General features: G+C 72.8%; 43 protein-coding genes and 3 pseudogenes. 26 read left to right on the top strand and 20 right to left on the bottom strand.

Annotation, left to right across the window (positions count from 1 at the left end):
* The 5 genes and pseudogenes from AB0M27_RS30695 to AB0M27_RS30715 all read right to left on the bottom strand — a co-directional run.
* A pseudogene (locus tag AB0M27_RS30695) lies at positions 1-549 on the bottom strand (Toxic cation resistance protein); the annotation flags it as partial.
* A gap of 73 nt (positions 550-622) precedes the next feature.
* Positions 623-2,566 carry an FUSC family protein gene (locus tag AB0M27_RS30700; protein WP_365726375.1) on the bottom strand — a complete coding sequence of 648 codons (1,944 nt, stop codon included), beginning with the start codon at positions 2,564-2,566 and terminating at the stop codon, positions 623-625.
* A gap of 74 nt (positions 2,567-2,640) precedes the next feature.
* Positions 2,641-3,393 (bottom strand): annotated as a pseudogene (locus AB0M27_RS30705) (endonuclease/exonuclease/phosphatase family protein); the annotation flags it as partial.
* A 188-nt stretch (positions 3,394-3,581) separates the two neighbouring features.
* Positions 3,582-4,523, bottom strand: coding sequence for a hypothetical protein (locus AB0M27_RS30710; RefSeq protein WP_365726377.1), 942 nt, complete (start codon positions 4,521-4,523; stop codon positions 3,582-3,584).
* 259 nt (positions 4,524-4,782) lie between these two features.
* On the bottom strand, positions 4,783-5,265 hold the full coding sequence (locus tag AB0M27_RS30715) for a hypothetical protein (RefSeq protein ID WP_365726379.1): 483 nt from the start codon (positions 5,263-5,265) through the stop codon (positions 4,783-4,785).
* A gap of 155 nt (positions 5,266-5,420) precedes the next feature.
* On the opposite strand from AB0M27_RS30715, the gene AB0M27_RS30720 reads away from it, so the two are divergent.
* Entirely contained in the window at positions 5,421-6,596 is a 1,176-nt protein-coding gene (locus AB0M27_RS30720; protein ID WP_365726381.1) for a PP2C family protein-serine/threonine phosphatase, read from the top strand.
* Between the two features lie 119 nt (positions 6,597-6,715).
* Positions 6,716-7,903 carry a hypothetical protein gene (locus tag AB0M27_RS30725; protein WP_365726383.1) on the top strand — a complete coding sequence of 396 codons (1,188 nt, stop codon included), beginning with the start codon at positions 6,716-6,718 and terminating at the stop codon, positions 7,901-7,903.
* Between the two features lie 19 nt (positions 7,904-7,922).
* On the opposite strand, the gene AB0M27_RS30730 is transcribed toward AB0M27_RS30725, so the two are convergent.
* Positions 7,923-9,167, bottom strand: a complete 1,245-nt coding sequence (locus AB0M27_RS30730; protein WP_365726385.1) for an amidohydrolase — start codon at positions 9,165-9,167, stop codon at positions 7,923-7,925.
* Between the two features lie 372 nt (positions 9,168-9,539).
* Between AB0M27_RS30730 and AB0M27_RS30735 the strand changes: the two genes are divergently transcribed.
* Positions 9,540-10,883, top strand: coding sequence for a helix-turn-helix transcriptional regulator (locus AB0M27_RS30735; RefSeq protein ID WP_365726387.1), 1,344 nt, complete (start codon positions 9,540-9,542; stop codon positions 10,881-10,883).
* 734 nt (positions 10,884-11,617) lie between these two features.
* On the opposite strand, the gene AB0M27_RS30740 is transcribed toward AB0M27_RS30735, so the two are convergent.
* Positions 11,618-12,400 (bottom strand): hypothetical protein, encoded by a 783-nt coding sequence (locus AB0M27_RS30740; protein ID WP_365726389.1) that lies wholly within the window; start codon positions 12,398-12,400, stop codon positions 11,618-11,620.
* 344 nt (positions 12,401-12,744) lie between these two features.
* Here AB0M27_RS30740 and thrS point away from each other — a divergent pair, with 344 nt between their 5' ends.
* The 4 genes from thrS to AB0M27_RS30760 all read left to right on the top strand — a co-directional run bounded on the left by thrS (position 12,745) and on the right by AB0M27_RS30760 (position 18,901).
* Entirely contained in the window at positions 12,745-13,971 is a 1,227-nt protein-coding gene (thrS, locus tag AB0M27_RS30745; RefSeq protein ID WP_365726391.1) for a threonine--tRNA ligase, read from the top strand.
* 57 nt (positions 13,972-14,028) lie between these two features.
* Positions 14,029-14,997 (top strand): nucleoside hydrolase, encoded by a 969-nt coding sequence (locus tag AB0M27_RS30750; protein WP_365726393.1) that lies wholly within the window; start codon positions 14,029-14,031, stop codon positions 14,995-14,997.
* Positions 14,998-15,081: 84 nt separating this feature from the next.
* Positions 15,082-17,166 (top strand): protein kinase, encoded by a 2,085-nt coding sequence (locus AB0M27_RS30755; protein WP_365726396.1) that lies wholly within the window; start codon positions 15,082-15,084, stop codon positions 17,164-17,166.
* Between the two features lie 79 nt (positions 17,167-17,245).
* Positions 17,246-18,901 (top strand): glycoside hydrolase family 13 protein, encoded by a 1,656-nt coding sequence (locus AB0M27_RS30760; protein ID WP_365726398.1) that lies wholly within the window; start codon positions 17,246-17,248, stop codon positions 18,899-18,901.
* On the opposite strand, the gene AB0M27_RS30765 is transcribed toward AB0M27_RS30760, so the two are convergent.
* Positions 18,898-19,653: a DUF4142 domain-containing protein gene (locus tag AB0M27_RS30765; RefSeq protein ID WP_365726454.1), complete on the bottom strand. Its 756-nt coding sequence runs from the start codon at positions 19,651-19,653 to the stop codon at positions 18,898-18,900. The two genes, AB0M27_RS30760 and AB0M27_RS30765, sit on opposite strands and share 4 nt — an antisense overlap.
* Before the next feature lie 197 nt (positions 19,654-19,850).
* On the opposite strand from AB0M27_RS30765, the gene AB0M27_RS30770 reads away from it, so the two are divergent.
* The gene (locus AB0M27_RS30770; RefSeq protein WP_365726400.1) at positions 19,851-20,561 is read left to right on the top strand and encodes a DUF6445 family protein; all 711 of its coding nucleotides are present in this window, start codon (positions 19,851-19,853) and stop codon (positions 20,559-20,561) included.
* A 31-nt stretch (positions 20,562-20,592) separates the two neighbouring features.
* Here AB0M27_RS30770 and AB0M27_RS30775 read toward each other — a convergent pair whose 3' ends face one another.
* Both AB0M27_RS30775 and ctaD read right to left on the bottom strand, forming a co-directional pair.
* Positions 20,593-20,937 carry a cytochrome C oxidase subunit I gene (locus tag AB0M27_RS30775; protein ID WP_365726402.1) on the bottom strand — a complete coding sequence of 115 codons (345 nt, stop codon included), beginning with the start codon at positions 20,935-20,937 and terminating at the stop codon, positions 20,593-20,595.
* Positions 20,934-22,652 (bottom strand): cytochrome c oxidase subunit I, encoded by a 1,719-nt coding sequence (ctaD, locus tag AB0M27_RS30780; RefSeq protein WP_365726404.1) that lies wholly within the window; start codon positions 22,650-22,652, stop codon positions 20,934-20,936. The genes AB0M27_RS30775 and ctaD overlap by 4 nt, the downstream gene beginning before the upstream one ends.
* A gap of 194 nt (positions 22,653-22,846) precedes the next feature.
* Between ctaD and AB0M27_RS30785 the strand changes: the two genes are divergently transcribed.
* The 3 genes from AB0M27_RS30785 to AB0M27_RS30795 all read left to right on the top strand — a co-directional run bounded on the left by AB0M27_RS30785 (position 22,847) and on the right by AB0M27_RS30795 (position 25,408).
* Positions 22,847-23,545, top strand: coding sequence for a DUF4328 domain-containing protein (locus tag AB0M27_RS30785; RefSeq protein ID WP_365726406.1), 699 nt, complete (start codon positions 22,847-22,849; stop codon positions 23,543-23,545).
* Positions 23,546-23,691: 146 nt separating this feature from the next.
* Positions 23,692-24,357, top strand: a complete 666-nt coding sequence (locus AB0M27_RS30790; RefSeq protein ID WP_365726408.1) for an SDR family NAD(P)-dependent oxidoreductase — start codon at positions 23,692-23,694, stop codon at positions 24,355-24,357.
* Between the two features lie 103 nt (positions 24,358-24,460).
* A complete protein-coding gene (locus tag AB0M27_RS30795; RefSeq protein WP_365726410.1) occupies positions 24,461-25,408 on the top strand; it encodes an MIP family channel protein in 948 nt (315 codons plus the stop codon).
* Between the two features lie 36 nt (positions 25,409-25,444).
* On the opposite strand, the gene AB0M27_RS30800 is transcribed toward AB0M27_RS30795, so the two are convergent.
* The 3 genes from AB0M27_RS30800 to AB0M27_RS30810 all read right to left on the bottom strand — a co-directional run bounded on the left by AB0M27_RS30800 (position 25,445) and on the right by AB0M27_RS30810 (position 27,484).
* Entirely contained in the window at positions 25,445-25,807 is a 363-nt protein-coding gene (locus AB0M27_RS30800) for a transcriptional regulator (RefSeq protein ID WP_365726412.1), read from the bottom strand.
* Entirely contained in the window at positions 25,804-26,268 is a 465-nt protein-coding gene (locus AB0M27_RS30805) for a hypothetical protein (protein WP_365726414.1), read from the bottom strand. Before AB0M27_RS30805 ends, AB0M27_RS30800 begins: the two co-directional genes overlap by 4 nt.
* A 136-nt stretch (positions 26,269-26,404) precedes the next feature.
* Positions 26,405-27,484 (bottom strand): helix-turn-helix domain-containing protein, encoded by a 1,080-nt coding sequence (locus AB0M27_RS30810; RefSeq protein WP_365726415.1) that lies wholly within the window; start codon positions 27,482-27,484, stop codon positions 26,405-26,407.
* A gap of 286 nt (positions 27,485-27,770) precedes the next feature.
* On the opposite strand from AB0M27_RS30810, the gene AB0M27_RS30815 reads away from it, so the two are divergent.
* Together AB0M27_RS30815 and AB0M27_RS30820 are read left to right on the top strand one after the other, a co-directional pair.
* Positions 27,771-29,960 (top strand): flotillin family protein, encoded by a 2,190-nt coding sequence (locus tag AB0M27_RS30815; RefSeq protein ID WP_365726417.1) that lies wholly within the window; start codon positions 27,771-27,773, stop codon positions 29,958-29,960.
* Positions 29,961-30,272: 312 nt separating this feature from the next.
* Positions 30,273-35,135, top strand: a complete 4,863-nt coding sequence (locus AB0M27_RS30820) for a DNA repair ATPase (RefSeq protein ID WP_365726419.1) — start codon at positions 30,273-30,275, stop codon at positions 35,133-35,135.
* Between the two features lie 27 nt (positions 35,136-35,162).
* Here the strand turns inward: AB0M27_RS30820 and AB0M27_RS30825 are convergent, their stop codons facing one another.
* Complete coding sequence (locus AB0M27_RS30825) at positions 35,163-35,645, bottom strand: hypothetical protein (RefSeq protein WP_365726421.1); 483 nt, start codon at positions 35,643-35,645, stop codon at positions 35,163-35,165.
* 89 nt (positions 35,646-35,734) lie between these two features.
* The gene (locus AB0M27_RS30830) at positions 35,735-36,568 is read right to left on the bottom strand and encodes a hypothetical protein (RefSeq protein WP_365726423.1); all 834 of its coding nucleotides are present in this window, start codon (positions 36,566-36,568) and stop codon (positions 35,735-35,737) included.
* A gap of 189 nt (positions 36,569-36,757) precedes the next feature.
* On the opposite strand from AB0M27_RS30830, the gene AB0M27_RS30835 reads away from it, so the two are divergent.
* Positions 36,758-37,531 (top strand): VOC family protein, encoded by a 774-nt coding sequence (locus AB0M27_RS30835; protein ID WP_365726425.1) that lies wholly within the window; start codon positions 36,758-36,760, stop codon positions 37,529-37,531.
* A 118-nt stretch (positions 37,532-37,649) separates the two neighbouring features.
* Here AB0M27_RS30835 and AB0M27_RS30840 read toward each other — a convergent pair whose 3' ends face one another.
* Positions 37,650-38,189, bottom strand: a complete 540-nt coding sequence (locus AB0M27_RS30840; RefSeq protein WP_365726426.1) for a DUF2269 domain-containing protein — start codon at positions 38,187-38,189, stop codon at positions 37,650-37,652.
* A 239-nt stretch (positions 38,190-38,428) separates the two neighbouring features.
* On the opposite strand from AB0M27_RS30840, the pseudogene AB0M27_RS30845 reads away from it, so the two are divergent.
* The 4 genes and pseudogenes from AB0M27_RS30845 to AB0M27_RS30860 all read left to right on the top strand — a co-directional run bounded on the left by AB0M27_RS30845 (position 38,429) and on the right by AB0M27_RS30860 (position 43,950).
* Positions 38,429-39,184, top strand: a pseudogene (locus AB0M27_RS30845) (GntR family transcriptional regulator).
* 332 nt (positions 39,185-39,516) lie between these two features.
* On the top strand, positions 39,517-41,574 hold the full coding sequence (locus AB0M27_RS30850; RefSeq protein ID WP_365726428.1) for a cell wall-binding repeat-containing protein: 2,058 nt from the start codon (positions 39,517-39,519) through the stop codon (positions 41,572-41,574).
* A 118-nt stretch (positions 41,575-41,692) separates the two neighbouring features.
* On the top strand, positions 41,693-42,637 hold the full coding sequence (locus AB0M27_RS30855; RefSeq protein ID WP_365726429.1) for an RNA polymerase sigma-70 factor: 945 nt from the start codon (positions 41,693-41,695) through the stop codon (positions 42,635-42,637).
* 116 nt (positions 42,638-42,753) lie between these two features.
* Positions 42,754-43,950, top strand: coding sequence for an FAD-dependent oxidoreductase (locus tag AB0M27_RS30860; RefSeq protein WP_365726431.1), 1,197 nt, complete (start codon positions 42,754-42,756; stop codon positions 43,948-43,950).
* 176 nt (positions 43,951-44,126) lie between these two features.
* Here AB0M27_RS30860 and AB0M27_RS30865 read toward each other — a convergent pair whose 3' ends face one another.
* Positions 44,127-44,927, bottom strand: a complete 801-nt coding sequence (locus AB0M27_RS30865) for a hypothetical protein (RefSeq protein ID WP_365726434.1) — start codon at positions 44,925-44,927, stop codon at positions 44,127-44,129.
* A gap of 115 nt (positions 44,928-45,042) precedes the next feature.
* Positions 45,043-45,675, bottom strand: coding sequence for a sigma-70 family RNA polymerase sigma factor (locus AB0M27_RS30870; RefSeq protein ID WP_365726435.1), 633 nt, complete (start codon positions 45,673-45,675; stop codon positions 45,043-45,045).
* 463 nt (positions 45,676-46,138) lie between these two features.
* Between AB0M27_RS30870 and AB0M27_RS30875 the strand changes: the two genes are divergently transcribed.
* The 4 genes from AB0M27_RS30875 (at position 46,139) to AB0M27_RS30890 (ending at position 52,247) form a co-directional block, all read left to right on the top strand.
* Entirely contained in the window at positions 46,139-46,654 is a 516-nt protein-coding gene (locus AB0M27_RS30875; protein WP_365726437.1) for a DUF1877 family protein, read from the top strand.
* Between the two features lie 70 nt (positions 46,655-46,724).
* On the top strand, positions 46,725-47,519 hold the full coding sequence (locus tag AB0M27_RS30880) for a hypothetical protein (RefSeq protein WP_365726438.1): 795 nt from the start codon (positions 46,725-46,727) through the stop codon (positions 47,517-47,519).
* A gap of 13 nt (positions 47,520-47,532) precedes the next feature.
* Entirely contained in the window at positions 47,533-49,971 is a 2,439-nt protein-coding gene (locus tag AB0M27_RS30885) for a bifunctional polysaccharide deacetylase/glycosyltransferase family 2 protein (RefSeq protein WP_365726440.1), read from the top strand.
* 20 nt (positions 49,972-49,991) lie between these two features.
* On the top strand, positions 49,992-52,247 hold the full coding sequence (locus AB0M27_RS30890; protein ID WP_365726441.1) for a transglycosylase domain-containing protein: 2,256 nt from the start codon (positions 49,992-49,994) through the stop codon (positions 52,245-52,247).
* Between the two features lie 67 nt (positions 52,248-52,314).
* Here the strand turns inward: AB0M27_RS30890 and AB0M27_RS30895 are convergent, their stop codons facing one another.
* Positions 52,315-53,589, bottom strand: a complete 1,275-nt coding sequence (locus AB0M27_RS30895; protein ID WP_365726443.1) for a S53 family peptidase — start codon at positions 53,587-53,589, stop codon at positions 52,315-52,317.
* Positions 53,590-53,854: 265 nt separating this feature from the next.
* On the opposite strand from AB0M27_RS30895, the gene AB0M27_RS30900 reads away from it, so the two are divergent.
* Positions 53,855-54,670 carry a helix-turn-helix domain-containing protein gene (locus AB0M27_RS30900; RefSeq protein ID WP_365726444.1) on the top strand — a complete coding sequence of 272 codons (816 nt, stop codon included), beginning with the start codon at positions 53,855-53,857 and terminating at the stop codon, positions 54,668-54,670.
* 152 nt (positions 54,671-54,822) lie between these two features.
* On the opposite strand, the gene AB0M27_RS30905 is transcribed toward AB0M27_RS30900, so the two are convergent.
* Complete coding sequence (locus tag AB0M27_RS30905; RefSeq protein ID WP_365726445.1) at positions 54,823-55,293, bottom strand: ArsI/CadI family heavy metal resistance metalloenzyme; 471 nt, start codon at positions 55,291-55,293, stop codon at positions 54,823-54,825.
* Between the two features lie 87 nt (positions 55,294-55,380).
* Here AB0M27_RS30905 and AB0M27_RS30910 point away from each other — a divergent pair, with 87 nt between their 5' ends.
* From AB0M27_RS30910 to AB0M27_RS30920, 3 genes are read left to right on the top strand one after another with little or no spacing between them, the layout of a single operon-like run.
* A complete protein-coding gene (locus tag AB0M27_RS30910) occupies positions 55,381-55,761 on the top strand; it encodes a metalloregulator ArsR/SmtB family transcription factor (RefSeq protein WP_365726446.1) in 381 nt (126 codons plus the stop codon).
* On the top strand, positions 55,758-56,507 hold the full coding sequence (locus AB0M27_RS30915; RefSeq protein WP_365726448.1) for an aquaporin: 750 nt from the start codon (positions 55,758-55,760) through the stop codon (positions 56,505-56,507). Before AB0M27_RS30910 ends, AB0M27_RS30915 begins: the two co-directional genes overlap by 4 nt.
* 26 nt (positions 56,508-56,533) lie before the next feature.
* Positions 56,534-56,950 (top strand): arsenate reductase ArsC, encoded by a 417-nt coding sequence (locus tag AB0M27_RS30920; protein ID WP_365726450.1) that lies wholly within the window; start codon positions 56,534-56,536, stop codon positions 56,948-56,950.
* Positions 56,951-57,671 lie beyond the last annotated feature (721 nt).

Genomic DNA, 57,671 nt, shown 5'->3' on the forward strand with positions numbered 1-57,671 from the left:
TCCCTCGGTCTCGGTGGTCTGCGTGATCTCCGGCTCGGTCTGTGCCTCGGTCTCGGTGGTCTGCGTGATCTCCGGCTCGGTCTGTGCCTCGGTCTCGGTGGTCTGCGTGATCTCCGGCTCGGTCTGTGCCTCGGTCTCGGCGGTCTGCGCGGCCTCCGGCTCGGCCTGTGCCACAGCCTCGGCCGTCTCCGTGACCTCCGGCTCGGCCGTCTCCCGGACCTGCTCAGCGGACTCGGTCGTCTGGGCGGGTGTCGGATCGGACGGCTGCTCGGTCTCGGCCGTTGGGGCGGCGGGGGCCTCGGCCTCGGTCGTCACCGTGGACTCCGCCTTCGAGGGGCGGGGGACCTTGATGTTGTTGAAGGCCGCTGCCACCAGGTCGTGTTCCTCGGAGGAGGAGCGGCGGGGTTCGGGGACGGTGGGGTCGGCCGCGGGGGCCGTGGGCTGGGGGGTTTCCGGTTGCGCCGGCAGGCGGTCAGCACCCTCTGCCTCCGTGGCTCGTCCCTTGCGGGAGCGGCTGAATGCGTTCCGCAGGAGAGTGAGAATGCCCATGTGTGCAACCCTTCACGTGAGTTGATCCACGTCGATCCCTGGCCAGGACGGACACGTAAGGTTAGCGAAGCACTCAGTGGGGGGAAGCGATCGACCGGGCCGCCGCGACCTCCTGGCGGAGCGGCTCCAGGACGCTGTTCGCGGGACCGGTGAGGTCAGTGCGGACCGGGGTCAGGGTTTCGGCGTCCCGTACGCCCTCCGAAAGCTCCCGGAGTTGCAGGACCACCTGGGTGATCTCGGCCGCGGACGGGCGTGCCGCCCCGTGTCGCACGCGGACGCGCGCCGCCGTCGTCGCGTCGACGATACGTTCCACCGCCACGACCAGCGGCCACCACGCGGCCGCGCGGCGGCCGGTCGGCGGTGGTTCGGTCAGGGCCCGCTGGAACTCCGTACGGATCACCGAGAGGTCGCGGTAGAGGCGGCGGCGCATGCGGGCCCGCTCGGCGGGGTCCCCGTCGGCGGTGAACGCCGTCTCCACGTACCGCGCCGTGTCCGCCACCGCGTCGGCCAGCCGGTCGCCGACCCTGGTGCGCCAGCTCTCCGGCCAGAGCAGGTAGCCGGCCGTCAGGGCGATCGCGCAGCCCAGGAGCGAGTCCGCCAGGCGGGGCAGCAGCAACGCCGTGCCCTGGTGGTTCAGGATGTCCGACAGGAGGAGGATCACCGGGGTGATGGCTGCCGTCTGGTAGCCGTAGCCGCGGGGGGTCAGCGCCGGGATCAAGGGGGCCAGGAGCAGCATCGCGAGGACGTCCCACCAGCCCATCGGGACCTCCGCCAGGACCACCGCCGCGATCACCAGGCCCGCCACCGTGCCGAGGGCGCGCAGCAGGGCGCGGGAGAAGACCGAGCCGAAGTCGGGCTTCAGGACGAAGGTGATCGTCAGGGCCACCCAGTAGGAGCGGGGAACGGGGATCAACGACACCAGGGCCTGGGCGACGCCGATGCAGACCGCGAGGCGCAGGCCGTAGCGCCAGGAGTTGGCGGAGAGTACGACGTTGCGGGCCGCTCTGGCCGTGCGGATGCTTAGCGCCGCCGGGCGGCCCAGGCGGTCGTCGATGCCCCGGGGGTCCACGTCGGGGGCCGTCACCACCTCGGCCGTGTGGCGCAGGGCGTGGTCCACCGCGCGGGCCGTCTCCGTCGTCGGTACCGGGAGGTGCAGGGCTATCGGGCCCGTGTAGCCCGTCTCCACCGCCTGGGCGAGGTGGTGGACCGCCTCCGGGATCTCGGGCGGCAGGGGGCGGGCCGCCAGGTGGGCTGCGGGGGCCGCCTCGACCACCGGGATGACGGCGTTCAACTGGGCGAGGAGACGGGTGAGTTCGCGGCTGCGGCCGTGGTGGCGGGCGCGCCGGGCCAGGATCAGGTCGTAGGACTGGTTGAGGGACTGGGTGACCATCCGGCGGGCCTCGTCGTACTCCTCGATGTGGTCCGTGCCGGAGACGGTGAGGAGCGTGGCGAGGGTGCGGTAGGAGGCCGCCACCGCCGCGCGTTCGGGCACGCCCGAGCGCAACGGCCAGGCCAGGAGGGCGAGGAGGAGGACCAGGAGGCCGCCGCCCGTCATGAGGGCCGGGGCCAGCCACCAGGGGCGGGGCAGCGGGAGGCCCGCGCCCACCACGCAGTTCAGGAGCAGGAGCAGGCCGGAGACCGAGGCCACCGCGCCGATCGTCGAGATCATGCCGGAGAGCAGCGCGATCCCGGTCAGCACGGCCACCGCGTACCAGCCGTGGCCGTACACCAGCGCGCCCAGCGCCACACCGACCGCGCCGAAGAGCTGCGGGACGGCGATGTTGAGGATGCGCATGCGGTAGGCGTCGGCGGTGTCGCCGATGACGCCGGACAGGGCGCCCATGGAGGCGAGGGCGCCGTACGCCGGGTAGCCGGTGGCGAGGCCGATCGCCAGGGGGAGGGCCATGGCGAGGGCGGCGCGGGCGACGGCGGCCTTGTTGACGGGGGCCTGCTGGGGGCGGAGGTTCCGGACCAGCCAGTCGGGAGGGGTGAGGCCGATGGGGAACTCTCGCGACATGCGGCCATTATCACCGGTTCGCTCCCCGCCGACCGGAGTCGTCCCAGGTCGGCGCCCTGGTCCCCCCCCCGAACTCACCCGCGCCGGTGCAGGGTGACGTCCACGACGAGGGCCCGGTGGTCGCTGCCGGACACGCCTAGGAAGTGGGCGTCGGTCGCGGTGAAGTCCGGGGAGAGCAGGACGTGGTCGATCTGGGCGCCGAGGACGGAGGCGGTGCGTGCGGGCCAGCTGGCGGCGTGGTCGTGTCCGGCGAGACGGGCGGCGTCGGTCAGGCCGGTGTCGAGGATGCGGCGGAAGGCCGCGTGGTCCTGGGTGGCGTTGAAGTCGCCGGCCAGGACGGTGGGCGTACGGGGGTCGGCGGCCGCGAAGGTGCGGAGCCCGCCGAGTTCGCGCCGCCACAGGCCGACCTGGCCCGGCAGCGGAGGCATGGGGTGGGCGAGTTGGAGGCGTACGGCGTGGCCGTGTACGTCGGCGATCGCGCCGGGCATGCCCATGGTGCCGGGGACACCGGCCGTCGGTTTCAAGGGATAGCGGCTGAGGATGAGCGAGCCGTGGGAGCCGGCCGCGCGGACCGCCTGCCGGTAGGGATAGGCGGTCTCGAAGTCGGCCTCCAGCGTGGCCTGGCAGGTGAACTCGCACTCCTCGACGAAGACGACGTCCGGGCGCCGGTCCCGGATCCGCGGGACCAGGGCGGGAGCGCCGCGCCCGAACTCCACGTTGGAGGTCAGCACGCGCAGGGTGGCGAGTGGCGGGCCGCCGGGGTCGGTGGTGTCGTCGTACGGCTGGACGTACCAGGCGAGCACGCCGAGTACGACGGCCCCGCACACCAGGCACCGAGCCTGCGTCCGGGGCGACGGTTCACGGGCCGAGCCTACGGTGGGCGTTCCACCGCGCGCCGGGAAATCGAGAGGCGGAAGGACACCGTCCCAGCGATGGTGAGACGCGCTGTCGGCTCGTCCTCGCCGAACCCCGTACAGATATCCACAGACTGGGGACGGCGGATGCGCCGGGGGCGTCAGGCCTGGGCTCGGGTCGGGGTCTGGGACGGAGACGGGGGTGGGGGCGACACCGGTGGGGCGGAGGGGCGGGTGCGGCGGGTCAGGCGGAGGCGGCGGGTCAGCCATGCGGTCAGCGCCACCGTGAGGCCGAGGCCCAGCAGGAGCCAGGCCGCCGTGCGCAGGGTCCCGGTGAGGGCGTCGTAGACCGCGCCGACCGCCGGGTGGGGGACGTCGGCGGGCAGGTCGGCCAGGGTGAGGCTGCGGCCGACGGCCACGGCCAGGGCCAGCACACCGCCGCCCAGGGCCGTGCCCAGCGCGGTCGCGGCGACGGCGCGGCGGCGGTGGACGGCGAGGGCGATCCCGGTGGCGGCGAACGCGACGGCCGCCACCGGCAGCCAGAAACCGGCTACTTCGAGCACGTGGAAACCCTTCCGGAATGAGGCCAGTTCGCTTGCCGGGAGCACCGAGACCGCGGTGTGCTCCACGGGGATGCGCGCGGCGATCGGCACATGGTCCCGGGTCAGCTGACGCTTGACCTGGTCGGTGACGGGGGCGAAGTCGACGGTGACCGCCCGCCCGGCCGCCTCGTCGTCCTCCTCGTCGCGCAGGGCGCGCATCACCGCGTCGTGGGTGACCCGGTTGCCGGTGTCCCAGGCCAGCCGGAAGGCCTCGGTCTGGGTGAAGGAGCGCACCGCGTCACGTACGAACGGGCGGACGGAGCCGCCCGCCGGGCGGACGTCCAGATGCCGGTCCACCGCGCGCAGGATGCCGTCACCGACCGTGTCCGCGACGGCCTCCCGCACGTTCGGGTCGGCGGCCAGCGGTGCCATCGTGGTGACGTACCGGCCCGTGTCGGCGAGCCCGTACGCCGCCCAGGCCGCCAGCGCGCCGAACGGCACGAGGAGGCAGGACAGGGCGAGCAGTACGGCCGACAGGGCGCTCCTGATGCGTGGGGGCACGTTTCCAGCCAACGGCCCCGCGGGCGCGAACGCGAGCGGGGCGCGCGCATTCGGGCGAAGACCCGCACCCCTTGGCGGAACTGGGGACTCCGATCTCCGGTGGAGGGTTCACCCGAACGGGTGTTTCCTGGTGTTGGGGGGAGACCGGTGCAAGGCCGGGTGAGGGAAGTGGGGAATTACGGGGGAGGCGTGGGTCCCGGCCCGCCGGGACCCACGTTCACACCTTCGCGGCTCTCGCGGCTTGCGCGGCCCTCGCGGGTCAGCGGACCCGGTGCCCGAACGCGTCCTCGCGCGTGTAGTAGCGGTAGAAGAACGTCCCGAAGGTGCACCCCGCGACGATCAGCGACATCATCACGGTCCGCCAGACCGAGTGCGGCGTCTGGATGTACACGAAGCCGAACGCGATGCCGGCGAACGCCGACCACAGCAGCGCGTGCAGCTCCCGCGTCATCCTCGGGGCCAGCCTCAGCAGGGCGATGGACACCACCGCGAACACCAGCGCGCTGAGCCAGCCGAGCAGCAGGTTCCCGCCGGTGATGGGGCCGCCCTGGCGGGCGTCGGCCGCGACCCAGTAGCCGTAGATCAGGCCCAGTACGACCGGGACGGCGAAGTGCGCGATGCGGTGGGTGCGTGCGTCGAAGACGTCGGGCGGACGGGTGCGCCGCCCACCGGGAACCCGTTCTCCGATCTCCCTGCGGCCGGGGCGGGACATGCCGCCGGGCACGGGTGCCGCTTGAGCCATGAGAGCACTCCTCTCTCTCCTCGCCCCCGCCTTCCAGAGCACACCTGGGGGCATGGCCTGGCAAGTCGGCCAGGAGGGTGACGGGTGCCCGGATGCGGCGGGTTCTCTCCCGTGTTTCGCTGGGAGATGCCGAGACACATGGAGGGCTGCCCGCCGTGACGGACATCGAGTACGGCCGGCGGCGTCGGCCGCTGCGCGTCCGCGGCCGGAAGCTCGGCCGGAACCTCGGCTGGGTACCTCCCCTGCTGCTGCTCGTCGGCATCGTGCTGCTGGACTTCAACACCAGCGAGCGGTTCCGGATCATCACCTGGATCGTGCTGGTCCCCGGTACGGCCGCCGCGATCTGCGGGGTGTGGACGACGGGCGCCTTCGCCGTGCTGGCGGTGGCGACGTACGTCGCCGTCGACAGTGCCTGGCCGGGCGAGTACCGGGCCGGTCTCGGCGACTTCGTCCTGGTCGCCGTCGGCGGCCTGCTGGCCGTGATCGCCTGTGCCGTGCGCCTGCGCAAGGAGCGGCAGACCCTGCACATCCAGGACATCGCCGAGACCACCCGCCGTACCGTGCTGCGCCCGCTGCCCGCGCGCTGGGGCGGACTGGAGCACGCCGGGGTGTATCTGGCGGCCGACGTCGACGCCCGGGTCGGCGGCGACTTCTACGACATCCAGCCCGGCCCGCACGGCACCCGCCTGTTCGTCGGCGATGTGCAGGGCAAGGGGCTCGGCGCGGTGGAGACGGCCGCCGCGCTGCTCGGCACGTTCCGCGAGGCCGGCTACCACGAGGCGGACCTCGCGACCGTCGCCGAGCGCCTGGAGATGCGGATGCTGCGGCACCGCCGGCACACCACCGCGCTCGGCCGTGAGGACGGCGACCGGTTCGCCACCGCCGTGCTGATCGGCTTCCCCGAGGACGCGGAGGAGAGCATCGACGTCGTCAACTTCGGCCACGAGCCCCCGCTCGCCATCGGCCCGCGCGGAGTCCGCGAGTTGCCCAGCGGCGACGGGCTGCCGCTCGGCTTCGGCGACCTCGTGGAAGGTCTGCCGCCCGTGCACCGGGTGCCGCTCGCCGCCGACGAGACCCTGCTGCTGGTCACCGACGGGGTGACCGAGGCCCGCGACCGGCGGGGCACCTTCTATCCGTTGGCCCTGGAGCTCGCGCCCGCGGCCGGCGCCGGGCCGGACCGGGCCGGGCCCTCGCGGTTGGTCTGGCTGGTCCGCGACGGCGTCCTGCGGCACAGCGGCGGCCGGCTGAGCGACGACACCACGGTGTTCGCCGTGCGGCGGGCGCGGGAGGCGGCGGGCGAAGACGGCGAAGAGGGACGTTTGCGGTCCTGAGGCTTTCCCGGGGCGCGCGTTTGCAGCCGCAGCGGTTACGGTGCTGGCTGGAGAGCGTGGAGAGCCGACCAGGGTCGAGAGGGTCGGCGGGGCCGACAGGGGCTACAGGGGGAGGACCGATGGCCGGAACCGTGCTGCTGCTCGCCGCCTCACCGGTGGGCCGGGGGCGGCTGGTGGACGCGGCCGGTGTGCTGCCGGTGCTGGCCGCCGTGGCGCCCGCCGTGCTGTCCGGCACCGACACAGCGAACGTCGTGGAACTCGCCGACCCGCTGGAGCCGCAGGCCGTGCTGACCCGGCTGCGCGCAGCGGCGGCCGCGCCCGGGCCGCTGACCCTGTACATCGCCGGCCAGCTCCAGCTGGACCGCCGGCAGCGGCTGCCGCATCTGGCGCTGGCGCGCACCACCGCGGCGACGGTTCGTTACACCGGGCTGCCGTGGCACTGGATACGGGAGGAGCTGCGGTTGCGCTCCGCTGTGGATACGGCGCTGGTCGTGGACGTGCATGCGGATGAGGAGGCGTGGCGGTACGTCGCCGAGCGCGGGCTGGACTGCGGTGCGAATGCCGCCGTTTACGGTCGTGTGGCGCCGGTGGGCGGGCGGCGGGGGGTGGCCGAGCCGGCGTACATGAAGGCCGTGGCGACGTTGCTGCGCAGTGGGCACCGGCCGCCGCTTGTTCAGTTGCACGAGAAGGCGCTGGCTCGGATCGCCGAGTCGAGTGCTGGGCGTGACCTGGTGCTGGCCGTCCCTGGGGGCTCCGCCCCCAGACCCCCGTTCGCCCACCCGTCCACCCGACTCGGCCGGCTGCAAGGCCAGGCGCCCACGGCACCCGGCACCGACCAGGCCCCGCACGCCGTCACGCAGGTCCCGCTTCCGCCCGGCACCCAGCAGGATCCCCACGCCGCCATCAGCGCAGCCGTGCGGGGTGGGCGGCACGGTGATGCCGACGTACTGGCCGCTCGGCAGGAGCAGCTTGCCGTGGGTGCTTATGGTTCCGCCTCCGACGAAGCCCTGCACTGGGCCGAAGTCCGGGCGGATCTCGCGATGTTCGCGGGGGACGCGGAGCGCAGCTGCCGGGCGTGGCTCGCCGTCGCCGGAGTGCGGCTGGCCGCCGGGCAGGCCGTCGACGCGCCTGCCGTGGAGGCGGCCGTGGACCGGGCGCACCACCAGTGGGGCCGGATCACGGACGCGGCGCGGGCCCGTGAACTCGGGCCAGGACTCGCGGAGTTGCGGCTGCGGGTGCCGGGCCGCCGGCAGGGTGCGCTGGAGAACGTCCAGCGGCAGCTGCGGCAGCTTCAGGCCGCCCAGTAGACCCTGGCAGGGCCGACCGTCAGGCCACCGACAGCAGTGCCAAGGCCCCGGAGACGAGCGTGCGGACGCCGGGGGCGATCATGGACAGGTCGGGGGCGAAGTGCGGGCTGTGGTTGCTCGGTACGGCCGCGAACTTCTCCGGGAGGGTGTCGCCGGGGGCCTTGTCCCACACCTCGGCCGGGGTGGTGGTCACGAACCAGTACGAGTACGGGATGGCACCGTCGAGCGCCAGCGCGGGGAAGTCCTCGCTGCCCATCGCCGGGCCCGGGTCGAACACCGTGCCCGCGCCGAAGACCTCGCCGTGCACGGCGGCCACCGTGGCGTCGGTGGGCGCGTCGTTCACGGTCACGGGAAAGGTGTTGCCGATGGTGACGTCCGGCTCGCGCGGGCAGCCGGCGGCCAGGCACTCGCCCTGCGCGATGCGCCGGATCGCGGCCAGCATCCGCTGCCGTACCTCCTCGGACTGGCTGCGCAGGTTCAGCGAGATGCGGGCCTCGGACGGGATGATGTTGTGCCGGGTGCCGGCCTCGATCCTGCCCACGGTCAGCACGGCGGACTCGCCGGCGGCCAGCTCCCGGGAGACGACCGTCTGCAGGCGGGTGACCAGGTAGGCGGCGGTCACCACCGGATCCACGGTCGCCTCCGGACGCGAACCGTGCCCGCCCCGGCCGTGCACCACGATGTCCACGTCCGTCGCCGCCGACATGATCAGGCCGGGCGCGTGCGGGTACAGGCCCGCCAGGCCCGGAGTGGCATGCTGGCCGAGCAGCACGTCCGGCCGGCCGAACCGCTCGTACAGCCCGTCCGCGATCATCCGGGCCGCGCCCTGCCCGGTCTCCTCGGCCGGCTGGCCCACCACCAGCAGGGTGCCCCGCCAGGTCTCCCGCCCGGCGGCCAGGGCCTCGGCGGCCCCGGTCAGCCAGGTGACGTGCAGATCGTGCCCGCACGCGTGCATCACCCCGTCAGCCTCCGAGGCGTACGGCAGCCCGGTGGCCTCCTGGACCGGCAGCGCGTCCATGTCGGCCCGCAGCAGCACGGTCGGCCCGTCGCCATGGGCCAGCCGGCCCACGACCCCGGTGCCGCCGACGCCCTCGACGGTCTCGAACCCGGCGCCCTGCAGCCGACCGGCCAGCGTCCCGGCGGTGCGGTGCTCGCGCAGGGACAGCTCCGGGTGGCGGTGCAGGTCGCGGTAGAAGTCCTCCCACCGCGGCACCGGGAGGTCGGAGGTCAGGTCCAGGGCGGTACGGGCGGCGGCAGAGGTCATGTTCGCAGCGTAGGCTGCCGGCGGGGCGGGCGGGAGGGTCGGTCGTTCCGGCCGGGAAGCCCTTTACCGGGTTCAAGCCAGGCTGACCCTTCACCTCTCGGGTGCCGACTGCTGGGTCCGGTCGGCGTTCGGTCCGGGCTCCGCCGCACGGGCCGGGCCTGCGTTCGCCGCGAGGATCAGGGCCGCCGCGGCGATCAACGCTGCGGCTACGGCCCTGCGTGCGGTGGTGTTTCCGTAGGGTGCGGATGTACGTCCGGGCACGGCGACCTCGCAACACAACAGCGACGTATTAAGCAGACTTAATCCGCCGTTTAACCTAGGGGCTCAACGGGTCCAACGGCAAGAGGTGCCAGGGGAGTTGGGGGTCAGGCAATGCGGGAACGGGACGACCCTGCGGTCATCGGACGGCGTGTACAGCAACTGCGCACGCAGCGCGGCCTGACGCAGCGGCAGTTGGCGGAACCCGCCTACACGCCCGCCTACATCTCCACCGTGGAGGCGGGCCGGGTGCGGGCCTCCGACGAGGCGCTGCGGCACATCGCCGGCCGGCTCGGCGTGGCCTTCGAGGAGCTGGCCGTCGGCCGGCCCGCCCACCTCGCCACCGACCTCAGGCTGCGGCTCACCGAGGCCCAGCGGGTCCTCGCCGACGGCCGGGCCGAGGAGGCCGCCGGGCAGTACGCGGCGCTGCTCGCCGAGGCGGAGACCCACGGCCTGGCCTGCGAGCAGACCACCGCGCTGCTCGGCCTCGGTGAATGCGCGCTGGAGACCGGCGAGTTGGAGAAGGCCCGGGAGTTCTTCGAACGCGCCGAGGCGCACCTCGCGGACGAGTCCCTCCCGGTGCGGGTGCCTGCCGTCCGGGGCCGCGCGGTCGCGCACTACCTCGCCGGTGAACTCCGCTACGCCGTCTACCTCCTGGAATCCACCCTCGACGAGCTCAACCGCGGCGGACTGCACGACCCCGACGCCCTGCTCCTGCTCTACGCCAGCGTCATCGGCCCGTACATGGACATGGGCGCGCACGCCCGTGCCGCCCAGGCCGCCGAGTTCGCCCTCGCGCTCGCACCGCAGGCCGGCGACCCGGCGCTGATCGCCCGGATGCACCGCTCGGTGGCCCGCACCCTGATCGCCGAGGGCCGGGTCACCGAGGCCGACGCCTCGCTCGCCAAGGCGGCCGAGCTGTACCGCCGGCTGCGGCTGCGCACCGAGCTGGCCAACTGCCACTGGATGCGCGGTTACGTCTGCGCCCAGAACGGCGAACTGGAGCGCGCGGAAGCCGAGTTGCGCCAGGCGTACGCCATGCTCTCGGAGAGCCGGGCCGCGCTCTACCGCAGCCAGGCCGCCGTAGAGCTGGCCGACGTGCTGCACCGCCGAGGCAAGTCGGGGGAGTCCGCCGTACTCCTGGAGGGCGTCCTCGGCGACTTCTCCTCCGAGCGCGGCGCGGTCCACGCCGCCGCGGCCCACCGCCTGCTCGGCATCATCGCCGAGGACGCCCGGGAGACGGAGGCCGCCGAGGAGCACTACGTCCGCGCGCTCAGCCTGCTGGAACGCGCGGGCGCCGCCGGCGACCTGGCCGATCTGTGCCGCCTCCTCGGCGACCTGCTGCGCCGCACGGGCCGCATCGACGCCGCCCTGGACGCCTACCGCACCGGCCTCGGTCACCGCACGACCCCGGGTACGACGACCCTGGGCCCGGCACCGGCCCAGCCACCGCTGTGAGACACGGCGAGAGGCCTTGAAGAAGCCGGGGACCGGGACCTGCGAGGAGCCTCAGGAGAAACCCCGGGAAAGCGCTCGGGAGGCGACCGGGGAAGTCGGCGGTGGGGCCGGCCTGGGAAGGTGCCTGGGGAAGTCGGCGGTGGGGCTGGCCTGGGGAAGCTCGCGGTGGGGCTGGCCCGGGGAGGTGCCTGGGGGAGCCCGCCGAGGGGCCGGCCCGGGAAGGTGCTCGGGGAAGTCCGTGGAGGGGCTGGGAAGCTCGCGGTGGGGCCGGCCCGGGGAGGCGACTGGGGAAGTCCGTGGAGGGGCTGGCCCGGGGAGGTGCCCGGGGAAGTCCGTGGTGGGGCCGGCCTGGGAAGGTGCTCGGGGAAGTCGGCGGTGGGGCTGGCCTGGGGAAGCTCGCGGTGGGGCTGGCCCGGGGAGGTGCCTGGGGGAGCCCGCCGAGGGGCTGGCCCGGGAAGGTGCCCGGGGAAGTCCGTGGAGGAGCCGGCCGGGGGAGGTGCCCGGGGAAGTCCGTGGTGGGGCCGGCCTGGGAAGGTGCTCGGGGAAGTCGGCGGTGGGGCTGGCCTGGGGAAGCTCGCGGTGGGGCTGGCCCGGGGAGGTGCCTGGGGGAGCCCGCCGAGGGGCTGGCCCGGGAAGGTGCCCGGGGAAGTCCGTGGTGGGGCCGGCCGGGGGAGGTGCCCGGGGAAGTCCGTGGTGGGGCCGGCCCGGGACCGCGCCCGGACAAGCGGCCAGGCTCACACCTGTGCCCTCCCCTGCTTGCGGATGTCCGCCAGGCGCAGGGCGCCGATCTGGACGGCGGCCTGGGTCGCGTCGTTCGGGACGTCGCCCAGGCCGCCGTTGGTGAGGGCGAACGCGTCCTGGCCGACCCGGACGGCGGCCACCTCCAGCGTGAGCACGCCGTGCCGGCCGTCGGAATCGGTGGCGGCGAGGCTGACCCTGAGGCCCTGGCGCGCGTCCCCGACCTCCGGCAGCGGGGCGTCGTTGACCTGGACGTCCTCCGTGATCCCGGTCTCCGTGGTGGCCGTGAACCGCGCGCACTGCGCCGGCATCGTCTTCAGCCAGGCGAGCGCCGCGTCCACGTCGGCGGGGCGGCGGGCGGCGATCTGGTAGCGCAGCTGGGCGTCGGTGTCGGCGTCGTCGAGGCCGATGGCGACGCGGGCGGGGCCGCCGAGGAGTTCGTCGGTGTAGAGGGCGTCCAGCAGCCGCTGGCACACTCCGGCCGAGGTGGTCGCCTTCAGCAGCTGGTCCCGCCAGGTGGCCGCCCCTCGGGTCGCCGTCCAGGGGGCGCCGAGGTCGGTCTGGCTGAGAAGCGCGGCCTGCGCCTGCTGGTCGGTGAGGGAGGCACCGTCGGCCCGCGTGGACGCCTTCGGCGTCGGCGACGCCTTGTCGATCGTCGGGAGGGGCTGGATTGCGGTCTCCGGCTGTTTCAGGCCGAGGGCCGCGCAGCCGCCCATGGCGAGGAGTCCGGCGACGATGAGCCAGAACAGGAGGCCGCGTGGGCGTATCGCGTCGGTCATGGAGTGCCTCCTGGGCTGCCTGCTGATGCGGTGCTTGATCTCACGGCACCACCGGCCCGAGCGGCCCACCAGCGCTCCGGGCCGTCCGGGTGACTGGCCCGCGGGGGCCGGGTGAGCGGTCCGCCGGACACGTGTGGGCGGTGCGCGGAAATTGCGTCGGCCCGGTCCCACGGCGGCTGCTACGGTCGCCGTATGCAGCGCGCCCAGCAGTGCCCGAAGAGCACGACGACGCCGGAGACCGTCCCGGCGCGCTGACACCTGACCAGCATCGAAGCCCCGGGGCGAACGCCCCGGGGCTTCGGCGTGCCGTGGGTGTTCGCCTCCCGCAGCGAGGAGACCCGCCCATGAACGACGCACTCCCCGACCACCGCCGCCTCGGCCGCGAGCTCGGCCTGTTCGACACCGACCCGCTGATCGGCGCGGGCCTGCCGTACTGGCTGCCCGACGGCGCGGTCGTACGGCACACCCTGGAGGAGTACATCCGCGAGGCCGAACGCCGGGCCGGGTACCGGCACGTCTACTCGCCCGCGCTCGGCAAACGGGAGCTGTACGAGATCTCCGGGCACTGGGACCACTACAGCGACGACATGTACCCGCCGATGAGACTCGGCGCGGAGGAGGTCGTACTGCGGCCCAGCCTGTGCCCCCACCACGCCCTGATCTACCGCTCCCGCTCCCACAGCTACCGGGAACTGCCCCTGCGCATCGCCGAGCTGGGCGGCATGCACCGTGCCGAACTCTCCGGCGTCCTCGGCGGCCTGACCCGCGTCCGTGCCATCCAGCTCAACGACGCGCACATCTTCTGCACCCTGGACCAGGCGGTGGAGGAGGCCCGCGCCGCGCTGGAGCTGATCGCCCGCGCCTACGCCGACCTGGGCATCGAGGCCGTACGGCACCGGCTGTCGCTGCCCGGGGAGGGCGGGAAGTACGTCGCCGATCCGGAGCTGTGGCGCCGGGCCACCGTCCTGCTGCGGGAGGTCCTGGACGCGTCCGGCCTGGAGTACGAGGAGGCGGAGGGCGAGGCCGCCTTCTACGGCCCGAAGATCGACGTGCAGATCGCCGACCCGGCAGGCCGCGAGTCCACCCTGTCCACCGTGCAGATCGACTTCCACCAGCCGGCCCGCTTCGACCTGCGCTACACCGGCGCCGACGGTGCCAAGCACCGGCCGGTCATGGTGCACCGCAGCATCATCGGCAGCGTCGAGCGGGCCGTCGCCCACCTGATCGAGGCACATGCGGGCGCCTTCCCGGCCTGGCTGGCGCCCGTCCAGCTGGTGGTGCTGCCGGTGGCCGAGGAGCAGGCGGAGCAGGCGGCGGCGGTCGTGCGCGAGGCCGTGGCCCTGGGGCTGCGGGCCGAACTCGCAGACCCGGACCAGGGCAGCCTCGGCGCCCGGATCCGCGCCGCGCGCCTGGTGCCGTACCAGGCGGTGATCGGCGCCCGTGAGGCCGCGGCGGGCCTGGCCGCCCTACGGCTGCGGGACGGCCGCCGGCCCGGCGAGCTGCCGCTGCCGGAGCTGCTGTCCCGGATCGCCGGACGGGTGGCGGAACGCGGCACCGCCCTGTGGGAGTGACCGTACTGATCTAAGGTCGGAACTGATCCAAGGTCGGCTTGACGGAAGGAGTCCGCCGTGACCGGTCAGCCCATCCCCGTGATCATCGACTGCGACACCGGGGTCGACGACGCCCTCGCCCTGCTGCTCGCCGTGCGCCATCCGGGCCTCGATCTGCGGGCGGTGACCTGTGTGGCCGGGAACACGGACGTCGACGGCGTGGTCCGCAACACCCTGACCGTGCTGGAGCGGGCGGGCGCCCCGGACATCCCGGTGGGCCGGGGCGCCGAACGCCCGCTGATCGAGCCGGCCCGCTCGGCGCAGCACGTGCACGGCGTCGACGGCATGGGCGACCTGGGCCTGCCCGCGCCGCGGCGCACCGCGTCCGAGCTGGACGCCGTAACGCTCCTGCGCCGCGAGATCCTGGCCTCGCCGCGCCCGGTCACCCTGATCCCCACCGCGCCCCTGACGAACATCGCCCTGCTCCTGCGCGCCCACCCGGAGGTGACCCGCAACATCGAGCGGATCGTCTTCATGGGCGGCGCGGTGGCCGTCGGGAACGCCACGCCGGTCGCCGAGTTCAACGTGTGGCACGACCCGGAGGCGGCGGCGATCCTGCTCACCGCGGGCGTGCCGATCACCATGTACGGCCTCGACGTCTTCACGCAGGTCGTCGTGGACGCCGCGGACGTGCACCGGATGCGGGCGAGCAGCGACCCCGGCACCCGGCTGGCCGGAGAACTGCTCGCCCACCGGCCGACCGCACAGGGCGAGGCCCCGGAGGCGGAGGAGGCGGGCGGCCTCGGTGACGCGGGCGCGGTGTGCGCGGTCGCCGACCCGCAGGGCATCGTCACGCGTCTGCTGCCGGTCGAGGTGTCCCTGGCACCCGGTCCGACCCGGGGCCAGACGATCGTCGACCGCCGTCCCCGCCACGGCGAGTCCGAAATCCACGAGGGCAGGCGCGAACAGGCGCTGGTGGACGTGGCGTTGGAGGTCGACGTGGCCCGGTACGTGAAGCTGTACCTGGAGACCGTCGAGCGGCCCTGACCGTTCCGGACGACGCCCTGAACCCCCGGACGGGCCCATGATGCAATGGGGCGCGACGGAGCGGATCTCGGGGTGGAGTGCGGCGTGTTGAGCAACGGTGGGGCCGATGCGGGTAGTTTCGAGCCGCTGGAGGAGGGCGATCCGCGGACCGTGGGCGGCTACCGGCTAGTGGCCCGGCTCGGATCCGGCGGCATGGGGCGGGTCTATCTCTCGCACACCCCCGGCGGACGGGCCGTCGCGGTCAAGGTGATCCGGCCCGAACTGGCGGAGAACGCCGAGTTCCGCAAGCGGTTCCGGGCGGAAGTGGCCGCGGCGAGCCGGGTCCACGGGATCTACACGGCTCCGGTCGTGGACAGCGACACCGAGGGGGCCGTGCCGTGGTGCGCGACCGCCTACGTACCCGGGCCCTCCCTCGCCGACGCGGTGCGCGAGCACGGGCCGCTGCCCGTCGACACCGTGCTGCGGCTGATCGCCGGAGTCGCGGAGGCGCTGCAGGCGGTGCACCGCGCGGGCATCGTGCACCGGGACCTCAAACCGTCGAACGTGCTGCTCGCCGCCGACGGCCCCCGCGTGATCGACTTCGGCGTGGCCCGGGCCGCGGACGCCACCTCGCTGACGCAGAGCGGTACGGCCCTGGGCACGGTCTCCTACATGGCGCCGGAGCAGGTGCTCGGCGCGGAGGCGGCCCCCGCGGCCGACGTGTTCGCGCTGGGCCAGACCGCCGTGTTCGCGGCGACAGGCCGCGCCGCGTTCGGTGACGGGGATCCGCACGCGGTGCTGTACCGGGTGGTGCACGAGGAGCCCGACCTCGGCCGTGTGCCGCCGGAACTACGGGAGCTGGTGACCCCCTGCCTGCGCAAGCCGGCCGCCGACCGGCCCGCCGTCGAGGAGGTCATCCACTCCGTCCAGAGGATCCAGGCCTACCGCGGCGACGAGGCGCGGTCCACGTCCGGGGCGTGGCTACCGGGCGAACTGGCCGCGGGAATCAGGGCCCGGGCCGCGGGCGCGGACCAGGCTTGGGGGGCTGGGCAGGGGGGTTTCGCTTCGGGGGTTTCGGCGGGTTCGGGGGCTTCCGGGGTCCCGGGGGCGTCGGGTGCCGCCGGGACTTCGGGTGCTGTCGGGGCTTTCGGCACCGCCGGCGCGCCCTACGCTCCCGGCACCGCCGAGACGCCTGGCGCACCTCATGCGCCTGGCACCGCTCATGCGCCCGGCACTCCTGGCGCTTACCCGCCCCCCGCCGGTCCGCCCGGTTTCGGTCCGCCGACGGCCGCGGCCTACTCGCCCGCCTCTCCCACCTCGCCGACCTCTCCCACCTCTCCCTCCCATGCCGCGCTCCCCGGCCCGTTCGTCATGGGGCAGGGGTCCGCGCCGGCGGCGTACGCTCCGGTCGGCGGGGCGTGGCCGCAGGGTCCGGACGGCGCGTCGACCGCCCCGGTGTCCGCGGGCGCCAAGGGCCGTAAGGGGCGGTCCTGGCTGTTGGCCGCGGCTGCCGTCGTGCTCGTCGCCTGTGGGGCGGCCGTCACCCTGCTGTTCGTTCCGGGGAAGGGCGACAAGGGCGGGGAGCGGGCGCAGGAGGTGGCGGCGTCGCGGTCGGCCACGTCCGCCGTGCGGTCCCAGTCGCCGTCGCCGTCGGCGTCCGGTTCCCCGACCAACAGGGCCTCGAAGAAGCCGAAGGCCGGCAGGTCCGCTGTGCCGAGCGGTCCTTCGGGGTCCCCGACCGGCACGCGCACTGCGCCCTCGGCTCCGCCGGCCACCGCCGCGAGCAGCCCCGCGGCTTCGAAGGCGCCCGTCCCGGTGACGTACGCCGGGATCCGGATGACCAAGAGCCATGATCTGTACCTCGCGGACACCCCCGTGCGGTCCAAGGCGGACACCGGGACCTCCGACGAGGACCTGACCTACGCCGTCTACTCCTCGGGCGCGCTCCTCGCCCCCGGCACCACCTCAGGCAGCTCCCTCGCCCTGCTGCCCGTGGGCCGGCAGGGCAGCCTGGACGTGTGCAAGGCGGCGACCGGCTACAAGAGCTACATCTGGGTCAAGGACCTCACCGTCGGCCAGCAGATGTGCGTCATCAGCGGGACCGGTCACGTGGGCCTGGTGACCTACCGGGGTTCGTCCGGGACGACGTACGCCACGCTGGACGTGAAGGTGTGGCGCAACGCGGCCTAGGGCATGCCGACCTAAGGTTCCTTTTCCGGGCAAGCTGGACAGATTACCTGTACCGTCGTCCTGCCCGAAGGGATCCCGTATGGCAGACCGCACCCCGGACCTCTCCTCCAAGAACCCCGACTGGTGGCGCCAGGCCGTCATCTACCAGGTCTATCCCCGCAGTTTCGCCGACGCCGACGGCGACGGACTCGGCGATCTGCGCGGCATCACCCAGCGCCTGGACCACATCGCCGGCCTCGGCGTCGACGCGCTGTGGCTGAGCCCGTTCTACCCCTCGGAACTGGCCGACGGCGGCTACGACGTCGCCGACCACCGGGGCGTCGACCCCCGCCTCGGCACCCTGGACGACTTCGACGCCCTGGTCGGCGAGGCCCACCGGCTCGGTCTGAAGGTCGTCGTCGACATCGTCCCCAACCACACCTCGCGCCAGCACCCCTGGTTCCAGGAGGCCCTGCGCTCCGCGCCCGGCTCCCCGGCCCGCGAGCGCTATGTCTTCCGCCCGGGCCGCGGCGCCCACGGCGAACTCCCGCCCACCGACTGGCAGTCCGTGTTCGGCGGCAGCGCCTGGAAGCGGAGCGCGGACGGCGAGTGGTACCTGCACCTCTTCGCCCCCCAACAGCCCGATCTCAACTGGGACAACGAGGACGTCCGCGCCGACTTCCGCACCACCCTGCGCTTCTGGTCGGCCCGGGGCGTCGACGGTTTCCGGATCGACGTCGCCCACGGCCTCGCCAAGGACCTCGCCGAGCCGCTGCGGGACATCGGGAACATCGGCGCGACCGGTGAGGAGGCCCTGCCGCTCGTCCCGCCGGGCAGCCACCCGTACTGGGACCGCGACGAGGTCCACGAGATCTACCGGGACTGGCGCAAGATCTTCGACGCCTACAGCCCGGCGCGCACCGCCGTGGCCGAGGCCTGGGTCCCGGGCCCCCGCCGTGCGCTGTACGCGCGCCCCGACGAACTCGGCCAGGCCTTCAACTTCGAGTATCTGGAGACCCGTTGGGACGCCGACGAGCTCCGCCGGGTCATCACCGACGAGCTGGCCACCGCCCGGGCCGCCGGTGCCACCGCCACCTGGGTGCTGTCCAACCACGACGTCGTACGGCACGCCTCCCGCCTCATGCTTCCGCCCGGCACCGACCCGGCCGCCTGGCTGCTGTCCGGCGGCAGCGCGCCCGTGATCGACACCGCGGCCGGGCTGCGCCGGGCCCGCGCGGCGACCCTGCTGATGCTGGCGCTGCCCGGATCGTCGTACCTCTACCAGGGTGAGGAACTCGGCCTGCACGAGGTCGCCGACCTGCCCACCGAGGTGCTCCAGGACCCGATCTGGGAACAGACCGGCCATGTCCGCAAGGGCCGGGACGGCTGCCGGGTGCCGCTGCCGTGGACGACGGGCGGGCCGTCGTACGGCTTCGGGCCGGGCGCCGCCTGGCTGCCGCAGCCGTCGTCCTTCGCGGCGTACGCCGTCGAGGCGCAGACGGAGGTGGAGGGCTCGACCCTGGAGCTGTACCGCACCGCCCTGCGACTGCGCCGCAAGCTGCTGGAGGGCGAGACGCTGACCTGGACGCCGGACGCCCCCGCCGGCGTGCTGGACTTCACCCGCTCCGAGTCCTGGCGCTGCCTGGCCAACCTCTCCGGCCGGCCCGTACCGCTGCCGCCGGGGGAGGTCCTGCTGGCCAGTTGTCCGCTCGACGGTACGACCCTCCCGCCGGACACGACCGTCTGGCTGGCCTAACCCACCGTCGGGCTCGGGCTCGCCCCCGGACTCGCTCCCGTGCCGCCGTTGCTGTTGCCGGTCAGCCCGTTGATGTCGACGGGCGTCGACGTGGCGTTCGGCGGCGGGGTGAGCACCACCTCCGGCTGACCGGCGGCCGGAGGTGGCGGGGTCAGGTCGGAGTCGGGCAGCTTGGGCGGGGTGGTCTGCTGGAAGATGGTCTGGTCGAAATCGACCAGGCCGGTCTTCTCCATCACCGTCATATGGTCCAGCACGGTGTCGTTGGCCTGGTCGGCGAGGGCGCGCACCAGCGAGTTCTTGGTGGTGGACCGGATCTTCGAGATCGTGTTGAAGATCGAGCCGTGCGTCATACGCAGGATGTTGGCGAAGTCGCTGTCGAACTTCTTCCCGCTGTCCGCCTTCAGCTGGCTGACGAAGCCCTGCTGCTGGGGGCTCGGCAGGTCGGGCAGCGTGATGTTCAGCAGCGGCGCGATCTTGCGGCAGGTGGTGTCCAGGGCCGCGTGCCCGTCGACCAGGTGCTTGCTGGCCGTGATGACCGCCGGTGTGGTGCCCTTCTGCAGCCCGATCTGCCCAACCGGGTACTCCCACAGCCCGGCGGCCCGCACCTTCACCACGAAGTCCCGGTCCTGCTCGGTGAGCGGCCCCCACTGGGTGTTGGCGATGACGCGGTCCTGCGCGGTGGAGACCTTGCTCAGACCGAGCATGCCCGGGTAGGCGAGTGCCACGAGGGTCATGGCCATCGCACCGCCCACGAAGAGCGTTCCCGTCGCGTTCCGCGAAAAGCGCACCGTGCCTCCTGCCCGGTCGTGGATCCGCCCAGACGTAGGCGCAGGGCGGTTCGGACGCACAGCAGTACGGATGCGGAGCCCGTTCGTATCGGTGCGGCAGGTAAAGAAGAGTTGACCATTCCTCGGGAGAGGCGAGACGAAACGCCGAATAGATTCGCCGCATGCCCCCACAGCCACCATCGTCCCGCATGCCGGGCGGACGCCCTCCGGCTCCCGCCTCCCTCCCCGTCCTGCCCTACCGCAAGCCCACCAAGGGCCGCGACTACTGGGTCTTCGACGACGTCCTGCCCGAGGCGGACGCCGTACGGGAGCGGTGCCTGGCCAAGGACGACTGGGTCAAGGGCTACCCGTACACCTCCGAGACCTGGCCCGGCCTGCGCGCCATGCCCGGACTGGAACCCGGTGAACTCGCCCGCGTCGAAGGCCTGGTGAAGCAGGTCACCGGGGCGAAGGAGCTGTGGGTGCAGCAGGCGCCCGGCGGCGGCACCCTGAACCACAACTGCGTCCAGGTGGTCGGCGAGGGCGAGAGCGAGCCCCGTCCGCACACGGACTCCCGCGCCCTGTGCCGGTACGCCGCCGTGCTGTATCTGAATCCCGGTGTCCCCAAGAACTGCGGCACCGCCTTCTACCGCCAGTCACTGCCCGGCGGCCGGCTCGGCGGCAACATCGTCCAGGCCCCGCACAACAACCTCGTCGAGGCCCTCGGCACGAGGTTCGTCCCGGCCGACCATTTCGAGGAGGACGTCCGAGTCCCCCACAAGTACAACCGCCTCCTCCTCTACAACGCCAACCTGGTGCACAGCGCGACGGGTTACTGCGGAACCACGCTGGAGGAGAAGCGCATGACGGCGGTGTTCTTCTGGATGGCGTGACGGTCGTACGGCCTTGTGGTGACGGTTCCGGTCACAGGAGCAGCAGCAGCGTGGCCAGGGCCGTGCAGCCGGTGCACACCGCGAGGGTCAGGGCGAGGCAGCGGCGGCGCAGTTCGTCGTAGCGGTGTTCGTACTCGGCGCGCAGCGACATGCAGCGGGCCGCGATGCGTTCCAGGTCGGCCCGGGCCCTGGCCAGGCTGTCGGCGACGTACCGGCGCTCGATCTCCTCGCGTTGCGCGGTCGTCAGCCACTCCAGGGGCCCGGTGAATTCTCGTGCGCGCTGCTCCGCCTCGGCGATGCGGGCCTGCCAGAGCAGGTATCCCTCCACCTCGTTGGCGAGCGCGTCGTCGGCTCCCTGCCTCGGCAGTCCGATCACCCCTGTCCTCGGTCGGGCCGCGCCGGGACCGGGTGCTCGTGCTCCCGCATCGCGATGTCGGGGTGGTGCAGGTCGAACGCCGGGGATTCGCTGCGGATCCGGGGGAGAGTGAGGAAGTTGTGCCGCGGGGGCGGGCAGGAGGTCGCCCATTCCAGGGAGCGCCCGTAGCCCCAGGGGTCGTCCACGGCGACCGGCTTGCCGTACTTGGCCGTCTTCCACACGTTGTAGAGGAACGGCAGCATCGACAGGCCGAGCAGGAACGAGCCGATGGTGGAGAGGGTGTTCAGGGCCGTGAAGCCGTCGGCGGCCAGGTAGTCGGCGTAGCGGCGCGGCATGCCCTCGGCGCCGAGCCAGTGCTGGACCAGGAAGGTGGTGTGGAAGCCGACGAACAGCGTCCAGAAGGTGATCTTGCCGAGGCGCTCGTCCAGCATCTTGCCGGTGAACTTCGGCCACCAGAAGTGGAAGCCGGCGAACATCGCGAACACGACCGTACCGAAGACCACGTAGTGGAAGTGGGCCACCACGAAGTACGAGTCCGAGACGTGGAAGTCCATCGGCGGTGAGGCCAGGATGACACCGGTCAGGCCACCGAAGAGGAACGTGACGAGGAAGCCCGCCGCCCAGAGCATCGGGGTCTCGAAGGACAGACTGCCCTTCCACATCGTGCCGATCCAGTTGAAGAACTTCACGCCGGTCGGCACGGCGATCAGGAAGGTCATGAAGGAGAAGAAGGGCAGCAGCACACCACCGGTGACGTACATGTGGTGGGCCCACACGGTGACGGACAGGCCGGCGATGGAGATGGTCGCGGCGATCAGGCCCATGTAGCCGAACATGGGCTTGCGGGCGAACACCGGGATGATCTCGCTGATGATGCCGAAGAACGGCAGCGCGATGATGTACACCTCGGGATGGCCGAAGAACCAGAAGAGGTGCTGCCACAGCAGCGCGCCGCCATTGGCCGAGTCGTAGATGTGCGCCCCGAACTGGCGGTCCACCTCGATGGCGAACAGGGCGGCGGCCAGCACCGGGAAGGCCAGCAGGACCAGGACGGCGGTCAGCAGCACGTTCCAGCAGAAGATCGGCATGCGGAACATGGTGATACCTGGAGCGCGCATGCAGATGATCGTGGTGATGAAGTTGACCGAGCCGAGAATGGTGCCGAAACCGGAGAAGGCCAGACCCATGATCCACAGATCCGCGCCGGGACCGGGCGAGTACACGTCGCCGTGGAGCGGGGCGTAGGCGAACCAGCCGAAGTCGGCGGCGCCGTCAGGGGTGAGGAAGCCGCCCACCGCGATGAGCGAGCCGAACAGGTACAGCCAGTAGGCGAACATGTTCAGCCGTGGGAACGCCACGTCGGGCGCGCCGATCTGCAGCGGCATGATCCAGTTGGTGAAACCGGCGAACAGCGGCGTCGCGAACATCAGCAGCATCACGGTGCCGTGCATCGTGAACAGCTGGTTGAACTGCTCCTTGGAGACGATCTGCAGGCCCGGCCGGGCCAGCTCGGCGCGCATGATGAGCGCCATCACGCCACCGATCAGGAAGAACGCGAAGGACGTCGCCAGATACAGCGTGCCGATCGTCTTGTGGTCGGTGGTCGTCATCCACTTCACCACGACATTGCCGGGCTGCCTGCCCCTGACCGGCACCTCGCTCTCGTAGGCGTCCTCGGCCGCGGCGGCACCATGGGGTTCGTTGAGGATGCTCACAAGTCGTCTGTCTCCTGATGCTCGCGGTCCGCGCATGCCATGAAATCGGCTACTTGCCATCCTTTGCTGCGGGACGGCGCACGCGACATCCGACGCGCGGCCGACCGCGTGACGGATGCACCCGGACGGCGTAACGGCGCCCCTGCCCCCGGAGTCCCTGGTGGCCTGCCGCTTTCGTACGACAAGATGGCGCGATGACCGAAGAGAAAGATCAGTTTGCCGCCCACCGGATCGCCTACCGGCCCGTCCAGGTGGCCGGGCGGCTGGCTGTCGGGGGACTGCTGCTGGCCGGGCTCGCCTGGCTGGTGCGCGGGGTGTGGGAGGTACGGCTCGCCGTCGCGGGGGAGCCGGGTGACGGGCCGCCGGACCAGGGGAACGGGGTGCACCGGCCGCTCAACTCCCTGGAGGATTCGTACCACTGGGTGACCTCGGTGGGGGCCGGGCTCGCCCTGGTCTGTGCGCTGCTGTTCCTGTCCTGGCTGTGGCGGCTGCGGGACAACGCGCGGGCGCTGTCGGGGGACACGCCGAAGTACCTGGGGTTCTGGGTGTATCTCGGGTGGGTCCTGCCTGTGTTCAATCTGTGGATTCCGCGCGGGATCGTCGTCGACGCGTTCCGCAAGAGCGCTCCCGGGCGCCGGCTTCCCGGCTCCGTCAACCTGTGGTGGGCGCTGTGGCTGCTCGGGACGTTCGGCGGGGTGGGGGTCGTGTACCGCGACTCCACGGACGAGATCATCGGGCGTGCCTACAGCGAGGTGTGGCCGCTGCTCGTGTGCGATGCCGCCGTGGTGGGCGCCGCCGTCGCCGGGGCCCTGGCCGTGCGGGCCGTCACCGCCGCACAGGTGGAGCGGATCCGCGGGGCCGAGGCTCAGGTGGCCGAGGTCGAGGCCGTCTAGCCGCACCGGTTCGATCACGTCGGCCCACACGTGGTCCGCCCAGGGGTCGCCCGGGACGCCCAGGCGACGTGCCGCCACCACGTCGTTCAGTCGTCATGGCGGGGCCGGTGTGTGGCGCGGTGGCGGGTGCGGTACGGATGGTGGGCATGAGCAGTATCGCCATTGTCGGGGCCGGGCCGGGGCTGGGGGCCGCCGTCGCGCGGCGGTTCGGGCGGGAGGGGTTCGCGGTGGCCCTGTTCGCCCGGGAGCGGGAGCGGCTCGACGCGCTGGTGCGGGACCTCGACGGCAGTGGGGTGACGGCCCGCGGATTCGTCGCCGATGTGCGCAGGCCGCAGGAGCTGACCGCAGCTCTGGGGCGGGCGGCGGCCGAGGTGGGTCCCGTCGAGGTGCTGCAGTACAGCCCGGTGCCGCACCGGGACTTCATGCGGCCCGTGCTGGAGACCGGGCACCGGGATCTCATCGGGCCCATCGAGTTCTCCGTGTACGGCCCTGTCGCCGCCGTGCAGCAGGTGCTGCCGGGGATGCGCCGGCTGGGACGCGGGACGATCCTCCTCGTCAACGGCGGGACCGCCGTCGTACCGAACACCGAACGCGCCGGGACGTCCATCGCGTTCGCCGCGGAGACCGCGTACGGCCATCTGCTGCACGAGCGGCTGGCCGGCGAGGGGATCCATGTCGCGCAGCTGGTGATCCCGGGGGCGATCACTCCCGGGCACGCCCGCAAGGATCCGGCCGTGCTGGCGGAGACGCTGTGGGGCATGCACCGGGACCGGCACGGGTTCCGGCACTTCGCCGACGATCTCGACAGCTGACGGGGCACTGACACCAGCTGAGGGGCACCGTCACCCTGCGATGCGCGGTTTTGTGGGCCAATATGGCGATATTGGTCGTATCGCTCTCTTCAAAGGGACCGCCGTGGCTGTCGACATCCCCGCGATCGTCAAGCCGTCCCGGCTCAGAAGCCGGGGCGGACTGCTGGGCGAGTGCCTCGCCGAGTTCCTCGGGACCTTCGTGCTCATCTCGTTCGGCTGCGGCGTGGTCGCGACGGCGGTCGCCGCGCTGCCCGGTTCGGGCCGTGCCGCGACGCCCACGACGATCTTCCTGGCGGCCGGTGACTGGCTGCTGATCGCCTGGGGCTGGGCGTTCGCCGTCGCGTTCGGCGTGTACGTCGGCGGCGGGGTGAGCGGGGCGCATCTGAACCCGGCGGTCACGCTGGCCATGGCGGTGCGGCGCGGGTTCTCCTGGGCCAAGGTCCTGCCGTACTGGTTCTCGCAGGTCGTCGGCGCGCTCACCGGCGCGGCGCTGGTCTATCTCGTGTACCACCAGGCGATCGCCGCCTACGACCACGCCGCGCCCCCGCCGAAGGTGAACGGTCGCACGAACGCCACCTTCTCGATCTTCGCCACCTTCCCGGCGGCGTACTACCACGGCGGGATCTGGGGGCCGCTGATCGACCAGATCGTCGGTACGGCGTTCCTGCTGATGCTGATCGCCGCCGTCCTCGACGTGCGCAACCAGGCCGTGAAGGCCAACCTCGCCCCGCTGATCGTGGGCTTCGTCGTCGCCGCCATCGGTATGTCCTACGGCGCCAACGCGGGCTATGCCATCAACCCGGCCCGCGACTTCGGGCCACGCCTGCTCACCTATGCGGAGGGCTGGGGCAGCCTCGCCTTCCCGGGCGGCGTGTCCGGGGTGTACAGCGGCTACTGGTGGATTCCCATCGTCGGGCCGCTGATCGGAGGCGTGATCGGGATCCTCGTGTACGACCTCTTCATCGGTGACGTCCTGCTGGTCCGGGCGGAGCTGGCCGAGCCGCCGGAGCCGGGGCGGGCGACTGCGGTGCGCACCATCGACGAGGAGTAGGCCCCCTGCGGACAGCGGCCCTTCGGCGGCGGTGCTTCAGCTGCCGGGGGTGTCCTCCGCACCGGTACCGGTACCGGCAGCCGCGGCCCGGCGGGCCGTAGCCGCGATCTCCTCCAGCGCCGCCAGATGGCGGGCGAGCGCCCTGCGGCCGGTGAGCGTGAGCGCGGCCCAGGTGCGGGGGCGCTTGCCGAGGTGGCCCTTGCGGATGCTGACGTAGCCCGTCTTCTCCAGTGCGGAGAGGGTCTTGCTCAGCGTGGAGTCGGAGACCTGGCAGTAGTCCCGCAGCACGGCGAACTCCGCCTCGCCGCACGCCGAGAGATAGGCGGCGAGGGCGAGCCGGGTCGGGTGGTGGAATTCGCGGTCGAGAGCGGGGGGAGCGCCGCGCGCCGGGCCGGTCATACGGCGTCGGCCTGCCGGGTCGCGCGCAGGACGTAGTCCGCGCCGGACGCCAGGCCGAAGGCGATGAGCCAGCCCGTCGTTCCGTACGGGATCGCGGCCAGCAGGCCGATGGCCAGGGGGACGAAGGGCATCACCCAGGCGTACCAGGCCGGCCGGCCGGGTCCGCGGTCGCGGCTGAACCAGCGTGTCACCCCGCCGTGATGCGCGCCGAGCCAGATCAGTACGAAGAAGGCGATCAGGCACGGGAGAGCGGCGAGCAGGAGCCAGATCCCCCACTGCGGCTCCTGGTTGGCGACGCCCAGTGCGGTGAATCCGGCCGCGAAGGTCAGGCCCTGGCCCATGGCGTACCCGCGGGGCCGGTCGCGCTCGCTCGCCCTGCGCGCCGCGGTCCGTGCGGCGCAGGCGGCGGCGAGCGCGTCCCGGGCCTGCCGGGCGTCGATCGGGTCCCCCGTGCTGTTCATGTGTGCCTCCGATACGGGCAGCGAGGGGCGGGTGGTCGGGCCGCCCCGGTTGGTACCGTAAGCATGGACAGTACTTTCCATTAATGCAAGTACTTTCCGGTCCGGGTGAAATACCCGGCCCCCGACGCGACGGCGGTTACAGCGGCCGGTTCGGCCAGTCCAGGAGGCGGGCGCCGATCACGGCCGTCTGGAGCATGTAGCGGTGCGCCGGGTCGGCCGGGTCGGCGCCGGTGAGTTTGTGGATGCGTTCCAGCCGGTAGGTGAGCGCGCGGACGCTGAGGGAGAGCCGGCGGGCGGCCTCGGCGGCCACGCAGCCGGAGTCGAAGTAGGCGCCGAGCGTGTCCAGCAGGGGTACGGCTCCGCCGCGGGCCTGGGTGAGCGGGCCGAGGGTGTGCGACACCAGGTCGACCAGCGCCTGCCGGTCCCGGGCCAGCACCGGGTAGACGAGGAGGTCGGCGGCCCGCAGCACCGGCCCGGCCAGGCCGAGTCGCACGGCCATCTCCAGCGCGGCGAGGGCCTCCTCGTACGACTGCACCACCCCGCCGGCGCCGTGCTGCGGGCGGCCGATGGCGATCCGGACGCCGTCCGACGCCGCGTACGCCTGCTTGGCGAAGTGGAGGAGGATCTCGTCCTCGTCGCCGGGCGCGACACACAGCATCCGGCCGTTCTTGGTGGTCAGCAGGATGCTGCGCGAGTCGAAGCGGGCGAGCACGGCGGCCTCGACCCGGCGGGCGACCGGGCCGCCCTCGACGTATGCGGACAGCCCCTCGGCGACGGCCACCGCGTGCGCCCGGGACAGGTGCAGGCCGAAGCGTTCGGCGCGCTCGGCGAGGCGGCCCAGGTCGCTGCGGCCGTAGAGCAGGTCGTCGATGAACTCCCGGCGCGCGGCCTCCTCGCGGCGTACGGTGAGCCGCTGGGCGCGTTCGTAGCCCTCGGCGAACGCGTCGATCGCCTGCTCGACGGCGGCCAGCGTGGCCAGACTGCTCTCGGCCGAGCCGGGCGCGGCCGACCAGGCGGCGCGGGTCGCGGCCAGGTGGGCCACGATCAGCGCGCGCAGTCCGTGTCCGGCCTCGGCGGCCTGCTCGCCCAGGGTCCGGCGGGTCTTCAGCTCCTCCCTGGTCAGCCGTCGGCCGGTGGCCGAGACCTCGGCCAGTGTCCGGGTGAAGCCGTCCAGAAAGTGCTCGGACCCGTCGCGTATGTCGTACTTGTCCCCCATGCCGTTCCCGGCCCCCGTCCCCCGTGCTCCCGCGATCTTGACGCACCGGTGACGCTTTCCTAGCGCCTGTCCGGCATCCAGACCCTAGTGAACACTGCCGGACACCGGCAATGCGCGGGTGTACGCCCTGGCCGCACCATCGTCCGCGGGGAGCACTACGGAGGATCGCGGTGCCGGGCACCGGCGGATGACCGGTACTCAAGTACCGGTACGGGGGCCGGTACACGGCCGGCACCGCGATCCCGGGGGGCTCCGTACTTCATCGTCTGACGCAAGGACGTATGCCATGGAAGTCCTCGGCGTGCTCGTCGCCGCCTGTCTCGTCGTCGTGCTGCTCGCGCTGCTCGCCTTCTCCCGGTTGTACCGCAAGGTGGACCAGAGCCAGGCCCTGATCGTGTCGAAGACGCGGCGCGTCGACGTGTCCTTCACCGGGCAGGTCGTGCTGCCGATCCTGCACCGGGCCGAGGTCATGGACATCTCGGTGAAGACCATCGAGATCAGCCGCTCCGGCCGGGACGGGCTGATCTGCCGGGACAACATCCGCGCCGACATCCGGATCCTGTTCTTCGTCAAGGTCAACAAGACCGTCCAGGACGTCATCAAGGTCGCCCAGTCCGTCGGCACCGAGCGTGCCAGCCACCAGGACACGCTGCAGGAGCTGTTCCACGCGAAGTTCTCCGAGGCGCTGAAGACCGTCGGCAAGCAGATGGACTTCACCGACCTGTACACCAAGCGCGAGGAACTCCGGTACCACATCATCGAGTTGATCGGTGTCGACCTCAACGGCTACCACCTCGAGGACGCGGCGATCGACTACCTGGAGCAGACCCCGCTCTCCCAGATGGACCCGGCCAACGTCCTCGACGCCGAGGGCATCCGCAAGATCACCGAACTGACGGCGATCGAGCACGTGCGCACCAACGAGGCCCGCCGCAACGAGCAGAAGGAGATCACCCGCCAGGACGTCGACGCCCGCGAGGCCATCCTGGAGCTGGAGCGGCGGCAGGCGGACGCGGAGATCAAGCAGAAGCGGGAGATCGAGACCTCCAGGGCCCGCGAGGAGGCCGAGACCTCCCGCGTGGTGGAGGAGGAGCGGCTGCGCGCCCAGGGCGCCTTCCTGCGCACCGAGGAGCAGTTGGGGGTCCAGCGGGAGAACCAGGCCCGGGAGATCGCCGTCGCCGCGAAGAACCGCGAGCGGGTCATCGCCGTCGAGAACGAGCGCATCGAGAAGGACCGGCTGCTGGAGGTCATCGCCCGGGAGCGGGAGACCCAGCTGACGAAGATCGCCGCCGAGAAGGAGGTCGAGGCGGAGAAGCGGGAGATCGCCGAGGTCATCCGGGAGCGGGTCGCGGTGGACCGCACGGTCGCCGAGCAGGAGGAGTCCATCAAGAAGCTGCGCGTGGTCGAGGAGGCGGAGCGCGAGCGGCAGGCCCTCGTCATCGCCGCCGAGGCGGAGGCGCAGGAGAAGTTGGTCAAGGACATCAAGGCCGCGGAGGCCGCGGAGCAGGCCGCCACCCACCGCGCCGCCGAGGAACTGACCTTGGCCGAGGCCCGGTTGAAGACCGCCGACCTCGACGCCCGGGCCAAGCTGCGGCTCGCCGAGGGCGTCCAGGCCGAGGCCGCCGCCGAGGGGCTTGCCGCGGTGCAGGTCCGGGACAAGGAGGCCGAGGTCACCGTGAAGGCCGGGCGCGCGGAGGCGGAGGCCACCGAGGCACTGCTGCGCGCCGAGGCCGAGGGCACCCAGGCCAAGGCGCTCGCCGAGGCGGAGGGCGCACGCGCCAAGGGTCTCGCGGAGGCCGAGGGTGCGCGGGCGGCGGCGGAGGCCACCGAGGCGCGGCTGAAGGCCGAGGCGGAGGGTGCTCGGGCCAAGGGGCTGGCCGAGGCGGAGGGTGCCAAGGCGAAGGCGCTCGCGGAGGCCGCCTCGATCGGCGAGAAGCTGAAGGCCGAGGCCGCCGGTCTGACCGAGAAGGCCGCCGCGATGGCCGTGCTGGACGAGGCCTCGCGCGGGCACGAGGAGTACCGGCTGCGGCTGCAGGCGGAGAAGGAGATCCGGCTGGCCGGCCTGGAGACACAGCGGCAGGTGGCCGAGGCGCAGGCGACGGTGCTGGCGACCGGGCTGGAGCACGCCGATATCGACATCGTCGGCGGGGAGTCCGTCTTCTTCGACCGCCTGGTGTCCTCCATCGCCCTCGGCAAGGGCGTGGACGGCTTCGTCGCCAACTCCCGCACCGCGCAGTCCCTGGCGAAGCCCTGGCTCGACGGCACGGGCAGCTTCACCGACGACCTCTCCCGCGTCCTCGGCTCGCTCGGCTCGGCGGACGTGCGGAACCTGACGGTGTCGGCGCTGCTGATGAAGCAGATCAAGAGCGGCGGCCCGCAGGCGGGACAGCTCCAGAAACTCCTCGACCGGGCGAGCGAACTGGGCCTGTCGGACACACCGGTGACCGCACTGAACGGGAGCGGTGCGGGGAGCTGAGGCAGGGCGGGGTGGGGCCGCTCACCGGCGTCGGCAGGGTGCGCGGCGCTACCGCTGGACGACGGGCCGTTTCGCTCGCCCGCGCCGACGGGGCGTCGCTGCGCCCACCCGTGCCGCCTGGAGGCCCCCCAGGCCCTTACGGCACTGGGGGAGGCACGACTGCCCGCAGCGGCGGCGCCCTGAAGCCGACGGCGCCGCAGTTCCCCAAGGGGCGCGGGGAACTGCGCGACCAGCCACCACGCACCCGCACCCGGCAGACGACCCGCAGCCCCGAGCCAGTAGCCGCACAGCCCACGAAGGGAAGCACACGCCATGGCCACCGCTGAGGCGCCGCAGGTGGATGCCGGCACCTACGAGGTGCTCCGTGACCGGCTGGCCGCGCACGCCGCAGAGCTTGCCCGGCGGGCCGAGGACCTCAACGCCCGCCGGGCCGAGGAGTTCGGCTCGGCGCGGCTCGGCCTCGCGGCCACCGCTCGCCTCCGCACCGGGCACCCCCGCGTCCCGAGCGACATCGTGGCCGTAGGGGACACCCTGCTCTTCGGCGGAACCGGCGGAACCGGCGGAACCGGCGGAACCGGCGGAACCGGCGGAACCGGCGGAGGCGAGGGAACCGGCGGAATCACGGACGTACTCGCGCTGTACGGCCGCGACGGCGAGCGCCTGCCCCACGACACGGTCCCCGGACTCCTCGACGACCCGGCGTTCGTACGGGAGTTCACCGCACTGCACCGGTACTACCGGCAGGCCCGGCTGCTGCGGCTGCGCCGGGTCGACGGCCGGCTGCTGGCGGTGTTCCGCACCGGTGAGAAGGCCGAGGACGTCCGCGTGCTGCGCTGGAGCCTCGCCGAGGACGGCCGCGTGGCGTTCCTGGACGCGCGCGGCGACCGCGACGACGTCTTCCCGCCGGCCCAGGACGTGACCTGGACGGAGACCACCCGCGAGGACCACGTCCTCGGCCGGGACCAGTACGTGGCCGTCCCCGGAGGGCTGGGGGTGAGCACTGTCGGCGGCTCCCTCACCGTACGCACCCCCGATGGGCAGGAGCTGTACGCCGAACCCGTGCAGGAGCCGTTGCAGGCACTCGCGGACGCGGCGGTCGGACATGCCCGGGTCGGTGCACTGGTGCTGCTGCGGGTGCGGCCGTACAAGGAGGAGGCCGACCGGTACCTCGTGTTCGACACGCTGAGCCGGACGGTGGTGCGGCTCGACGGCATCGGGCAGGCGTGCCGGCGGCTGCCCGAGGAGCAGGGGATCGTCTTCCCCGGCGGGTACTGCCTGGCGGGCGGGACCCACAAGACGTACGAACTCGACGTGAGCGGGCTGGAGTTCGAGCGTGAGGTCCGGGCGCCGAACGGCGAGGACGTGCTGTACGCCTTCCGGTCCCGGACAGAGGGGCGCACGCTGCTGCTGTCGTACAACACCCTGCGCAAGGAGGTCGCGAACCCGCTGCCGTGCCGGGGCTGGGCGCTGTTCGGGGACGGCGCGCTCGCCGTGCTGCGCGACGGCGGCGAGGAGCCCGCGCACACCCACCCGGTGCATTGGTGGACCTCGCCGTACGTCTCCGACACGCACGCGGCCGCGCTGCGCACCGGCACCGGCGCGTTCGCCCGGGTCGGCAACGCGGACCTCGTGCGCGGGCTCGCCGACTGTCTGTCCGTGGCCCGGCTGGTCACCGACGGCATCGAGACGAGCGAGGGCTACCGGGCGCTGGTGGCGGCCTGCGTGCGGGCCGCCGACACCCATCACTGGCTCGCCGAGCCTGAACTGGGTGGGTTGTCCGGTCCTTTGGGGGACGTCCGCACGGCCGCCGAGCAGGTGCTGGGCGAGTTCGAGACCGTACGGGAGCTGACCCGGCACGCCGCTGACGTCCTCGACGAGGCCGACGCGCGGATCGCCGCCGTGGTGCGCCGGCTGCGCGGCGAGGCACCGCGCGAGGCCGCCGCCTGGGTACGCGGGCTGACCGAACTCCGGCATGCCCACGGCCACTTGCTGACCCTGCGGGAGCTGCGGTACGTCGATGCCGTCCGGCTGGAGGAGCTGGCGGCCGCCGCCGAGGACGACCTCGCCGCCTTCGGGCGGCGCGCGGTGCAGTTCCTGGCCCGGGAGGACGCCTTCGCGGGGCAGCGGGCGGAGGTCGAGCGGCTGGTCCGGGAGGCGGCGGCCGTCGAGACCGTGGCCCAGGGCGCGCCCGTCGCCGCCCGGCTCGACGAGCTCGCCGACGGGCTGCGCACGGTCACCGAGGTCGTGACCGGCCTCGACATCGCCGACGCCACCGTCCGTACGGCCGTCCTGGAGCGGATCGCCGAGGTGCTGGGCGGCGTCAACCGGGCCCGGGCGACCCTGGACGCCCGCCGCCGCAACCTCCAGGACCGCGAGGGGCGGGCCGAGTTCGGGGCCGAGACCGCGCTGCTCGCCCAGGCCGTCACCGCCGCGCTCGCCGCGTCCGGCACGCCGGAGGAATGCGACGACCAACTCGCCTCCGTACTGGCCCGGTTGGAGGACCTGGACGGCCGGTTCGCCGAGTTCGACGACTTCCTCGCGGAACTCGCCGACCGGCGCGCCGAGATCTACGAGGCGTTCGCCGCCCGCAAGCAGTCCCTCGCCGACGCCCGCGCCCGCCGCGCCGAGCAGCTCGCGCTCTCGGCGGGGCGCATGCTGGAGTCGGTCGCCCGCCGGGCCGCCACGTTGCCCGATGCCGACACGGTCACCACGTACTTCGCCTCCGACCCACTGGTCGCCAAGGTCCGCCGTACCGCCGACGAGCTGCGCGCCCTCGGCGACGGCGTGCGTGCCGAGGAGCTCGACGGCCGCCTGAAGTCCGCCCGCCAGGAGGCCGCCCGCGCCCTGCGCGATCGCGCCGACCTGTACGCCGAGGACGGCCGCACCCTGCTGCTCGGCGGCCACCGCTTCGCCGTCAACACCCAGCCGCTCGACCTCACCCTCGTCCCGCACGGCGACACCCTCGCCTTCGCGGTCACCGGCACCGATTACCGCGCCCCGGTCACCGACCCGGACTTCGCCGCGTACCGCCCCTACTGGGACCGCCACCTGCCCTCCGAGTCCCCCGAGGTCTACCGCGCCGAGCACCTCGCCGCCCGCCTGCTCGCCGAGCACGGTCCGGCCGTCCTCGCCGCCGCCGACGATCTGCCGGGCCTGGTCCGCCGGGCGGCACAGGAGTCGTACGACGAGGGCTACGAGCGCGGTGTCCACGACCACGACGCGACGGTCGTCCTCACCGCCCTGCTGCCGCTGTACGAGGGAGCCGGCACCCTGCGCCACGAGCCCGCCGCCCGCGCCGCCGCCCAGCTGTTCTGGGCGCACGGCACGACGGAGGAGGCCCGGACCGCCTGGTTCCGGCGGGCGGTGTCGCTGGCCCGCGCCCGGGACGCCTTCGGTGCCGTACCGGCCATCGGGGAGCTGCAGCGCGAGCTGGCGACGGCGGTCGAGGCCTGGGACGCCTCGGTGGCGGGCGGGCCGGCCGCCGTGTACCTCTTCGAGGAGCTGACCGGCGGCCCGGAGGGGTTCGTCCTGGGCGGCACGGCGCGCACCCTGCTGGAGAAGTTCCGGCACGCGGACGGGAGTTATCGCACGGATTTGGAGGGGCTGACCGATCTGGCCGCGCGCCGGCAGGTGGTGCACGCCTGGCTCGCCGCGTACGCCGCCGCCACCGGCACCGAGGCCGGGCCCGGCGAGCTGGCCGAGGCGGTCGCCGCCGAGCTCTGCCCCGGCCTGCCGCGCTACGACGGCGACGCCCCACTGACGGCGACCGCCGAGGGCCTGCTGGGCACGCATCCGCGCGTGGCCGACGGCCGACTGCACCTCCGGCTGGACGAGTTCCTGGCCAGGACGACCCGGTTCGCGGCCGACGAGGTGCCCGCCTTCCGCGCCTACCAGCGCCGCCGTACGGCCCTGGTGTCCGCGGAGCGCGACCGGCTCCGCCTGGACGACCACCGTCCCCGGGTGATGTCGGCGTTCGTCCGGGGCCGCCTCGTCGACGAGGTGTACCTGCCCCTGATCGGCGACAGCCTGGCCCGGCAGCTGGGCACCACCGGCGAGTCCAGGCGCACCGACACCGGCGGTCTGCTTCTTCTGATCTCCCCGCCCGGCTACGGCAAGACGACGCTCATGGAGTACGTCGCCGACCGGCTGGGCCTGATGCTGGTCAAGGTCAGCGGCCCGGCGCTCGGCCACACCGTCACCTCGCTGGACCCGGCCGACGCCCCGAACGCCACCGCCCGCCGTGAGATCGAGAAGATCAATTTCGCGCTGGCGGCCGGCAACAACACGCTCCTGTACGTGGACGACATCCAGCACACCTCGCCCGAACTGCTGCAGAAGTTCATCCCGCTGTGCGACGCCACTCGGCGGGTGGACGGCGTGTGGGACGGCGAGCCACGCGCCTACGACCTGCGCGGCAAGCGCTTCGCGGTCTGCATGGCCGGCAATCCCTACACCGAGTCCGGCGAGCGCTTCCGCATCCCCGACATGCTCGCCAACCGCGCCGACGTGTGGAACCTCGGCGACGTCCTCACCGGCAAGGAGGACGTCTTCGCGCTCAGCTTCGTCGAGAACTCCCTCACCGCCAACCCGGTGCTGGCCCCGCTCGCCGCCCGCGACCGCGCCGACCTGGACCTCCTGGTCCGGCTGGCCGGCGCCGACCCGACGGTACGCGCCGACCGCCTGAGCCGGCCGATGCCGCCGGCCGAACTGGACGCCGCCGTGGCCGTGCTGCGGCATGTGATGGCGGTCCGCGCGACCGTGCTGAAGGTGAACGAGGCCTACATCGCCTCCGCCGCCCAGTCGGAAGACGCCCGCACGGAACCTCCGTTCCGCCTCCAGGGCTCGTACCGCGACATGAACCGGATCGCGCAGCGCCTGCGCCCGGTCATGAACGACGCCGAACGCGAGGCCGTCGTCGACGACCACTACACGGCCGAGGCCCAGACCCTCACCACGGGCGCCGAGGCCAACCTGCTGAAACTCGCCGAACTGCGCGGCACGCTGAGCCCGGAGCGGGCCGCCCGCTGGACCGAGGTGAAGACCGCCCACGTCCGCGCCCGCACCCTGGGCGGGCCCGAGGAGGATCCCGTGAGCCGGGCGGTGGCCGCGCTGGGACTGCTCGCGGACCGGATCGCGGCGGTGGAGTCGGCCATCGAGCGGGCGCGGGAGCGGTGAGGGGGAGCGGGTGCGGCTGCGGTGCCGTCAGCAGCCCGGGTTCGGGAACACCGGGACGAACTGCACGCGCGCGTGGTCGTCGGCGTCCAGGACACGGCCGTAGTCGAGACGGTCCACGCGGTACCAGACGTCGTCCCGCTTGCGGTTGCCGTTCACGTCGTCCAGCCGGACGCACCACCGCTCCGGGCGCACTTCCTTGCGGTACGTCTCGGTGCCGCTGCGCACCTTGTGGCAGCCCTGGTAGCGCTCGGTGGTGTACCAGGTGCGGGTGTGGCGATGGCTGCCGGAGCCGGAGCGGGAGGAGTGCCGGACCTGGTGGGTGCCTGTCGTACACCGCTTGACCATGTGCGGCCGGGTGGCCTGAGTGGTCTTCCTGGTGACGTGGCGGAGCGTGTCCTTGAGACCGTGGACGGGGTCCGGGTCGTCCCCGCCGTGGCCGCCCCCGCACGCGGCGAGCGCGGCCAGCAGGACGGCCGTCACACCGGCCGCGCGCACTCGCCTGACGGACATCGTGCCGAACATGTGTCTCCCCCCGCCGCCGGACGCGTAGCGTAGCCGATCGACGGGGGCGCCCTGCCGGGCGTGCCGCGTTGTGCCCGTCAGCCGAGGCAGACCAGGACCAGGCAGAGCTGGTCGTGCGAGGTCGAACCCGTGGCAGGGGTGGTCGAGGTGCCGCCGCTCGTGCCGCTGCCCGTGCCGGTGGAGGGCGTCGGCTGTGCCGTCGTACCGGAGGAGCCCGCGTTCGTGCCCGTGCTCGTGCCGGAGGTCGACGGAGTGGTGCTGCGCGGCTGCGGGGCCGCCGGTGTGGCCTGCGAGGCCGGTGCGGCCTGGTGCGGGGCGACCGTGGCGGTGTGCGGGTGGCCGGCGGTCTGGGCCGTGTGGGTGGCGGGGGCGAGGGAGTGCTGCTGCTGGGGGGCGTTCACGCCGGGTGTCGTCCGCGCCGAGGGTGTGGCGGGCGTGTGCCGGTGCGTGGCGGCGGGCGACGCGGGGGTGGACGGCGGGTCACTGGGCGCGGCCGGCGGCTCGTCGGTGAGGCTCATGCTCCGGTTGTCCGGTGCGGTGGCCGCCTGGGCGCGGTCGTTGTTGCCGCGGTCCAGCGAGGCGAGCGTCAGGCCGCCGCCGACGAGCGCGACTGCGGTCGCCACCGCGGCCCGGCGCTTGTTCTTCTTCCAGCGGGCCAGCTGCCGGCGGCGGGCGGCGCGTCCCCGACCGGCGGGCGGCGCGTCGGTGACGTCGGCGGGCGGTGTGCCCTCGGCGTCGGCGGGCGGTACCGCGGCAGGCTCCTTGGCGCCGAACCAGTCGTCGGCGGCGGGCCGAACGGCTGTGACGGCGGCGGTGGAGCGGGGTGGGGCTATGTCCGGGGCGTAGGCACCGCACCCCGGGCAGACCAGGGCGCCGTTGAGGTGCCGGCGGCACGAGGAGCAGTAGTCCATCTGTGGTCTTCCTGAGTCCAATGGGGAGCGGGCGACCGTCACGGTAACGAGCCTTTCGAAAGGCTGTGTGCAGCCCGTGTGGCACTCCTGCGCAGATTCGCGGGGCCTTTTCCCGTGTCCCGGCCCGATCCGGGCCGCTCGCGTCGGCATAGTGGCGGGCGTTTCCGCACCGGACGCAGGAGGAGACGCATGCTCGGCACAGAGTTCCGTACCGGCTCGCCCATCTGGATCGACCTCGGCAGCCCCGACACACAGGCGGCCGTCGCCTTCTACACCGCCGTCCTCGGCTGGGAGTTCGCCTCCGCGGGCCCGGAAGGCGGCGGCTACGGCTTCTTCCAGAAGAACGGCGGCACGGTGGCCGGCCTCGGCCCGCTGACCGAACGGGGGGCCAGATCCGCCTGGATGACGTACTTCCGCACCGACGACGCCCAGGACACCGCCCGGGCCGTGACCGACGCCGGCGGCTCGGTGCGCGCCGAGCCGATGAGCATGGGCGAGACCACCTTCGCCCAGTTCACCGACCCGCAGGGCGCGCAGTTCGCGGTGCTGCAGAAGGGGCAGGGTCTGCAGCGGGCGTCGGAGGACGGCGCGCTGGTGTGGGTGGAGCTGCACGTCGGCGACCCACAGGCGGCCATCGGCTTCTACCGCGCCCTGTTCGGCTGGCGGTCGCAGGAGATGCAGGCGCCGGGCATGACGTACCAGGTGCTCAGCATCGGGGAGGGCGACCAGCAGGAGGGTTCCTTCGGCGGTGTGGCCCCGACGCGGGACGACTCGGAGGGCGCGCGCTGGGTGCCGTACTTCGCCGTGACCGACGCGGACGCGATCGTCACCTCGGTCGGCGCCAACGGCGGCTCGGTGCTGATGCCGGCGGCGAACGTCCCCGGCGTCGGCCGCATCGCCTGGCTGGCCGACCCGGCGCAGGCGGTCTTCGCCGTCCTCAGGCCGGACCCGCGCCAGACCTGAAACGGAAAGGGAGCCCGGGTCGCGCCGGCCACCGGGCCGCGGGGTCGGGCTCCCCCGGCGGTGTCAGGCGGAGGCCGGCGACAGAGCCAACGCCGTTGGTCCCCTTGGCCTTTCCCGCTCATCCCCCGGCGCGAGGGAGCCCCTCCCGCACTGGCGCGGTGATCCGCCGGCCCCACGGCTTGAACACGGACAGCACGACGTTCGCGAGATACAGCAGCAGCGCGACGGCCGGCACGATCACCGTGTTGTAGCGGATGAACCCCAGATGCATGTCCGCGATCGGACCGGTCGGATGCCGTTGCACCGCGTGTACCGCGTCGTGCAGCCGGGCGGTGAGGGCGAAGATCGAGGCCACTGTGGCCGCGAGGGTCAGCCAGAACTTGGTGGCGACCCAGTAGTAGCGGAACAGGCCCCAGGGCGTGCCGAGGCTCAGCACCACCCCGCTGAGCAGGGTGAGCAGGCTCAGCGGGACGATCAGCGCGTCGCCCAGCATCCCCATGGCCCGGTACGCGGTCCGCAGTGTGTCCGCGTCGTCGGTCGCCAGTGCCGTGGCCCCGAGGGTGAGCAGGCAGAGCATCAGCGTCAGCCAGCCGACCGAGGCGACCATGTGCACGACGACCCAGCTCTTACGGGCCCTCGGTGTCAGTCGACGGCTCACTTCGCTTCCTCCAGGTCGGGGGCCGGGCGCCCGACCAGCGTCTTCCGCCGGCCGGCCCGCCGCGTCCGCCGACGGAAGTAACGTCCGCTGCGCCGAGCCGAGTACACCCGTGGTCGCCCGGGCCGCCGCCGACCGGGGTGCGACGGACACCGAGCGCAGTGCTGAATCCAGTAACTCCGAGCCGGTGAAGCAGCGTGCGAACCCGCCCGGAACCACGTCACCGCACCGGAGGGTCGCCCATGCCCCGACAGGCGCCGTATCTCGCCGTCGCCGACGCCCCGCGCACACGGGTGCCGGCGGGGGAGTGGGAGACCGGGACGCGGCTGCCGTCCCGGGCGCGGCTCGCCGAGGGGTACGGCGTCGGGCGCAATGCCGTACAGCGGGCCGTGGACCGGCTGGTCATCGAGGGCCTGCTGGAAGGCCGCGCGGGCTCCGGTACCTATGTCCGCACGCCCCGCGAGCGCCTGCGGATGCTCCGCTCCCGGCATCGCGAGCACCGTGACGCCCGAGCCCTCGGCGGCACGCCGGAGCGGGGGCGGCCCGGTTCCTGGGACGCGCACAGCCTGGTGCGCGTCCCCGCCCCGAGGCCATCGCCGAGCGGCTCGCCATCAACACCGAGGACCTGTGCGTCAACACGCAGGACGAGTTCCTCGCCGACGGGCAGCCCGTCCAGCTCTCCGACTCCTGGGAGCCGATGGCCGCACGCGGGGAACGCCGGTCGTCCTGCCCGCGAGCGGGGACCGTTCGCGGGCAGGGGCGTTGTCACGCGGCTGCGCTCCATCGGCGTGGACGTCGAGACCGTCGTCGAGGTGTCGCGCCCGGCACGGGCCGGGCGGGCGGAGGCGCATCTGCTGGGGATCGGCGTCGGCGACCTGGTGCTCCGGATCGAGCGGACCATCCACGACACCGAGGGCCGCCCGGTGGAGACCGGCGACATCGTCATCCCGGACGTACGCCGGGACGTGGTCTACGAGTTCGCGGTGGACGTGCGGTGACCCGCGCACGGTCCGTCCCCCGGCCCGGCCGGCACGGCGCTGAGCTTCCTGCTGGCCTTCCTCTCGCCGTTGCGGGCCCTCGAATCCCCCCGCTCACCATCAAATAGTCGCCCCGCTCCTTTTGTTCACCCACTGTTCGAACTCACTTTCCGGTGCCCCCCGCGGCCCATCACATACGGTCCTGCTGCCGACGAGTGATCGCTGTCACCCGGAGCGCCGCGCAACACATACGCGCGCGCCGATGCCGCCCGGTCCGTGCACGAGTTCCCCCGGGACGCGCGGGGCCGAGACGCTCGCGGCGGACAAGCACGCACTCTTCAGGGGGCTTCGAGTTGAGATCTCGCACGCGCCGCCATTTCGCGGCGCTCACGTCGGCCGCCTCACTGGCGGCCGGCCTGCTCGGTGCGACGGCACCGGGCGCGCAGGCCGCGACGGATGACGTGACGGCCGGTCAGATCGGCCTGTACGGCGGTTCCACGGGGGTGGCGACCGTCAACGCCGACGGGACGGGACTGCGTTCCGTGCCCAACATCCCGAACTACGGTTACACCCCGAACTGGGCGCCGGACGGCAGCAAGGTCGTGGCCGGCTGGAGCCAGCTGGCCACCGGCCGGGTCACCGGCACCACCTCGCTCGTCACGCTGCCGTGGGCCACCAAGGTGCGCTCCAGCGCGTCGTACGAGGACCCCGCGTTCTGGCTGGACGGCCGGTACGTGGTGTTCAGCACGGGCGGCCAGCTCGCCTACGGGCCCTCGGACGGGTCCTGGGCGCCGGAGCCGCTGCTGACGGACACCCAGGAGCCTTCGACGGTCTGTGACGTCCACCCGACGGCGAGCCCGGCGGGCACGCTGGCCTTCGAACGGCGGCACAACTACGGCTGCTACGACAGCCAGGGCATCTGGACGTACAACCCGTCCACCGAGGCGTTGAAGAACATCATCGCCTCGGGTTCCTCGCCGGTGTTCTCGGCGGACGGCACCAAGCTGGTCTTCACGCGCGAAGTGGACGGCTGGACCCAGCTGTTCACGGCGAACGCCGACGGCAGCGACGTCAAGCAGGTCACCAGCGACGCCTCCGACCACCTGTCCCCGACCTGGGACCCGGCCGGCGGACGGATCGCCTACGAGGCGCACAGCTCGCACGCCGGCTGGTCCGACGACGTGCAGACGGTGCGCATCCTCGACCTGGCGAGCGGTACGACGACCGAGGTCACCGGCGCGGGCAAGGGCGCCAAGCCGGCCTGGCAGCCGCTGCGGAAGAACACCCTGGTCCGGGTCTACGGCACCGGCACCACCGGCATCGACGCCGCCGCCTCCCGGTGGACGTTCGACACCGTGGGCGGAACGCACATACCGGGCCTGATCACGGCCAAGTCCGCGGTGCTGGTCAACAAGGGCAACGCCACCTACTCGGCCCCGGCGATCGCGCTGGCCGCCGAGAAGCAGGCCCCGGTCCTGATGACCTCCGGCAGCGGACTGGACTCCGCCGCCGCCCAGGAACTCAAGCGCTCGCTTCCCAAGGGCAGCACCGTCTACCTCAACGGCAGCACGCGCATTCTCGGTTCCAAGGTGGCGAGCCAGGTCCAGGCGCTCGGCTACAAGCCGCTGCGTCTCGACGCCCCCGACCTGTCCTCGCTGTCGGCCCGGGTCGCCAAGCAGATCAGCGCGACCCCGAGCTGGATCTTCGTCGCCGACGGCAACGACTACCACGACCCGATCGCCGCCTCCACGGCCGCCGGCGCGCTGGGCTACCACGGCACCGGCGTGGTCCTGCTGACGAACGGCAAGACGGTCCCCACCTCGGTGAAGAACTACCTGAACGCCCTGAACCCGACGACCACGAACATGGTCACGGTCGGCTACAACGCCACCCAGGCGATGGAGCACGTGACGCTGAACAAGTCGTGGAGCTTCTGGACGATCGGCGGCAAGACCCATGAGGACGTCGCCGCCAACCTGGCCCGCTTCTGGTGGACCGCACCGACGCAGGCCGTCGTAGAGGACACCTGGACCTGGCAGAACGCGGTCGCGGGCGGCGCCGCCACGGCCACGTACGGCCCGATGCTCTGGTCGGCCGAGTCCACGCTCTCGGCACCGGCCTCGTACTACCTGGGCCAGGAGGCCGCCAGCATCTGGGTGGTGCAGACCTTCGGCGGCAACACGTCGTACCCGACGGCCAACCGCACCGCCATCGCCTCGGCGATCGCAGCGAGCAGCGCCTGGACGACCACCCAATGGGCGGCGAACGGCGACCTGCCCGCGACGGCCACGGCGCGGTCCACGTTCTCTTCGACACCGTCCGCCGCCGCCGGCGCCCGGCCGGTGCCCGACCCCACCGTGGTCCCCGACAGGCAGCACCTGCCCGCACGCGACGCGCACACCGCCCGCTAGCCGGCGAGACGGTTCGCGGTCCGCAACCCCCGGGTCGTCCCTGACCCGGGGGTTGCGCAGGGATCCGGCGGCCGTAATGCGGCGGCCCTCCCGCGGCGCGCGGGCTAGGATCCCGGGCATGGCCCTGACCATGAGCGACGTGGACCGGTTCGAGGCGTCCAGGCCCCGGCTGGAGGCCATCGCCTACCGGCTGCTGGGCTCCGCGAGCGAGGCCGAGGACGCCGTGCAGGAGACGTTTCTGCGCTGGCAGGCCGCCGACGTCGGGCGGGTCGAGGTCCCCGAGGCCTGGCTGACGAAGGTGCTCACCAACCTGTGCCTCAACCAGCTGGCCTCGGCCCGCGCGCGGCGCGAGACCTATGTGGGCCAGTGGCTTCCCGAGCCGCTGCTCGCCGGGGACCCGATGCTCGGCCCGGCCGACACCGCCGAACAGCGCGAGTCGGTGTCGTACGCGGTCCTCGTCCTGCTGGAGCGGCTCTCCCCCAACGAGCGGGCTGTGTACGTGCTGCGGGAGGCCTTCGGCTATCCGCACCGGGAGATCGCCGAGATCCTCGACCTCACCGAGGCCGCCAGCCAGCAGATCTTCCACCGCGCCAGGAAGCACGTCGCCGAGGGCAGGGCCCGCGCCGAGATCGACCGGGCCGCCGCCCGGCGGATCGTCGAGGAGTTCCTCGCCGCCGCCACCAGCGGGAAGACCGAGCCGCTGGTACGGCTGCTCACCCAGGACGCCACCGCGATCGGTGACGGCGGCGGGAAGGTCCCGGCCCGCGCCAGGGCGTTCGAGGGCGCCCTCGCGGTCGCGAAGTTCATGCGCGGCCTGTTCAAACCCAGCGAGGCCAAGCGCCGCCTGGTCGGCGGCTCGTCCGAGGTGTACGTCACGACCGCCAACGGCGACCCCGCCCTGGTCGCGGTCGTCGACGGCCGGGTCATCGGCGTCATGTGCCTGGAGATCACCGGCGAGGGCATCGCCGCGTTCCGCAACCAGGTCAACCCCGACAAGCTGGAGCGCGTGAACCGGCGGTGGGCCGCCGCCGATCACGGCGAACCCCTGCTCAGCATCTTCTGATTCGAATGTGAGTTGGTTCACACCCGACTCCTGTCAGGGATCGGCGGGCCGCCCGGTTCAAGGGGCGAATCCGCTGAAGGCAGCGGCTGAAGTCAGCAGCAGACAGGAGCCGGGAAATGCAGCACCGCATCATCGTCCTCGGAGCGGGATACACCGGAGCCGTCGCCGCCGGGCGCCTCGCCAGGCGGCTGCGCCCCGAAGACGTCGCCATCACCCTCGTCAACGCCGAGACCGACTTCGTGGAACGCGTCCGGATGCACCAGCTCGCGGTCGGCCAGTCCCTCAAGCCCCGGCCCTTCGCCGAGATGTTCGCGGGCACCGGCGTCGAACTGAAGCTCGCGCGGGTCGCCGGTGTCGACGCCGACCGCAGGACCGTCGCCGTCACCGGCGCGGACGGAGCCGAGGAACTGGCGTACGACACGCTCGTGTACGCCCTCGGCAGCGGCTGGAACGACCAGGGCGTCCCCGGCACCGCCGAGCACGCCGAGCAGATCGCGAGCCGCCCCGGAGCGCTCCGGCTGCGCGAACGGCTGGCCGCCCTGGACGCCGGACGGCCCGTGGTCGTGGTCGGCGGCGGCCTCACCGGCGTGGAGGCCGCGACCGAGATCGCCGAGGCCCGCCCGGACCTCGACGTCGCCCTCGTCGCCCGCGCCGGCCTCGGCGACTGGCTCTCCCCGAAGGGCGGCAGGCACCTGCGGAAGGTCTTCGGCAAGCTCGGCATCACCGCGCACGAGCACACCGCCGTCACCGCCGTCGAGGCCGGCCGTGTCACCACCGCCGACGGCACGTCCATCCCGGCCGCGGTCACCGTGTGGACCACCGGCTTCGCCGTACACCCGATCGCGCGGGCCACCACCCTGGAGGTCACCGGCACCGGCCAGATCGTGGTCGACCGGACTATGCGCTCGGTCTCGCACCCGGACGTGTACGCCATCGGCGACGCGGCCATGGCGATGGGCCCCGGCGACAAGCCGCTGCGGATGTCGTGCGCCTCGGGCGGCTTCACCGCGTGGCAGGCCGCCGACGCCATCGTGGCCCGACTGACCGGCGGGAAGCTCCCGAACGTGCCGATCCGCTACTTCAACCAGTGCATCTCGCTGGGCCGCAGGGAAGGCCTGATCCAGTACGTCACCGCCGACGACCGCGCCGTCCGGGCGGCCCTTACGGGACGGACCGCCGCCGTCTACAAGGAGCTGGTCTGCAAGGGCGCGGCGTGGAGCGTCGCCAACCCGATGTTCGGGATGCCGGCCCGGCGCCGCCGCGTCGTACCGGAGCCGGCCCGCGCGACCGCGCCGGCCACGGCCCAGGCCTGACTCCCCACCGCACCCGCCGCCACCCCCGTCTGCCTTTGGGGAACGCCTCCGGGGCCTGGGAACAGGCGCCTTCTGGCGGGGGCGCTGCGCCACACCCTGCGCAACGTGCCGACGGCCGCTGGACGCCCTCTTCGCGAGCCTGGCGCCCCGGGGCCGTCCGCACCGACGTGAACCGGCTAGTGCTTCCCGCCGCTCCGGCCGTCGCCCGCCTGGCCGTTCCCGGCCGTGTTGTCCGTGCCGCCGGAGTTGCCGCCGGACGCGGTGGTGCCGGATGTGCCGGTCCGGCCCCTCGTGCCGTTGTCCCCGGCGTTTTCGCCGGACTTGGCCGTGTCGGCCGGCTTGCCCGGCGTGGCGGTCGCCCGCCTCAGCTGCTCGGAGCAGTACGCGGCGACCTTGTCCTTGCCGCCGGCCGCCGTGACGAGCCGTCGCCATGCCGTCGCGTCGAGCGCCTTGCCCCGGCTCTCGACCTGCTCGTAGGCACGGCAGTGAGCCTCGGTGTCCTTGGCGGACGGCGGGCGGTCCGCCGGCCGGTTGCCGTCGGAGGGAGCCGACGACGCCGCACCGCCCGGACGCTCCGGGGCGAGAGCCGACGGGTGCGCGGTGCGCGGGCCGGCGTTGGTGCCGCCCGTCGACGAGCCGGCGGAACCGATGGCCGCGACGGCGACTCCACCCAGGGCGAGGCTGGCGAACACCGCGCCGAACGTCATCTTCAACGGGCGCCGGGCCCGCCGCTCCGCGGCCGGCCGCCAGTCGTCCCGCCGCCGGGTCCGTGCGCGGTGCACGGCCGTGGCGCGAGCGTCCCGGAACGCGGCCACGGCCCGCTGCTCGGCCCGGGGGTCGAGTTCGCCGGTGCGCAGGACGGCGGCCAGCGCCGTCTCCAGCGCGGCGGCCTCAGCCGTACCCGGCGCGCCGGACACGGCGCCGGGCCGCACACGTCGACGGCCCTTGACTCCGTCGCCGCTCAGCCGTTCACCCATGTCCGTTTTCCGTTCCCGTCGGTTCCTGTCCGGCCGTTTCGATTCCTTCGGTGCACCGGGTGGTGCGGTGCACCGGGCCCGGCACCTGTCCGTCGGCCGCTGTCGCAGGAGTCGTTCATGTCGACTCCCCCAGCGTTCGGGAGGCCTCATCCGTCACACCCGTCTCCGCCTCGCCGCCGATGCCGAGCTGGCGCGCGAGGCGTTTGAGGCCTCGGTGGGCCGCTGTGCGCACCGCTCCTGGGCGCTTGCCGAGGACGCGTGCGGCGGCGGGGCCGTCGAGGCCGACCACGACCCGCAGGAGCACGGCCTCGGCCTGGTCCCGGGGCAGCCCGCGGACCAGTTCCAGGGCCCGCTCGGTGGAGAGGGACTCCAGGGCCTGCTCATGGGTGCTGTGCGGGCCGGGCAGGTCCAGCACGTCCTGCTCGGTCCCGCCCGCCTGGGGCCGCACCCGCTGGCGGCGCAGATGGTCCAGCGCCCGGTGCCGGGCGATGGTCGCGGTCCAGCCGCGGAAACCGGCGCCGTCGCCCTTGAACCGCCCGAGGTCGCGGGCCACCTCCAGCCAGGCGTCGGCGGCCACGTCCTCGGCGTCGTCGCCGACGATGCCGTGCAGATACCCGAGCAGACCCGGCTGCACGAACCGGTAGGCGACCGCGAAGGCGGCCTCGTCGCCTTCCTGGGCCCGTGCGACCGCCGCGCCGAGTTCCCCGTCGTACGCCTGTACGCGCCGGGGTTGCCGTACCTGGCCCAAGATTGTCCTCGTTCGCGCCGGTTCACAGCGATTTCATGCCGTTCGTCGCGTTCCGGACGCATCGACGGCCCCACAGTGACCAGCGTCTGCGCCCACAGAAATGTCACAACGCACCAGGAGTCCCTCACACAGTCACCGCTCACCGGCGGTTCGTGGCCCGGTGACGTATGCCGCGGGCCGTGCGCTGGGGGAGTGCCGGGTGAGGGACCGCGCGGGCCCGGCCGCTCGCCCGCGCCGGTGCCGCAGCCCGCCCCGGACCCCTCTCCGTGTCGTCCGCGACTCCCCCCTTGGGCGGCACGGAGAGGGATGGGGCGGCCAGGGCCCAGACCACTGCACAGGGTCCCGGCCGCCCTGCGTGCCCCGCACCGGTCTCCTCGCGTGCCCCGCACCGGTTGCGGCCGGTCCGGCACCCGGTCCGGTACGGCAGCGTGATGCTTCGGTGCCCCCGCGCGCTCCTTGTGGCATGAGCGCGTACCTCCGTCTGCGAGCGGTGCCGCCGCCGGCACTGCGCAACAGCTCGACCTGGCTGGAACGGCTTTTCGAGGGCGACTCGGAGACCGTCCGCCGCTACCGGGACCAGGAGCGCATCTACGCCGGCGCTTCCCCGCACCCCCTTGCCCAGGACCGGCCCCAGACCCAGGTGGTGCTCGGGGGCCGGCCGGTGTTCCGCGTCGACCGGCACAGGCCACCGCTGCTGGTGCTGACGGCGGCCCAGACCCGCCGGGTGTCCGGGTTCCTGGCGATGGCCGACTTCGACGCCCTGTGGCGCTTCGCCCGGGACGCGCTGCTGCCGCGCTACGGCGGCGTGCGAGCGGAGCCCCAGACATGGAGCGCGTTCGCGGCGGCGCACCAGGAACTGACGGCGTTCTACACGCACACGGCCGAGCGCGGGGACGCGGTGGTGAAGTGGCTGCCCGAGGAGCCGAGGAGCCCGAGGAGCCCGAGGAGTGAGGAGCGGCTGCTGAGGACTGAGGTGTAACAGTTCCGGGCCGCCGCGCTCTGTCCATGCGGACGACCGTGTCGGTCGGCCAGGACAGGGGACACGACTCGTGCGGTGGACGGACGAAAGCGGCGGAACGTACGGCGAGGAGCCGTACGGCGGTGCCGGGTACGCGTATGCCCACGGTCACGAGGGCGGCGGCGCCTTCACCGACACGGCCACGCTGTCGTACGACGCCGCGCACCAGGCGCAGTGGCCGTACCCGCAGCCGACGGTCTGGGACGCCGCGTACGGTGACGTCCGCACCGTGCCGTCCCCGGGCCCGGAGACCGGCACACAGCCCATCCCTTTCGTGCAACCGGTCCCTTTCGTGCCGGAACCGGGCTGGTCGGAACCGAACCGGGGGACGGAACCGAACTGGGGGACGGAACCGGACCGGGACAGGGAGCCGGGCACATCGGCGAGCGAGCCGGAGCGGCCCGTCTTCGTGGACTCCTCGGGGCAACGCCAGCGCCGCGTGCTGCGCGCCGCCCGGCTGCTGATGATCCCCGCCGGCGGTTATGTCGCCCTGCTGGTCAGCACGCTGCTGGGCGGTCCGAGCGTCAGCGCCCCGTTCGTCCCGCAGCCGGACGCCACGCACCCGGCCAAGCCCGGCGTGAGCACCCCCGGCTCTCCTTCCGGCACCGGCCGCCCGGCGGGGGGTACGCACCCCGCCGCGGTGCACGCCGACCCCCGGCCCACAGCGCAGAAGACGTCCGGCCGGACGGCGGCGCCGACCGCCCCCGCGGCCACGGCCGGGCCCGCCGCGGCGCCCGCCGGGACCACTGCTCCGACCTCCACCTCGGCCCCCGCCCCGTCGTCGAAGGGCCGCGCCCTCGGCACGTCCCACAAGCCCGCCAAGTGATCCAGGGCCCGACGTGACCGACCGCCGACGCCGTACCGCCCCCACCCGCCGCAAGGCCCCTGTCCGCCGACGCGACCGCATCCGCCAGATCACGCCGCGCACCCACTGGCTCCTGCTGAGCATGCTCGCGGTGACCCTGTCGACGGCCCTCCTGCTGCAGGGCTACACCCACCACATGTTCGGGATCAGCCAGGACGACGTGGCCGGTGCCCGCGGCCACAGTGACGCGGTGCCCGGCCGGGTGACCCACGGCGGCCCGGTGATCGCGAACGCCGCCGGCTCCCCGCACACCGTCCAGGTCGAGGACCGCACCGTCGCCCTCACCTTCGACGACGGCCCCGACCCCGTCTGGACGCCGCGCATCCTCGACGTGCTGCGCCGCAACCACGTGCACGCGACCTTCTTCGTCGTCGGCACCGAGGTCGTCGACCACCCGGACCTGGTCCGCCGGATGGTCGCCGACGGCCACCAGATCGGCATCCACACCTTCACGCACCCCGACCTGGCCCGCCTCGCCCCGTGGCAGCGTTCCCTCGAACTGCGCGAGACACAGCTCGCGGTGGCCGGCGCGGCCGGGGTCACCACCGCACTGCTGAGGCCGCCGTACTCCTCGAAGAACGCCGCGCTGGACGACGCCGACTGGTCCGTCCTGAAGCAGGCCGACCAGGCGGGCTATGTCACGGTGCTCTCCACCCAGGACGCCGAGGACTGGCAGCGACCCGGCACCGCCCGCGTCCTCGCGAACGCGACCCCGCACGGCCACGCCGGGCAGATCCTGCTGATGCACGACGGCGGCGGTGACCGCTCCCAGACCGTCGCCGCCCTGAACACCCTGATCCCGCGGCTCAAGGCACAGGGCTTCCGGTTCGCGACGGTCGGCGCGGCGGTCGGCATGGCCGGCCCCGTCCAGCGCGCCGGCCTCGGCGACCACCTCCAGGGCATGGCCCTCATCGCGGTGCTGAAGGCCGGCGACTGGGCCGTATGGCTGCTGGGCGTGCTGATGTACGCGGCGGGAGTGATCAGCGTGCTGCGCGCGGCGGTCGTGCTCATCGCGGCCCGCCGGCACCGAAAGCTGCGGACGGGGCGCCGGGGCCGCTCCTGGGGGCCGCCGGTGACGGAACCGGTCAGCGTCATCGTCCCCGCGTACAACGAGAGCGCGGGGATCGAGGCGGCCGTGCGGTCCCTGGTCGCCTCGGACCACCCGGTGGAGGTCATCGTGGTGGACGACGGCTCCAGCGACGGCACCGCGGACCTGGTGGAGTCGCTCCGGCTGCCGAAGGTGCGGGTGATCCGGCAGGAGAACGCGGGCAAACCGGCCGCGCTCAACACCGGGCTCGCCGCGGCCTCCTGCGAGCTGGTGGTCATGGTCGACGGTGACACGGTCTTCGAACCCGACGCCGTCCGCACGATCGTGCAGCCCTTCGCCGATCCCCGGGTGGGTGCCGTCTCGGGCAACGCCAAGGTCGTCAACCGCGGTGGTCTGCTGGGTCGTTGGCAGCACATCGAGTACGTGGTCGGCTTCAACCTCGACCGCCGGCTGTTCGACCTCGCCGAGTGCATGCCGACCGTGCCGGGCGCGGTCGGCGCCTTCCGCCGCCGGGCCCTGCTGGACCTCGGCGGCGTCAGCGACGTCACCCTCGCCGAGGACACCGACCTCACCATGGCGCTGTGCCGCGACGGCTGGCGCGTGGTGTACGAGGAGGGCGCGGTGGCCTGGACCGAGGCACCCGCGTCCCTGAACGCCCTGTGGCGGCAGCGCTACCGCTGGTGCTACGGCACCCTGCAGGCGATGTGGAAGCACCGCGGCGCGCTGGTGCAGCGCGGCGCCGCCGGCAAACTGGGCCGCCGGGGCCTGGTCTACCTCTTCCTCTTCCAGGTCCTGCTGCCGCTGCTCGCCCCGGTCGTGGACATCTTCGCCCTGTACGGCCTGGTCTTCCTCGACCCGCTCCGGATCGCCGGCCTGTGGCTGGCCTTCCTGCTGCTGCAACTCGGCATGGGCCTGTACGCCTTCCGTCTGGACGGCGAACGCCCCGGCCCGCTGTGGAGCCTGCCGCTCCAGCAGTTCGTCTACCGGCAGCTGATGTACCTGGTGGTGATCCAGTCCGTCTTCACCGCAGTGTCCGGCTCTCGCCTGCGCTGGCAGCGCATGGAGCGCTACGGCAGCCTGCAGGCTCCGCCGGGCACGGACCTCCCGGGACCCTCCGGAGACGACCACACCACGGCGGAACCGTACGGGGGTGCCGCGCAGCCGGACCCGTACTGGGGTGCCGCGCAGCCGGACCCGTACGACCACACCACGGCGGACCCGTACGGGGGTGCCGCGCAGCCGGACCCGTACTGGGGTGCCGCGCAGCCGGAACCGTACGGGGGGCCTCCCCGGCCCGCGCCTGTGCCCGCGCCCCAGGCCGGCCACCGGCAGCCCGTCCCCCGCGACACCACCCAGTGGTACTGAGAGGAAAGTGATCCGAGCCCATGAGCGGAACCCGGCGCCGACCGCCGCAGCGCGGCAGCTCCGGCAGTCGTGCGGCGGTCGGCCGCGGCAGGCGGCGCCGTACCGACGTGCGGAAACGTTGGATCGACTATCCCAGAGCGGGCCGCACCGGCCCGCGCCGCTGGCTGCCGTCGTGGCGTCAGGTGCTGGCGTCGTTCCTGTTCTGCGTCGGCGGAGTGGCCGCGGCGGTCGGGTACGCCTACGCCACGATCACCATTCCGGACCCGAACCCCAAGGCGCTGCTCCAGAACAACGTCTACTACTGGTCCGACGGCAGCGTGCTGGCGACCGACGGCAGCGTCAACCGGGAGAACGTCACCCTGGCACAGGTCCCCGCCGACGTGCAGGGGGACTTCATCGCCGCCGAGAACGCCTCCTTCTACACCGACCCGGGCATCGACCCGCAGGGCATCGCGCGCGCCCTCGTGCACATGGCCGAGGGCGGCAACGTCCAGTCCGGTTCGACGATCACCCAGCAGTTCGTCAAGAACACCTACCTCGACCAGTCGCAGACGCTCTCCCGCAAGTTCAAGGAAGTGCTGATCTCCGCCAAGATCGGCGCGAGCATGAGCAAGCAGCGGATCCTCCAGGGCTACCTGAACACCTGCTACTTCGGCCGGCAGGCCAACGGCATCCAGGCCGCGGCCCGCGTGTATTACGGCCTCCCGGTCGAGAAGCTCACCGTGAGCCAGGGCGCGTTCCTCGCCGCCGCGGTCAACGAGCCGAGCCTCATCCAGTACGCGGACACCGACCCCACGGCCCGGGCCCGGGCGCAGGCCCGCTGGTCCTGGGTGCTCGACCGGATGGTCAAGACCGGCAAGCTGACGCAGCAGCAGCGCGCCCGCCTCGCGGCGGCCGGCTTCCCTGCGCCCAGAAAGTGGGCTCCCGGATCCGGGCTCACCGGCCAGACCGGCTATCTGGTCCAGCTGGCCCGGTCGTACGTCCAGGCACACGACCCCGGCATCACCGACAGCGGCCTGAGCCGGGGCGGGTACCAGATCCACACCACCTTCGACCGCAAGAGGACGGCGGAGCTGGCCAAGGCCGTGGCGAAGGTGCGCACGGAACGCCTCGACCCCGCCCACCGGACCGCCGACCGGAACGTCCAGGTCGGCGCCGCCTCGGTGGACCCGGCGACCGGCCGGATCCTGGCCGTCTACGGCGGCCCCGGCTACCAGCAGGCCCACTACTCGGACAACGCCGACACCTCCGGCGTCCCGGTGGGGTCCACGTTCAAACCCGTCGTCCTCGCCTCCGCGCTCCAGTACGGGGCCGTCCTGAAACCCGGCACGCCCCCGGCACCGATCACCCCGGGCAGCAAGTTCGACGGCGACGACGGCATCCAGATCAAGGACCAGCAGGGCAACTACGTCACCGACGACAAGGACCCCACCGGCCTCCTCCACCAGCACAACGACACCACGCACCGCTGGGGGTACATCTCCCTGCGCACGGCGATGGAACAGTCGGTCAACACGCCGTACGTGCAGCTGGGCGAGGACGTCGGCCACGACGACGTGGCCCGCACGGCGAAGACCATGGGCCTGCGCCCGCAGAGCCTCGCCGCGCCCAGCGCCGGCTTCTACATCGGCACCTCCACGCCGAGCGCCATCCGCATGGCGGGCGCCTACGCGACCTTCGCCGCCTCCGGGATGCAGGCCACCCCGTACTCGGTGGCCAGGGTGACCCACAACGGTTCCGTGCTGCCCGGCTTCACCGCCCCCGCCCCGGTACGGGCCCTGCCGGCGGCGGTCGCCGACAACGTGACCGACGTCCTCAGGGGCGTCATCGCCCGGGGCACCGGCACCAAGGCCCAGGCCCTCGGCCGTACGGCGGCGGGCAAGACCGGAACCACCGACGACTACCGCTCGGCCTGGTTCATCGGCTACACCCGCCAACTCGCCACGTCGGTCGTGCTGTTCAAGGAGGATCCGGCCCACCCGCAGCTGCAGTCCCTGGCCGGCGTCGGCGGCCTGCAGAAGGTGTTCGGCGGGGACATCCCAACCGAGATCTGGACCCGGTACATGCGCGACGCCCTGTCCGGCCTGCCCGACCTCCCGTTCCCCACCCCGGCGTCCCTGGGCCCCGGCAGCAACGAGCCCGGCGTCCCGTCGCCCAAGCCCACCCCGACCCACAGACACGCCGACGGGCCGGGCAAGCGGCCGACCGCCACAGCCGCCCCCAGGCCGGGCCGGTCACCGGCCCCCACCAAGTGCCGCCCGCACAAGTGTCATTGACGGCACTGACGGCACTTCGCCCCGCCGGACGACCGGCGGGGCGAAGTGATCTGTTCGGTTCGCTCTGTTACTTGGTGAAGGCGGCGACGCCGTTCGGGGTGCCGAGACCCGTCGGCCCGTCGTAGCCCTTGCCCGCCTTGCACAGGTAGGTGCCGCAGGACCCGTTGGAGCCGTCGGTGACGTCGTTCAGCTTGTCCGGGTGGGCGTAGGGGTAGGACGCCGGGACGTCACCGGAGCCCGGGGTGCCCGCGAGGGCGTAGACGCCGGCGACGAACGGCGCGGAGGCGCTGGTGCCGCCGTACACGTTCCAGCCGCTGGCCTGGTAGGTGTCGTAGACGGCGAGACCGGTGGCCGGGTCGGCGACGGCCGCGACGTCGGCGACGGCGCGCTTGGCGCAGCCGGTGTCCTTCTGCCAGGACGGCTTGGCGTCGAATTGCGAGCAGCCCGAGCCCGCTCCGTCGCCGCCGGCGGAGGCGCCCCACACGGACTCGGACCAGCCGCGGGTGCTGCTGTCCTTCTTGAGCGAGGTGCCGCCGACCGCCGTCACGTACTGCGAGGCGGCCGGGTACTCGGTGCCGTAGCCGCTGTCGCCGGAGCTGACGGTGATGGCGACGCCGGGGTGCTTGAAGTACTTGTCGTCTGCGGAGGTGTCGGCGGCCTCCTCGCTGCCGCCGTAGCTGTTGGAGACGTACTTGGCGCCCTGCTTGACCGCCTGGTTCACGGCCGCGCCGAGGTCGTCCATGCTGGCGGACCTGGCCTCGACGAGCAGGATGTGGCACTGCGGGCAGGCCGCGCTGACCATGTCGACGTCGAGGGAGATCTCACCGGCCCAACCGGCGTCGGGAGCCGGGTAGTTGGTGCCGCCGTCCTGGTCGATCTTCTTGAAGCAGCCGTTGCTCGTGCTGCACTCCGGCAGGCCGTACTGGGACCGGTAGGCCGCCAGGTCCTTCTCGGCGTTCGGGTCGTCGTTCGCGTCGACGATGGCGACGGTGGTGCCCTTGCCGCCGTCCTTGGGGAGGTTGTAGGCGGCCTGCAGATCGGCGGGTCCGAAGCCCTTGGGGGTGTCGTGCCGACCGAGGGACTTCCGCGGTGTCAGGTCGGTGCGGACGACCGCCTGGCAGGCCATGTAGCCGGGCTTGCTGGGCTCAGAACACAGCTGCCGGGTGTGTACGGCGGAGGTGGTGGACGAGGCGGTGGCTGTGCCGGGCGATGCGGTGGTGGTGGAGGAGGCGAAGGCCGCCGACTGGGTGGCGACCGCCAGGCCGCCGGTGATCAGAGCTGCTGCGGACAGGAGCGCGGGCGCGCCGCGGCGTATCGGGTTCCTTCTGCGATGAGACTGCAATGAACTGCCCTCCGTGGGGGGATGGATGGCGGCTCCGCACCGACGGCCGGATCGGGTCGGGCATGGATGGTCATGTCCATGACAACCGCTTTCCGCTGGGGGTGGCCGATGGGGGCCGACTGTCTGTCGGGCATCCTGCTGATGCTGCCACCCCGGTCAGTGGTGGCTACACACGAGGCTATGGACAATTTGCCGAAGAGAACAGGGCCGGTCGGTAAAAAACTTGTACCCAACTCCCCGGCCGCGCCGGGTACGTTGTGCAGCCATGGAGCTTGAGGACGGGACCATCAAAGACCTGATGTCACTGGGCCTGGCCCGGTACGAGGCACGGGTCTACCTGACCCTCATCAGGCGTGGTTCTTACACCGCCGCCGAGGTGGCCCGGGAGGCCGACGTACCGCGCCAACGCGTGTACGACGTGCTGGACGCCCTCGTACGGCGGCACCTGGCCACCACTCACCCCGGTCGGGTGGCCACGTACTCCGCCGTCACGCCCGAGCTGGCCCTCGCCCGTCTGATGACCGCGCAACGGGAGTCCGTCGACCGACTGGAGCGGGTCTCGCAGGACTTGGCCGGCATCCTCCAGCCCCTCTGGTCCCAGGGCCGGGACCACACGGACCCGCTGGACTACATCGAGATCCTGCGCGACCCGAAGGCGATCGCCGAACGCTTCGCCGACATCCAGCGGCAGGCACGGCACGAACTGCTCACCTTCTGCAAACCCCCGTTCGTCGCCCCGACCGAGAACGCGGACGGCCTGGCGGTGGTCCACCGGCTTCACCGCTCAGGCGGCACCGTCCGCGCGATCTACCTCGACGACTCCCTGGACGACCCCGAGACGGTGGACCACGTACGGCGCTTCGCCGCGGCAGGGGAGGAGGCACGTTTCGCCCCCGAACTGCCCCTGAAACTGGTCATCGCCGACGCGTCCCTCGTCCTGTGCGACATGCCCGACCCCGTGGCCGGCGCCGACTCCACCACCACCCTCTTCATCGAACACCCGGCCCTCGCGGGGTGCCTGCGGCTGGCTTTCCACACGGTGTGGACGAACGCCGCACCCGCCCCTCATGGCGACGAGTGAAGCCGGCCCACGCGCCGAGTTCGAAGTTCTGGCGTGCCTGACTCAGGCCGAGGTCGTGGTCGGGAAGGTCACGTCCGGATTCCGCACCGGTGAACGGCGGCGAACGAGACGAGTGCGGAGGGGACGCCGGCGGATGCTCGCGAACTGCCGGTTCAGCCGCAGTCGCAACCGGCCGACGCGGAGGCCGGTTCGGCGGCCTGGGAGGTGCAGCAGCCGTCGCCGGGGGCGTCGGGGCCGGCGTTCTTGTCGAGGGTGTCGGCGTCGGCCTTGACCACGTACACCTCCCACGGCTCCTTGCCGGGGCCGTGGACCCAGACCTTGTCCTGGAGGGCGTAGCAGCAGGAGGTGTCGTTCTCCTCGAAGGTGGCCAGGCCGGCGTGCTTGAGCCGGGAGGTGGCGGCATTGACCTGGTCGGTGGAGTCGACCTCGACGCCGAGATGGTCGAGGCGGGTGTCCTCGCCGGACGCGCCCTCGATCAGAACGAGCTTGAGCGGGGGCTCGGCAATGGCGAAGTTGGCGTATCCCTCGCGCCGCTTGGCCGGTTCGGTGCCGAACAGCTTCGAGTAGAAGGTGATCGATGCTTCCAGGTCGCTGACACGCAGGGCGAGCTGAGCGCGGGACATGGCAGGGCTCCCATCGAGTTGCATTGATGCCTGTCGATTCAGGATGCAAGATTGCGCTCCTGAATCGAAGGCTGTCAATATAGAGGCATGTCGAATCAAGAGCTGGTGGTGCTCGGTCGTACCGACGAGTCCGCAGTGTGCTGCCCCGGGCTGCTGACCGCTCCCCTGGACGAGGACCAGGCCGTAGAGCTGGCGAAGGTGTTCAAGGCGCTGGGTGATCCCGTACGGCTGCGCCTGCTGTCGCTGATCGCCTCCCGGGCGGGCGGCGAGGTCTGCGTGTGTGACCTGACGCCGGCCTTCGACCTGTCCCAGCCGACGATCTCCCATCACCTCAAGCTGCTCCGACAGGCGGGTCTGATCGACTGCGAGCGCCGGGGCACGTGGGTCTACTACTGGGTGCTGCCCGGTGCCCTGGACCGGCTCTCCGCGTTCCTGACCACCGCCCAGAAGGCCGGGACGACCGCGTGAGCGCCTCACTCGGGCGCCGGGCCCTCGCCGAAGCGGTGGGGTCGGCCGCCCTGGTCGCGGTGGTGGTCGGCTCCGGCATCCAGGCCACCGAGCTGACCCATGACGTCGGCGTGCAGCTGCTCGCCAACTCCCTGGCCACCGTGTTCGGCCTGGGCGTGCTCATCGCGCTGTTCGGCCCGGTCTCCGGCGCGCACTTCAACCCCGTCGTCACACTCGCGGCCTGGTTCACCGACCGGCGCACCCCCGACGGGCCGACCCTTCGGGACGTCGCCGCGTACCTCCCCGCGCAGACGGCCGGGGCGATCGGCGGCGCCGTCCTGGCCGACGGCATGTTCGCCGAGCCCCTGGTGCACTGGTCCACCCATGACCGTTCCGCGGGCCACCTGTGGCTCGGTGAACTCGTCGCCACCGCGGGGCTGGTTCTGCTCATCCTCGGGCTCGGACGCACGGGCCGGGCCCGCTTCGCGCCGATGGCCGTGGCGTCCTACATCGGTGCGGCCTACTGGTTCACGTCCTCCACGTCGTTCGCCAACCCGGCCGTCACCATCGGCCGCGCCTTCACCGACACCTTCGCCGGCATCGCCCCTGCCTCGGTCGGCCCGTTCATCGCGGCACAGATCACCGGTGCCGTAGTCGGCCTCGGACTTGTGGCCTCCGTGTTCGCGCGCCCTGGGCCGGCGCAGACCGACCCCGACCCGGTGCCCGTCCAGGGCGCCCCCGAACTCGCCGCCCCCGCGGGCTCCTGACCCGCCGCTCCCGGAAAGACCCCGCCATGACCACTGCCGACCAGCGCCCCTCCGTCCTCTTCGTCTGCGTCCACAACGCCGGGCGCTCACAGATGGCCGCCGCCTTTCTCACTCACCTGGCAGGCGACCGCGTCCAGGTGCGCTCCGCCGGCTCCGCACCGGCCGCCAGCGTCAACCCCGCTGTCGCCTCGGCCATGGCCGAGACCGGCATCGACATCTCGGCCGAGGTGCCCAAGGTGCTCACCGTGGAGGCGGTCCAGGCGTCCGACGTCGTGATCACGATGGGCTGCGGCGACACCTGCCCCGTCTTCCCCGGGAAGCGTTACCTCGACTGGGAGCTCCCCGACCCCGCGGGGCAGGGAGTCGAAGCCGTCCGCCCGATCCGCGACGAGATCGCGAGGCGCGTTCGCGGACTGGTCGACGAGATCGCCCCGGTGAGCTGATCATTTCTAACTGGCGCGCAACACTTTGTGTTCGCCCACGTTGATGACGTCATTGCCTTGCCGTGGGACTCGTCGGCGAGTCGGTGGAGCGGCCCTCGCCGTTGGTCGCCCCGGTGTGCCGCTCACCTCTGACCTGCAGAAAAGAGTACTGATCCGGTCCGCGTCAGGCCGCCGGGCGGCGTGTGCGCGTGGCATTCGAGGCCGGGCTCGGACAGACACTCGACGGGGAGATCCACCACCGCAAAGTCTCCGTCACTTACACTTTCGCCGTCACTCAGCGTGAGGATAAATGTGAGAAGCGTGATTGAAGCGCTGCGCAGCCCGCGGCGCAACCATGTGCTCGGCGCAGTGCTGACCGTCGCGCTCGTCGCGCAGTCAGCCGTGCTCGTCGCCCAGCAAGTGCAGATCGACGATCTGCAGACACAGCCCATCGACTTCCAGGACCAACGCCTCGTGCCCGGTCCCTCCGGTCCGTCCGGCCCCTCGGGTCCTCGCGGTCCTGCCGGTCCCATCGGTCCGGTAGGCAAGGACGGGACAGACGGGCAGGACGGGAGGGACGGGAGGGACGGGAGGGAAGGGAAGGACGGGAAGGACGGGAAGGACGCTGTCGCCCCGCCGGCGCCGGCGTCGAGCTAGATCCTCGGCCGCAGGCTTGCAAGGCCCGATGAAACCATCGCAGTTGCGGACGCTTGCTCGGGACAGGTCGGTGCCCCCGGTGCGC

The sequence above is a fragment of the Streptomyces sp. NPDC052107 genome, assembly GCF_040680215.1.
In the GTDB taxonomy this organism is placed as follows: domain Bacteria; phylum Actinomycetota; class Actinomycetes; order Streptomycetales; family Streptomycetaceae; genus Streptomyces.

What these genes read in the sequence shown, in the direction of transcription:
- AB0M27_RS30700 (WP_365726375.1), bottom strand. Translation starts at nt 2,566, where the DNA reads ATGTCGCGAGAGTTCCCCATCGGCCTCACCCCTCCCGACTGGCTGGTC.
- AB0M27_RS30715 (WP_365726379.1), bottom strand. Translation starts at nt 5,265, where the DNA reads ATGGCTCAAGCGGCACCCGTGCCCGGCGGCATGTCCCGCCCCGGCCGC.
- AB0M27_RS30725 (WP_365726383.1), top strand. Translation starts at nt 6,716, where the DNA reads ATGGCCGGAACCGTGCTGCTGCTCGCCGCCTCACCGGTGGGCCGGGGG.
- AB0M27_RS30730 (WP_365726385.1), bottom strand. Translation starts at nt 9,167, where the DNA reads ATGACCTCTGCCGCCGCCCGTACCGCCCTGGACCTGACCTCCGACCTC.
- AB0M27_RS30735 (WP_365726387.1), top strand. Translation starts at nt 9,540, where the DNA reads ATGCGGGAACGGGACGACCCTGCGGTCATCGGACGGCGTGTACAGCAA.
- AB0M27_RS30740 (WP_365726389.1), bottom strand. Translation starts at nt 12,400, where the DNA reads ATGACCGACGCGATACGCCCACGCGGCCTCCTGTTCTGGCTCATCGTC.
- thrS (WP_365726391.1), top strand. Translation starts at nt 12,745, where the DNA reads ATGAACGACGCACTCCCCGACCACCGCCGCCTCGGCCGCGAGCTCGGC.
- AB0M27_RS30760 (WP_365726398.1), top strand. Translation starts at nt 17,246, where the DNA reads ATGGCAGACCGCACCCCGGACCTCTCCTCCAAGAACCCCGACTGGTGG.
- AB0M27_RS30770 (WP_365726400.1), top strand. Translation starts at nt 19,851, where the DNA reads ATGCCCCCACAGCCACCATCGTCCCGCATGCCGGGCGGACGCCCTCCG.
- AB0M27_RS30785 (WP_365726406.1), top strand. Translation starts at nt 22,847, where the DNA reads ATGACCGAAGAGAAAGATCAGTTTGCCGCCCACCGGATCGCCTACCGG.
- AB0M27_RS30790 (WP_365726408.1), top strand. Translation starts at nt 23,692, where the DNA reads ATGAGCAGTATCGCCATTGTCGGGGCCGGGCCGGGGCTGGGGGCCGCC.
- AB0M27_RS30800 (WP_365726412.1), bottom strand. Translation starts at nt 25,807, where the DNA reads ATGACCGGCCCGGCGCGCGGCGCTCCCCCCGCTCTCGACCGCGAATTC.
- AB0M27_RS30805 (WP_365726414.1), bottom strand. Translation starts at nt 26,268, where the DNA reads ATGAACAGCACGGGGGACCCGATCGACGCCCGGCAGGCCCGGGACGCG.
- AB0M27_RS30810 (WP_365726415.1), bottom strand. Translation starts at nt 27,484, where the DNA reads ATGGGGGACAAGTACGACATACGCGACGGGTCCGAGCACTTTCTGGAC.
- AB0M27_RS30815 (WP_365726417.1), top strand. Translation starts at nt 27,771, where the DNA reads ATGGAAGTCCTCGGCGTGCTCGTCGCCGCCTGTCTCGTCGTCGTGCTG.
- AB0M27_RS30820 (WP_365726419.1), top strand. Translation starts at nt 30,273, where the DNA reads ATGGCCACCGCTGAGGCGCCGCAGGTGGATGCCGGCACCTACGAGGTG.
- AB0M27_RS30825 (WP_365726421.1), bottom strand. Translation starts at nt 35,645, where the DNA reads ATGTCCGTCAGGCGAGTGCGCGCGGCCGGTGTGACGGCCGTCCTGCTG.
- AB0M27_RS30830 (WP_365726423.1), bottom strand. Translation starts at nt 36,568, where the DNA reads ATGGACTACTGCTCCTCGTGCCGCCGGCACCTCAACGGCGCCCTGGTC.
- AB0M27_RS30835 (WP_365726425.1), top strand. Translation starts at nt 36,758, where the DNA reads ATGCTCGGCACAGAGTTCCGTACCGGCTCGCCCATCTGGATCGACCTC.
- AB0M27_RS30855 (WP_365726429.1), top strand. Translation starts at nt 41,693, where the DNA reads ATGGCCCTGACCATGAGCGACGTGGACCGGTTCGAGGCGTCCAGGCCC.
- AB0M27_RS30860 (WP_365726431.1), top strand. Translation starts at nt 42,754, where the DNA reads ATGCAGCACCGCATCATCGTCCTCGGAGCGGGATACACCGGAGCCGTC.
- AB0M27_RS30865 (WP_365726434.1), bottom strand. Translation starts at nt 44,927, where the DNA reads ATGGGTGAACGGCTGAGCGGCGACGGAGTCAAGGGCCGTCGACGTGTG.
- AB0M27_RS30875 (WP_365726437.1), top strand. Translation starts at nt 46,139, where the DNA reads ATGAGCGCGTACCTCCGTCTGCGAGCGGTGCCGCCGCCGGCACTGCGC.
- AB0M27_RS30890 (WP_365726441.1), top strand. Translation starts at nt 49,992, where the DNA reads ATGAGCGGAACCCGGCGCCGACCGCCGCAGCGCGGCAGCTCCGGCAGT.
- AB0M27_RS30900 (WP_365726444.1), top strand. Translation starts at nt 53,855, where the DNA reads ATGGAGCTTGAGGACGGGACCATCAAAGACCTGATGTCACTGGGCCTG.
- AB0M27_RS30905 (WP_365726445.1), bottom strand. Translation starts at nt 55,293, where the DNA reads ATGTCCCGCGCTCAGCTCGCCCTGCGTGTCAGCGACCTGGAAGCATCG.
- AB0M27_RS30910 (WP_365726446.1), top strand. Translation starts at nt 55,381, where the DNA reads ATGTCGAATCAAGAGCTGGTGGTGCTCGGTCGTACCGACGAGTCCGCA.
- AB0M27_RS30920 (WP_365726450.1), top strand. Translation starts at nt 56,534, where the DNA reads ATGACCACTGCCGACCAGCGCCCCTCCGTCCTCTTCGTCTGCGTCCAC.